Origin of the sequence: Nocardioides daejeonensis, from assembly GCF_003194585.1 — a bacterium.
GTDB lineage: Bacteria > Actinomycetota > Actinomycetes > Propionibacteriales > Nocardioidaceae > Nocardioides > Nocardioides daejeonensis.
This window is the reverse complement of record NZ_QHKZ01000001.1, coordinates 901734-957328: the sequence shown is the minus strand read 5'-3', so window position 1 is coordinate 957328 and position 55595 is coordinate 901734. Positions and strand designations below refer to the sequence as shown.

The 55595-nt window shown below is 68.3% G+C and carries 54 protein-coding genes, 5 tRNA genes and 2 pseudogenes (2 of these 61 cut by a window edge); 34 read left to right on the top strand and 27 right to left on the bottom strand.

Annotation, left to right across the window (positions count from 1 at the left end; translation table 11 throughout):
* From DNK54_RS04640 to der, 10 genes are all read left to right on the top strand, one after another.
* Positions 1 to 2134 carry the 3' portion of a DEAD/DEAH box helicase gene (locus DNK54_RS04640; RefSeq protein WP_110205710.1) on the top strand. The gene continues 434 nt to the left of window position 1, outside the view, so 2134 of the gene's 2568 nt are visible here — the last part of the coding sequence; its start codon lies off the left edge, out of view; it ends in the stop codon at positions 2132 to 2134.
* A 206-nt stretch (positions 2135 to 2340) separates the two neighbouring features.
* Positions 2341 to 3348, top strand: coding sequence for a ParA family protein (locus DNK54_RS04635; protein ID WP_110205709.1), 1008 nt, complete (start codon positions 2341 to 2343; stop codon positions 3346 to 3348).
* Complete coding sequence (locus DNK54_RS04630) at positions 3317 to 3664, top strand: hypothetical protein (RefSeq protein ID WP_110205708.1); 348 nt, start codon at positions 3317 to 3319, stop codon at positions 3662 to 3664. The genes DNK54_RS04635 and DNK54_RS04630 overlap by 32 nt, the downstream gene beginning before the upstream one ends.
* On the top strand, positions 3661 to 4482 hold the full coding sequence (locus tag DNK54_RS04625; RefSeq protein WP_110205707.1) for a segregation and condensation protein A: 822 nt from the start codon (positions 3661 to 3663) through the stop codon (positions 4480 to 4482). The genes DNK54_RS04630 and DNK54_RS04625 overlap by 4 nt, the downstream gene beginning before the upstream one ends.
* The gene (gene scpB / locus DNK54_RS04620) at positions 4479 to 5105 is read left to right on the top strand and encodes an SMC-Scp complex subunit ScpB (RefSeq protein WP_110205706.1); all 627 of its coding nucleotides are present in this window, start codon (positions 4479 to 4481) and stop codon (positions 5103 to 5105) included. Before DNK54_RS04625 ends, scpB begins: the two co-directional genes overlap by 4 nt.
* Entirely contained in the window at positions 5105 to 5860 is a 756-nt protein-coding gene (locus DNK54_RS04615) for a pseudouridine synthase (RefSeq protein ID WP_420846357.1), read from the top strand. The genes scpB and DNK54_RS04615 overlap by 1 nt, the downstream gene beginning before the upstream one ends.
* Positions 5861 to 5935: 75 nt before the next feature.
* On the top strand, positions 5936 to 7009 hold the full coding sequence (locus DNK54_RS04610; RefSeq protein WP_110205704.1) for a prephenate dehydrogenase: 1074 nt from the start codon (positions 5936 to 5938) through the stop codon (positions 7007 to 7009).
* Positions 7010 to 7091: 82 nt separating this feature from the next.
* Entirely contained in the window at positions 7092 to 7769 is a 678-nt protein-coding gene (cmk, locus tag DNK54_RS04605; RefSeq protein WP_204164407.1) for a (d)CMP kinase, read from the top strand.
* Positions 7766 to 8521 (top strand): lysophospholipid acyltransferase family protein, encoded by a 756-nt coding sequence (locus DNK54_RS04600; protein WP_239459905.1) that lies wholly within the window; start codon positions 7766 to 7768, stop codon positions 8519 to 8521. The genes cmk and DNK54_RS04600 overlap by 4 nt, the downstream gene beginning before the upstream one ends.
* Positions 8521 to 9879 (top strand): ribosome biogenesis GTPase Der, encoded by a 1359-nt coding sequence (der, locus tag DNK54_RS04595; protein ID WP_239459904.1) that lies wholly within the window; start codon positions 8521 to 8523, stop codon positions 9877 to 9879. The genes DNK54_RS04600 and der overlap by 1 nt, the downstream gene beginning before the upstream one ends.
* Positions 9880 to 10047: 168 nt before the next feature.
* On the opposite strand, the gene DNK54_RS04590 is transcribed toward der, so the two are convergent.
* Positions 10048 to 10124: transfer RNA gene (locus DNK54_RS04590), tRNA-Pro, on the bottom strand.
* A gap of 116 nt (positions 10125 to 10240) precedes the next feature.
* Positions 10241 to 10657 (bottom strand): VOC family protein, encoded by a 417-nt coding sequence (locus DNK54_RS04585; RefSeq protein WP_110205702.1) that lies wholly within the window; start codon positions 10655 to 10657, stop codon positions 10241 to 10243.
* Positions 10658 to 10683: 26 nt separating this feature from the next.
* Here DNK54_RS04585 and DNK54_RS04580 point away from each other — a divergent pair, with 26 nt between their 5' ends.
* Together DNK54_RS04580 and DNK54_RS04575 are read left to right on the top strand one after the other, a co-directional pair.
* Entirely contained in the window at positions 10684 to 11172 is a 489-nt protein-coding gene (locus DNK54_RS04580) for a DUF4232 domain-containing protein (protein WP_110205701.1), read from the top strand.
* A gap of 76 nt (positions 11173 to 11248) precedes the next feature.
* Positions 11249 to 11812 carry a GNAT family N-acetyltransferase gene (locus tag DNK54_RS04575; protein WP_110205700.1) on the top strand — a complete coding sequence of 188 codons (564 nt, stop codon included), beginning with the start codon at positions 11249 to 11251 and terminating at the stop codon, positions 11810 to 11812.
* 57 nt (positions 11813 to 11869) lie between these two features.
* Here DNK54_RS04575 and DNK54_RS04570 read toward each other — a convergent pair whose 3' ends face one another.
* Positions 11870 to 13153: a PucR family transcriptional regulator gene (locus DNK54_RS04570; protein ID WP_162602296.1), complete on the bottom strand. Its 1284-nt coding sequence runs from the start codon at positions 13151 to 13153 to the stop codon at positions 11870 to 11872.
* A 177-nt stretch (positions 13154 to 13330) separates the two neighbouring features.
* Here DNK54_RS04570 and DNK54_RS04565 point away from each other — a divergent pair, with 177 nt between their 5' ends.
* From DNK54_RS04565 to DNK54_RS04555, 3 genes are read left to right on the top strand one after another with little or no spacing between them, the layout of a single operon-like run.
* Positions 13331 to 14800 (top strand): class I adenylate-forming enzyme family protein, encoded by a 1470-nt coding sequence (locus DNK54_RS04565; protein WP_110205698.1) that lies wholly within the window; start codon positions 13331 to 13333, stop codon positions 14798 to 14800.
* A 1-nt stretch (position 14801) separates the two neighbouring features.
* A complete protein-coding gene (locus DNK54_RS04560) occupies positions 14802 to 16670 on the top strand; it encodes a DUF3556 domain-containing protein (RefSeq protein WP_110205697.1) in 1869 nt (622 codons plus the stop codon).
* Positions 16667 to 18115: a phytoene desaturase family protein gene (locus DNK54_RS04555; protein WP_110205696.1), complete on the top strand. Its 1449-nt coding sequence runs from the start codon at positions 16667 to 16669 to the stop codon at positions 18113 to 18115. The genes DNK54_RS04560 and DNK54_RS04555 overlap by 4 nt, the downstream gene beginning before the upstream one ends.
* A 31-nt stretch (positions 18116 to 18146) precedes the next feature.
* Here DNK54_RS04555 and DNK54_RS04550 read toward each other — a convergent pair whose 3' ends face one another.
* Positions 18147 to 19628: an amidohydrolase gene (locus DNK54_RS04550; RefSeq protein WP_204164406.1), complete on the bottom strand. Its 1482-nt coding sequence runs from the start codon at positions 19626 to 19628 to the stop codon at positions 18147 to 18149.
* Between the two features lie 112 nt (positions 19629 to 19740).
* Here DNK54_RS04550 and DNK54_RS04545 point away from each other — a divergent pair, with 112 nt between their 5' ends.
* The 9 genes from DNK54_RS04545 (at position 19741) to DNK54_RS04505 (ending at position 26878) form a co-directional block, all read left to right on the top strand.
* A complete protein-coding gene (locus DNK54_RS04545; RefSeq protein ID WP_110205694.1) occupies positions 19741 to 21360 on the top strand; it encodes an AMP-binding protein in 1620 nt (539 codons plus the stop codon).
* A gap of 55 nt (positions 21361 to 21415) precedes the next feature.
* Positions 21416 to 21928 (top strand): DinB family protein, encoded by a 513-nt coding sequence (locus DNK54_RS04540; protein ID WP_110205693.1) that lies wholly within the window; start codon positions 21416 to 21418, stop codon positions 21926 to 21928.
* A complete protein-coding gene (locus DNK54_RS04535; RefSeq protein ID WP_110205692.1) occupies positions 21925 to 22119 on the top strand; it encodes a DUF3046 domain-containing protein in 195 nt (64 codons plus the stop codon). The genes DNK54_RS04540 and DNK54_RS04535 overlap by 4 nt, the downstream gene beginning before the upstream one ends.
* A gap of 217 nt (positions 22120 to 22336) precedes the next feature.
* Positions 22337 to 23371: a recombinase RecA gene (gene recA / locus DNK54_RS04530; protein ID WP_110205691.1), complete on the top strand. Its 1035-nt coding sequence runs from the start codon at positions 22337 to 22339 to the stop codon at positions 23369 to 23371.
* A gap of 4 nt (positions 23372 to 23375) precedes the next feature.
* Positions 23376 to 24131, top strand: coding sequence for a regulatory protein RecX (locus DNK54_RS04525; protein ID WP_239459903.1), 756 nt, complete (start codon positions 23376 to 23378; stop codon positions 24129 to 24131).
* Positions 24128 to 24826: a GNAT family N-acetyltransferase gene (locus DNK54_RS04520; RefSeq protein WP_239459902.1), complete on the top strand. Its 699-nt coding sequence runs from the start codon at positions 24128 to 24130 to the stop codon at positions 24824 to 24826. Before DNK54_RS04525 ends, DNK54_RS04520 begins: the two co-directional genes overlap by 4 nt.
* A gap of 44 nt (positions 24827 to 24870) precedes the next feature.
* On the top strand, positions 24871 to 25737 hold the full coding sequence (locus DNK54_RS04515) for a PPK2 family polyphosphate kinase (RefSeq protein WP_239459901.1): 867 nt from the start codon (positions 24871 to 24873) through the stop codon (positions 25735 to 25737).
* Positions 25734 to 26498 carry a HipA family kinase gene (locus DNK54_RS04510; protein ID WP_110205690.1) on the top strand — a complete coding sequence of 255 codons (765 nt, stop codon included), beginning with the start codon at positions 25734 to 25736 and terminating at the stop codon, positions 26496 to 26498. Before DNK54_RS04515 ends, DNK54_RS04510 begins: the two co-directional genes overlap by 4 nt.
* Positions 26495 to 26878, top strand: coding sequence for a DUF3037 domain-containing protein (locus DNK54_RS04505; protein ID WP_110205689.1), 384 nt, complete (start codon positions 26495 to 26497; stop codon positions 26876 to 26878). The genes DNK54_RS04510 and DNK54_RS04505 overlap by 4 nt, the downstream gene beginning before the upstream one ends.
* Before the next feature lie 40 nt (positions 26879 to 26918).
* Here the strand turns inward: DNK54_RS04505 and DNK54_RS04500 are convergent, their stop codons facing one another.
* From DNK54_RS04500 to DNK54_RS04485, 4 genes are read right to left on the bottom strand one after another with little or no spacing between them, the layout of a single operon-like run.
* On the bottom strand, positions 26919 to 27662 hold the full coding sequence (locus DNK54_RS04500; RefSeq protein ID WP_110205688.1) for a sirohydrochlorin chelatase: 744 nt from the start codon (positions 27660 to 27662) through the stop codon (positions 26919 to 26921).
* Between the two features lie 55 nt (positions 27663 to 27717).
* Positions 27718 to 28464, bottom strand: a complete 747-nt coding sequence (locus DNK54_RS04495) for a phosphoadenylyl-sulfate reductase (protein ID WP_110205687.1) — start codon at positions 28462 to 28464, stop codon at positions 27718 to 27720.
* Positions 28461 to 28652 carry a hypothetical protein gene (locus DNK54_RS04490; RefSeq protein ID WP_110205686.1) on the bottom strand — a complete coding sequence of 64 codons (192 nt, stop codon included), beginning with the start codon at positions 28650 to 28652 and terminating at the stop codon, positions 28461 to 28463. Before DNK54_RS04490 ends, DNK54_RS04495 begins: the two co-directional genes overlap by 4 nt.
* A gap of 3 nt (positions 28653 to 28655) precedes the next feature.
* A complete protein-coding gene (locus DNK54_RS04485; RefSeq protein ID WP_110205685.1) occupies positions 28656 to 30368 on the bottom strand; it encodes a nitrite/sulfite reductase in 1713 nt (570 codons plus the stop codon).
* Positions 30369 to 30810: 442 nt separating this feature from the next.
* Between DNK54_RS04485 and DNK54_RS04480 the strand changes: the two genes are divergently transcribed.
* From DNK54_RS04480 to DNK54_RS04465, 5 genes are all read left to right on the top strand, one after another.
* Complete coding sequence (locus DNK54_RS04480; RefSeq protein ID WP_110205684.1) at positions 30811 to 32253, top strand: glycine hydroxymethyltransferase; 1443 nt, start codon at positions 30811 to 30813, stop codon at positions 32251 to 32253.
* A gap of 101 nt (positions 32254 to 32354) precedes the next feature.
* On the top strand, positions 32355 to 33326 hold the full coding sequence (locus DNK54_RS21250; RefSeq protein ID WP_204164405.1) for a YihY/virulence factor BrkB family protein: 972 nt from the start codon (positions 32355 to 32357) through the stop codon (positions 33324 to 33326).
* 23 nt (positions 33327 to 33349) lie between these two features.
* Entirely contained in the window at positions 33350 to 34453 is a 1104-nt protein-coding gene (locus tag DNK54_RS04475; RefSeq protein ID WP_204164404.1) for a potassium channel family protein, read from the top strand.
* A 119-nt stretch (positions 34454 to 34572) separates the two neighbouring features.
* Complete coding sequence (locus DNK54_RS04470) at positions 34573 to 34905, top strand: hypothetical protein (RefSeq protein WP_110205682.1); 333 nt, start codon at positions 34573 to 34575, stop codon at positions 34903 to 34905.
* A gap of 90 nt (positions 34906 to 34995) precedes the next feature.
* Positions 34996 to 35331, top strand: coding sequence for a hypothetical protein (locus tag DNK54_RS04465; RefSeq protein WP_110205681.1), 336 nt, complete (start codon positions 34996 to 34998; stop codon positions 35329 to 35331).
* Here DNK54_RS04465 and DNK54_RS21415 read toward each other — a convergent pair.
* The 3 genes and pseudogenes from DNK54_RS21415 to DNK54_RS04450 all read right to left on the bottom strand — a co-directional run bounded on the left by DNK54_RS21415 (position 35319) and on the right by DNK54_RS04450 (position 37040).
* The gene (locus tag DNK54_RS21415; RefSeq protein ID WP_110205680.1) at positions 35319 to 36128 is read right to left on the bottom strand and encodes an isocitrate lyase/PEP mutase family protein; all 810 of its coding nucleotides are present in this window, start codon (positions 36126 to 36128) and stop codon (positions 35319 to 35321) included. The two genes, DNK54_RS04465 and DNK54_RS21415, sit on opposite strands and share 13 nt — an antisense overlap.
* A 489-nt stretch (positions 36129 to 36617) precedes the next feature.
* A pseudogene (locus tag DNK54_RS21790) lies at positions 36618 to 36860 on the bottom strand (ArsR/SmtB family transcription factor); the annotation flags it as partial.
* A gap of 108 nt (positions 36861 to 36968) precedes the next feature.
* Positions 36969 to 37040: transfer RNA gene (locus DNK54_RS04450), tRNA-Val, on the bottom strand.
* 166 nt (positions 37041 to 37206) lie between these two features.
* Here DNK54_RS04450 and DNK54_RS04445 point away from each other — a divergent pair.
* A complete protein-coding gene (locus DNK54_RS04445) occupies positions 37207 to 37629 on the top strand; it encodes an SsgA family sporulation/cell division regulator (protein ID WP_110205679.1) in 423 nt (140 codons plus the stop codon).
* 13 nt (positions 37630 to 37642) lie between these two features.
* Here DNK54_RS04445 and DNK54_RS04440 read toward each other — a convergent pair whose 3' ends face one another.
* Positions 37643 to 38464, bottom strand: coding sequence for an aminotransferase class IV (locus DNK54_RS04440; protein ID WP_110205678.1), 822 nt, complete (start codon positions 38462 to 38464; stop codon positions 37643 to 37645).
* 145 nt (positions 38465 to 38609) lie between these two features.
* Here DNK54_RS04440 and DNK54_RS04435 point away from each other — a divergent pair.
* The 3 genes from DNK54_RS04435 to DNK54_RS04425 all read left to right on the top strand — a co-directional run bounded on the left by DNK54_RS04435 (position 38610) and on the right by DNK54_RS04425 (position 38900).
* A tRNA-Gly gene (locus DNK54_RS04435) sits at positions 38610 to 38682 on the top strand.
* 26 nt (positions 38683 to 38708) lie between these two features.
* Positions 38709 to 38779 (top strand) — tRNA-Cys (locus DNK54_RS04430).
* A 49-nt stretch (positions 38780 to 38828) separates the two neighbouring features.
* Positions 38829 to 38900, top strand: a tRNA-Val gene (locus DNK54_RS04425).
* A 102-nt stretch (positions 38901 to 39002) separates the two neighbouring features.
* Here DNK54_RS04425 and DNK54_RS04420 read toward each other — a convergent pair.
* From DNK54_RS04420 to DNK54_RS04360, 13 genes and pseudogenes are all read right to left on the bottom strand, one after another.
* Positions 39003 to 39200: a helix-turn-helix domain-containing protein gene (locus DNK54_RS04420; protein ID WP_110205677.1), complete on the bottom strand. Its 198-nt coding sequence runs from the start codon at positions 39198 to 39200 to the stop codon at positions 39003 to 39005.
* The gene (locus tag DNK54_RS04415) at positions 39193 to 39432 is read right to left on the bottom strand and encodes a hypothetical protein (protein ID WP_110205676.1); all 240 of its coding nucleotides are present in this window, start codon (positions 39430 to 39432) and stop codon (positions 39193 to 39195) included. Before DNK54_RS04415 ends, DNK54_RS04420 begins: the two co-directional genes overlap by 8 nt.
* 171 nt (positions 39433 to 39603) lie before the next feature.
* A complete protein-coding gene (gene mobF / locus DNK54_RS04410) occupies positions 39604 to 42336 on the bottom strand; it encodes a MobF family relaxase (RefSeq protein ID WP_239459900.1) in 2733 nt (910 codons plus the stop codon).
* An 862-nt stretch (positions 42337 to 43198) separates the two neighbouring features.
* The gene (locus DNK54_RS04405; protein ID WP_235536118.1) at positions 43199 to 43864 is read right to left on the bottom strand and encodes a lysophospholipid acyltransferase family protein; all 666 of its coding nucleotides are present in this window, start codon (positions 43862 to 43864) and stop codon (positions 43199 to 43201) included.
* A 103-nt stretch (positions 43865 to 43967) separates the two neighbouring features.
* Positions 43968 to 44543: a PaaI family thioesterase gene (locus tag DNK54_RS21650; RefSeq protein WP_082606256.1), complete on the bottom strand. Its 576-nt coding sequence runs from the start codon at positions 44541 to 44543 to the stop codon at positions 43968 to 43970.
* A 74-nt stretch (positions 44544 to 44617) separates the two neighbouring features.
* Positions 44618 to 45643: a BtrH N-terminal domain-containing protein gene (locus DNK54_RS04395; RefSeq protein ID WP_200958932.1), complete on the bottom strand. Its 1026-nt coding sequence runs from the start codon at positions 45641 to 45643 to the stop codon at positions 44618 to 44620.
* A gap of 84 nt (positions 45644 to 45727) precedes the next feature.
* Positions 45728 to 46561, bottom strand: a complete 834-nt coding sequence (locus DNK54_RS04390; protein WP_110205675.1) for an SDR family oxidoreductase — start codon at positions 46559 to 46561, stop codon at positions 45728 to 45730.
* Positions 46558 to 48087: an aldehyde dehydrogenase family protein gene (locus DNK54_RS04385; protein WP_056756804.1), complete on the bottom strand. Its 1530-nt coding sequence runs from the start codon at positions 48085 to 48087 to the stop codon at positions 46558 to 46560. Before DNK54_RS04385 ends, DNK54_RS04390 begins: the two co-directional genes overlap by 4 nt.
* Positions 48084 to 48866 (bottom strand): transglutaminase-like domain-containing protein, encoded by a 783-nt coding sequence (locus DNK54_RS04380; RefSeq protein ID WP_239459898.1) that lies wholly within the window; start codon positions 48864 to 48866, stop codon positions 48084 to 48086. The genes DNK54_RS04385 and DNK54_RS04380 overlap by 4 nt, the downstream gene beginning before the upstream one ends.
* Positions 48803 to 50170 carry a cytochrome P450 gene (locus DNK54_RS04375; protein ID WP_200958934.1) on the bottom strand — a complete coding sequence of 456 codons (1368 nt, stop codon included), beginning with the start codon at positions 50168 to 50170 and terminating at the stop codon, positions 48803 to 48805. Before DNK54_RS04375 ends, DNK54_RS04380 begins: the two co-directional genes overlap by 64 nt.
* A 155-nt stretch (positions 50171 to 50325) precedes the next feature.
* Complete coding sequence (locus DNK54_RS04370; protein ID WP_056756823.1) at positions 50326 to 51543, bottom strand: NAD(P)/FAD-dependent oxidoreductase; 1218 nt, start codon at positions 51541 to 51543, stop codon at positions 50326 to 50328.
* A gap of 11 nt (positions 51544 to 51554) precedes the next feature.
* A pseudogene (locus DNK54_RS04365) lies at positions 51555 to 52928 on the bottom strand (cytochrome P450); the annotation flags it as partial.
* 22 nt (positions 52929 to 52950) lie between these two features.
* On the bottom strand, positions 52951 to 53271 hold the full coding sequence (locus tag DNK54_RS04360; RefSeq protein WP_056756828.1) for a 2Fe-2S iron-sulfur cluster-binding protein: 321 nt from the start codon (positions 53269 to 53271) through the stop codon (positions 52951 to 52953).
* Positions 53272 to 53396: 125 nt separating this feature from the next.
* Between DNK54_RS04360 and DNK54_RS04355 the strand changes: the two genes are divergently transcribed.
* Complete coding sequence (locus DNK54_RS04355; protein ID WP_056756829.1) at positions 53397 to 54410, top strand: helix-turn-helix transcriptional regulator; 1014 nt, start codon at positions 53397 to 53399, stop codon at positions 54408 to 54410.
* Positions 54411 to 54504: 94 nt separating this feature from the next.
* Here DNK54_RS04355 and DNK54_RS04350 read toward each other — a convergent pair whose 3' ends face one another.
* Both DNK54_RS04350 and DNK54_RS04345 read right to left on the bottom strand, forming a co-directional pair.
* Entirely contained in the window at positions 54505 to 55008 is a 504-nt protein-coding gene (locus DNK54_RS04350) for a PaaI family thioesterase (RefSeq protein WP_082606257.1), read from the bottom strand.
* Positions 55008 to 55595 carry the 3' portion of a TetR/AcrR family transcriptional regulator gene (locus DNK54_RS04345; RefSeq protein WP_056757058.1) on the bottom strand. 15 nt of this gene lie beyond the right edge of the window, so only the last 588 of its 603 coding nucleotides appear in the window; its start codon lies beyond the right edge, outside the window — the gene reads right to left on this strand; its stop codon occupies positions 55008 to 55010. The genes DNK54_RS04350 and DNK54_RS04345 overlap by 1 nt, the downstream gene beginning before the upstream one ends.

Genomic DNA, 55595 nt, shown 5'->3' with positions numbered 1-55595 from the left:
GATGGACGAGTTCCACTACTACTCCGAACCCGACCGCGGCTGGGCTTGGCAGGTCCCGCTGCTGACCCTCCCACAGGCACAGTTCGTGCTCATGTCGGCGACGCTGGGCGACGTCGGCTTCTTCCTCGACGACCTCACCCGCCGTACCGGTCGCGACTCCGTGCTCGTCGACGACGCCGAGCGTCCGGTACCGCTGGACTTCACCTGGTCGCTCACGCCGCTGGGGGAGACGCTCACGGAGCTGGTCGAGACCAAGCAGGTGCCGGCCTACGTCGTGCACTTCACCCAGAAGGACGCGGTCGAGCACGCCAACTCGCTGGTGGCGGCCAAGTTCGCCGGGCGTGATCAGCGCGACGCCATCAACGAGGAGATCGGTGCCTTCCGGTTCGGCGCGGGCTTCGGCCGGGTGCTCGCGAAGATGCTGCGCAGCGGCGTCGGCGTGCACCACGCCGGAATGCTCCCGAAGTACCGCCGGCTCGTCGAGCAGCTCGCCCAGAAGGGCCTGCTCACCGTCATCTGCGGCACCGACACGCTGGGCGTCGGCATCAACGTGCCGATCCGCACGGTGCTCTTCACCGGACTCGCCAAGTTCGACGGCAGCCGCCAGAGGATCCTGCGCACCCGTGAGTTCCAGCAGATCGCCGGGCGTGCCGGGCGCGCCGGATTCGACACTGCCGGCTACGTCGTGGTGCAGGCCCCCGAGCACGTGATCGAGAACGAGGCGGCCAAGGCGAAGTCCGCCGCCAAGAACGCCAAGGACCCGAAGAAGAAGAGCAAGCCACACCTGCGCAAGCCACCCGAGGGAACGGTCGTGTGGACGGAGCAGACCTTCACCAAGCTGGTCGAAGGCGACCCGGAGCAGCTGGTCTCGCGGATGAAGGTCGACAACGCGATGATCCTCAACGTCGTCGCCCGCGAGACCGACGCCTTCCCGGTGCTGCGCGACCTGTTGCGCGACAACCACGAGGATCCGCGCAACCGCATCCGGCTGGTACGCCGCGCGCTGCGACTGGCGCGCTCGCTGGTGGCCTCCGAGGTGCTGGTCAGGCGAGACGTGCCCGACGAGTTCGGTCGGCGCTACGTGCTCACCGAGTCGCTGCCCGAGGACTTCGCGCTCAATCAGCCGCTCGCCCACTTCGCGCTGGAGGCGTTCTCGGTGCTCGACCCGGAGGCGGCGGAGCATGCGCTCGACCTGGTCTCCGTCGTCGAGGCGGTGCTGGACGCGCCCCGTCAGGTGCTCTTCGCGCAGCAGAACACGGCGCGCGGTGAGGCGGTCGCGGAGATGAAGGCCGATGGGATCGAATACGAGGAGCGGATGGCGCTGCTCGACGAGATCACCTGGCCCAAGCCGCTCGCCGAGCTGCTCGAGGCGACCTTCGAGATCTACCGCACGGCCCACCCGTGGCTGCCCGAGGACGCCCTCGACCCCAAGGGGATCGTGCGGGAGATGTACGAGCAGGGCTACAGCTTCACCGAGTTCGTGAGCCGCCACCAGCTTGCCCGCTCGGAGGGGCTGGTGCTGCGCTACCTGACCGACGCCTACCGCACACTGCGGCACACGGTGCCCGAGGCCTTCCGGACCCCGGAGTTCGAGGAGCTTGTGGAGTGGCTGGGGGAGACGGTCCGGCAGACCGACTCCAGCCTGCTCGACGAGTGGGAGGCGCTCACGGACCCGGACCTGGCGGCCGCAGCGATCCGCGACGAGGCACCGCCACCGCCCCGCCCGCTCTCGCAGCGGGAGCGGGCGTTCTCGGTGATGATCCGCAACGCGATGTGGAGACGTGTCGAGGCGGCAGCGCGCGACGACCTCGACGCGCTGATCCGCGGCGAGCGGGCCACGGCCGACCTCTTCGAGCCGCCGCGGGAGGTGGGGATGACCCGCTCCGCCTGGGACGACGCCCTCGAGGCCTACTACGACGAGCACGACGAGATCCGCACCGACGCGGATGCCCGTGGGCCGGCGTACCTCCAGGTCGAGCGGAGCGACCTGACCTGGCTCGTCCGGCAGACGCTGGCCGACCCCGAGGACCATCGGGACTGGGTGATCGAGGCGGAGGTCGACATCGCCGCGTCGGACGCTCTCGGTGAGGCCGTGGTCACCACCGTCGCCATGCGTCGGTGGGACGCCGTCTGAGGCGCGTTTCTCCACAGGTTTCTGCACATGAGGGGGCACACCTGTGCACCTGGCGGGGGCGCTCTGCACAGGCAGGCAACGCGAATCGCCAAGCGGGGCAAGGAATCCGGGGCCTGCCTTGTTCCCGGGAACACCCGGCGCCTAAAGTCATCCGAAGGCCCGGCTACAAGTCGCCGTGTCGACAATCCACGCGAGGGAGCACATCGATGAGCAGTGGCGGATCGCCGTACGGCCCCTCCGGTCACGACTCGGGTGCCGCGCCCGCCATCCCCCCGCTGGGACCGATCCCCGCACCTCATCGAGACGAGCCCCTGTTGAACGACCCGATCCCGTTCCCGGACCGCCCCGCGGTCGAACCGCAGCTCGGCCCGACAGGCCGCCCGATGCCGGAGATCCCCGAGCCACGGCCGCTGAGCAGCCACGGCAACGCGCGCATCGTCTCCATGTGCAACCAGAAGGGCGGGGTCGGCAAGACCACCACCACGATCAACCTCGGTGCCTCGCTGGCCGAGCTGGGGCGCAAGGTGCTGCTGGTCGACTTCGACCCCCAGGGCTCCCTGTCGGTGGGCCTCGGGCTCAACCCTCATGAGATGGACCTGACGATCTACAACCTCCTGATGGAGCGGGACGTCACCTTCGACGAGGTCGTGGTCCCCTCGGGGGTCCCCGGCATGGACCTGCTGCCCTCCAACATCGACCTCTCCGCGGCCGAGGTGCAGCTGGTGCACGAGGTGGCGCGGGAGCAGACCCTGCAGCGGGTGCTTGCGCCGGCGATCGCTCAGTACGACGTCATCCTGATCGACTGCCAGCCGTCGCTGGGACTGCTCACGGTGAATGCGCTGACCGCCTCCGACGGCGTCATCGTGCCGTTGGAGTGCGAGTACTTCGCGCTGCGCGGGGTCGCCCTGCTCAAGACCACCATCGACAAGGTCAAGGAGCGACTCAACCCGCGGCTCGAGATCGACGGTGTGCTGGGCACGATGTTCGACGGGCGCACGCTGCACAGCCGAGAGGTGATGGAGCGCCTGGTGCAGGCATGGGGCGACAAGGTCTTCCACACCGTGATCCGGCGGACCGTGAAGTTCTCCGACTCCACTGTCGCCGGTGAGCCGATCACCTCCTACGCCTCCAGCTCCGCCGGCGCGTCGTCGTACCGCCAGTTGGCGAAGGAGGTGCTGGCGCGTGTCGAGACGGGTGAGCCTGCCCACGGCTGACGACCTCTTCCGCCCGACCTCCGGCACCGCGGAGCCAGCACCCGCACCCGAGCAGGGCGAGGCATCGCGAGGTGCGACGACTCGGCGCGGTAACGCGCGCACCAGTGGCCGCGTCCGGCATGACGAGAAGATGACCGTCTACATCACCTCGGAGGAGCTCCTCGAGATCGAGCACGCGCGGCTCTCGCTGCGGCGTACCCATGGGCTCGCTGTGGATCGGGGACGTCTGGTCCGCCAGGCGGTCGCGCTGGCCCTCGCCGACCTGGAGGCGCACGGCGAGGAGAGCCAGCTGGTGCAGCGGTTGAGGGATTCGTGACCGAGGCCGAGCCCGGCTTCGAGGTCAAGCTCGACAACTTCGAGGGGCCGTTCGACCTGCTGCTGCAGCTGATCTCCAAGCACAAGCTCGATATCACCGAGGTCTCGCTCTCCAAGGTCACCGACGAGTTCATCGCTCACGTCAAGGCTCGATCGCCGGAGGGCGGCGGCTGGGACCTGGAGCAGACCACCTCGTTCCTGCTTGTCGCCGCGACCCTCCTGGATCTCAAGGCTGCGCGGCTGCTGCCGCAGGCCGAAGTGGAGGACGAGGAGGACCTCGCGCTGCTCGAGGCCCGGGACCTCCTCTTCGCGCGGCTCCTCCAGTACAAGGCCTTCAAGCAGGTGGCGGCGGTCCTGGGTCAGCGGTTGGCAGGCGAGGCTCTCCGGCACCCACGGGCGGTCGGTCTCGACGAGCGCTACGCGCGACTCCTGCCCGAGGTGCTCATCGGCATCGGGCTGCAGCAGTTCGCGGCGCTCGCCGCCCGGGCACTCGAGCCGAAGCCGGAGCTGGAGGTCAGCCTCCAGCACATCCACGCCTCGAAGGTGTCGGTCAAGGAACAGGCGGCCCTTGTCGTCGACCGGCTCCGGCACGGAGGTGTCCTGACCTTCCGCGCGCTCTGCGGCGACTCGCCCGACACCCTCACCACGGTGGCGCGCTTCCTCTCGCTGCTGGAGCTCTTCCGGGAGGGTGCGGTGGCGTTCGACCAGGTCACCCCGCTCGGAGAGCTCAGCATCCGCTGGACCGGCGGCGAGGACGACATCATCATCACCGACGAGTTCGACGGCGCCCCCGTCGCCGATCAAGAGGAGCAGGCATGACCGCGGAGACCCCGCCCGAGAGCGCAACGGACGAGACGCTCGACGTGCCCGTCGCCGCGTTGCGTCCCTCCCTTGAGGCGGTGCTGATGATCGCGGACCAGCCGCTCGACGAGACGACCCTCGCCAGCGCTGTCGGCCACCCGGTGGATGCGGTCTCGGCGGCGCTCCAGGGGTTGGCCGACGAGTACGCCGACCAGGGGCGCGGCTTCGAGCTGCGCAACGTCGCCGGCGGCTGGCGGTTCTACACCCGCGAGGAGTACGCCGCGGTGGTGGAGGCGTTCGTGCTGGAGGGGCAGCAGGCGCGGCTCACCCAGGCGGCCCTGGAGACGCTCGCTGTGGTCGCCTACAAGCAGCCGGTGTCGCGGGCCCGGGTCTCCGCCATCCGCGGGGTCAACGTGGACGGCGTGATGCGGACCCTGCTCGCCCGAGGCCTGGTCGAGGAGGCCGGCAGCGAAGCCGAGACGGGCGCCCACCTCTATCGGACCAGTTCCTACTTCCTGGAGCGGATCGGGATCACCTCGCTCGACGATCTTCCCGAGCTGGCTCCCTTCCTGCCGGAGATGGAGGATCTGGAGGACGACTTGGCTGCGTTCACCGGGGCAGGGCAGGAGGGCCAGGCGTGATCCCCGAGGTCGATGAGGACGGCCAGATCCGTCTGCAGAAGCTGCTGGCCCAGTCCGGTGTGGCGTCGCGCCGAAAGTGCGAGGAGCTCATGCTGGCGGGCTCGGTCGAGGTGGACGGGGAGATCGTCACCAGGCTCGGCACCAAGGTGGACCCGCGAACCGCGGTGATCCGCGTCGACGGCAAGCGACTGCCCCCGATCAGTCCGCACGTCTACCTGGTGCTCAACAAGCCGCGAGGTGTCGTGTCCACGATGTCGGATCCGCAGGGGCGACCGACGCTCTCCGACTTCGTCGCCGACCGACCGGAGCGGCTCTTCCACGTCGGCCGCCTCGACACCGACACCACGGGGCTGCTGCTGCTCACCAACGACGGTGAGTTCGCCCACCGGATGGCGCATCCCTCCTACGAGGTGGACAAGACCTATGTGGCAGAGGTCGACGGGGAGGTCTTCCCCCAGGTGCTGAAGCGGCTCCGCGCCGGAGTGACGCTCGAGGACGGCCCCGTGCAGGTGTCGAAGGTGCGGGTCGTCGAGACCGGCCGTGGCGCCGCGCAGGGACGCAGCATCGTCGAACTGGTGATCCACGAGGGACGCAACCGGATCGTGCGCCGGCTGCTCGCCGAGGTCGGCCACCCGGTACGCCGCCTCACCCGCACCCGGTTCGGGCCGGTCCGGCTCGACCGGTTGCCGACGGGTGAGCTGCGCGAGCTTACCTCCGAGGAGTTGGGCACCCTGCTCGACGCCGCGAGAATGTGAACGCGGGCGGCGTTGTAGCCTTGCCCGGCCCATTCATGCCCACCACCGTCTGAGTCGAGAACCAGGAGGAGCCGCGTGCCCGCTCGTGCCCTGACCGGTCCCGTCCGGGTGATCGGAGCCGGGCTGCTCGGCACCTCGGTCGCGCTGGCCTGCCGGCGCGCGGGGCTCGAGGTGCTGTTGGTCGACGTCGCTTCGGAGCACGTGCGCACGGCAACCGGGCTCGGTGCCGGGCGCGCGGACGACGGCACCGCTGCGCAGCTGGTGGTCGTCGCGGTGCCGCCGGATCACCTCGGGGCAGCCATCGCCGGCGCCCTCGTCGACGGTGACGCGATCGTCACCGATGTCGGCAGCATCAAGTCGCAGCCACTCGTCGAGGTGCGGGACGTCGTACCTCCCGATGCGCTGGCGCGGTACGTCGGCGGCCACCCGATGGCTGGCAGCGAGCGCTCGGGCCCACTCGCCGCCTCGGCAACCCTCTTCGAGGGCCGGCCCTGGGCGATCACACCCCATGACACGGCGGACCCCGCTGCGGTGGCGCTCGTCCGCGACCTGGTCGATGTCTGCGGCGCCGTCGCCCTGGAGTACGCACCTGACGAGCACGACCTCGCCGTGGCGCGGGTCTCGCACCTGCCCCACCTGATGTCGTCGCTGGTCGCCGGGCGCCTGGCGCAGGCGCCGGTCGAGCACCTGGCTCTCTCCGGTCAGGGAGTGCGCGACGTGACTCGGATCGCGGGCAGCGACCCGAGCCTGTGGAAACAGATCATCGCGGGCAACGCGACGGCGCTCCTGGGCCTGCTGGACGAGGTCGCCGCCCGGCTCGCCGACCTGCGCGGCCTGGTGGAGGCCGCAGACTCCGACGCGCTCGCGGAGCTGCTCGCCGAGGGCGTTGCCGGCACCCGGGCAATCCCGGGAAAGCACGGTGGGCCGGTCCGGCCGATGACCGGTGTCTATGTGGCCGTCCCCGACCGTCCGGGCGAGCTGGCCCGCCTGTTCGCCGACGCGGGCGAGGGCGGATTCAACATCGAGGACATGCACATGGACCACGATCCGGGACGCGAAGTCGGCCTGTTGGAGATCGTCGTCGCCACGGAGCAGGCCGACGCGCTGGCGGAGTCGCTCGCCGAGCGTGGCTGGGTCGTCCACCCCTGATCACCAGGATCCGCTCGGCAGCCGGATGTATCGGTAGGCTGACGCCCGTTCCACCCCGCACCACCTGAGGAAGTAGGCACCCGTGACCAGCCAGGCACGCAGCATCGTGATCGCCGTCGACGGGCCGTCGGGCTCGGGCAAGTCGAGCACATCGCGGGGCACCGCTGCCAAGCTCGGCCTGCGCTATCTCGACACGGGCGCGATGTTCCGCGCCATGACGTGGTGGATGCTCGAGCACGGCGTCGATGTGCACGACGCCGACGCCGTCACGGCCGCCGCCGGCCGGCCCGAGATCGTCTCCGGCACCGACCCCCTGGCACCGACCATCGTCGTCGACGGAACCGACGTGGCGGTGGCAATCCGTGGCGACGCCGTGACCGGCGCGGTGAGCCCGGTGAGCGCCGTGCCAGCGGTGCGCAGCCGTCTCCTGGAGCTGCAGCGCGCGGTGATCGGCGAGGGCGGCATCGTGGTCGAAGGACGCGACATCGGCTCGGTGGTGTGGCCGCAGGCGGAGGTGAAGGTCTACCTGACCGCCGATCCGGCAGCGCGGGCGGCGCGGCGTGCCCTGGAGGAGGGCGGCAGCGACGTCGCCGCGACGCAGGAGTCGCTGCTGGCCCGCGACAAGATCGACTCGGGACGCGCGACAGCGCCGCTGACCATGCCCGAGGGTGCCCACCACATCGACACCACCGACTTCACCCTGGACGAGGTGATCGGCCAGCTGGTCGCCTTGTCCGAGGCGGTGGGAGCGGCACGGTGAGCCGACCTGGCAGCCTGCTCGGCCCGAGCGGGGTGCCACTGCCTCGGCGCCGTGCGCTGCGGACGCTGCGCCCGCCGGCGCGCTGGCTCTTCCGGCGTCTCGGACCGGTGCGGGTGCACGACGCCCACCAGGTGCCTGCCGAGGGGCCGGTGATCGTCGCCGCCAACCACATCGGTGTCATCGACGGGCCCTATCTGGCGGCGTTCACCCCGCGACCGGTGCATGCCCTGACCAAGATCGAGATGTTCCAGGGCAAGGCCGGCGCCTTCTTCCGGTGGACCGGGCAGGTCCCGCTCGACCGGTTCCACACGGACCCTGCGGCAGTCAAGATCTCCCTTGCCCTGCTGCAGGCCGGCGCCTGCGTCGGGATCTTCCCGGAGGGCACCCGGGGGGCAGGTGATCTCGCTCGTTTCCACCGCGGCGCTGCCTACCTCGCGATGGTGAGTGGCGCACCGGTCGTGCCCGTCACCTTCGTCGGCACCCGGGCGCCCGGGGCGGGCAGCAGCGCCCTGCCGAAGCGGGGCGGAGTGGTCGACATCGTCTTCGGTGCGCCGTGGCGGGTCGACGCGCAGCCGTGGCCGCGCACCCGGGAACAAGTCGGGGCCAAGACGGCGTTGTTGCAGGAGCACATGGTGGCCGGACTGGCGGCTGCCCTTTCCCAGATCGGCCGGGAGCTGCCCGGCCCGTTGCCCGGCTCCCCGGGCACTTCGGAACATGACGGCGCTGAGCACGCGCACGGACGAGGAGCATGATGAGCGAGTACGACGCGCCTGCGGTCGACGACACCGCGACGGGCCCCGTGCCGGTCCTTGCCGTGGTGGGCCGGCCGAACGTCGGTAAGTCCACCCTGGTGAACCGGATCATCGGCCGGCGCGAGGCGGTCGTCGAGGACGTGCCGGGCGTGACCCGTGACCGGGTCTCCTACGACGCCAGCTGGAACGGTCGCGCGTTCACCGTCGTCGACACCGGCGGCTGGGACCCGGACGCGCGCGGGTTGGCTGAGCGGATCGCCGCGCAGGCCGAGATCGCGGTGGGCCTCTGCGATGCGGTGCTCTTCGTGGTCGACGCGACGGTTGGCATCACCGATGCCGACGAGGCCGTGGTGAAGATCCTGCGTAAATCGAAGAAGCCGGTGGTGCTGGCGGCCAACAAGGTCGACGCCCAGCATCTCGAGGCGGAGGCGTACGGCCTGTGGAACCTCGGCCTCGGTGAGCCCTTCCCGGTGTCGGCATCGCACGGACGCGGCACCGGTGACCTGCTGGACGCCGTACTGGAGGCCCTGCCGGAGACGCCGGAGGAGACGTTCGGCGAAGTAGGGGGGCCCCGGCGCATCGCGCTGGTCGGCAAGCCGAACGTGGGCAAGTCCTCGCTGCTCAACAAGCTCGCGGGGGAGGAGCGCGTCGTCGTCGACAACGTCGCGGGCACCACGGTCGACCCCGTCGACGAGTTGATCCAGCTGGGCGGACAGCCTTGGCGGTTCATCGACACGGCCGGCATCCGCAAGCGCGTCAAGGAGGCATCGGGACACGAGTACTACGCCTCTCTGCGGACGGCGACGGCGATCGAGCGTGCGGAGGTCGCAGTGCTGCTGATCGACGGATCCCAGTCGATCTCGGAGCAGGACCAGCGGATCATCCAGACTGTGCGCGATGCTGGGCGGGCGCTGGTGATCGCCTTCAACAAGTGGGACCTGGTAGACGAGGAGCGTCGCTACTACCTGGATCGCGAGATCGAGCGCGAGCTGGTGCAGGTGCAGTGGGCGCCGCGGATCAACATCACTGCACGCACCGGCTGGCACGTGGACCGCCTCGTGCCGGCACTGGAGCGGGCCTTGGAGGGGTGGGAGACACGTATCTCGACCGGCACCCTCAACGCGTTCCTCGGCCGTCTGGTGCAGGAGCACCCGCACCCGGTGCGTGGCGGCAAGCAGCCGAAGATCCTCTTCGGCACCCAGGCGCAGACCGCGCCGCCCACCTTCATTCTCTTCACCAGCGGCAAGCTGGACGCCGGCTACGAGCGCTTCATCGAGCGGCGGCTGCGTGAGGAGTTCGGCTTCGTCGGTACGCCGATCGAGTTGCAGGTGCGGGCGCGGGAGAAGCGCAAGCGCTGAGCGACGGTCGGCCGTCGTGGCCGACGGACGGGTCGTGATCGCCTCCTGCTGGAAGGCGGCGATCGCGACCCGTTCTGCTTGCCCACGCTTCGGGTGCAGGCGGGGCTTGGCCGGGAACGGGAAGAGGGCCTCTCGCTCCGCGAAAGACCCTCTGACCTGCTACAAAGCTGGTCGGGCTGACAGGATTTGAACCTGCGACCCCTTGACCCCCAGTCAAGTGCGCTACCAAACTGCGCCACAGCCCGATGCCCGTGCGCGACCGCTGTGAAGCCGCCGTTCAGGAGCGTGTGAACCCTACCGCAGGCCCGGTCCTACTGTGCAATCAGGGGTTCCGTCGCCGACGGTGGCGATCGTGGTGGCCTCAGATCCGGAACTCGCCGGTCGCGAGGCTACGGAGCACACAGAACTCGTTACCCTCCGGATCGGCCATCACCTCCCAGGATTCGGCCCCGGTCTGGCCGACGTCCACGCGCCTTGCGCCCAGGGCCTCGAGCCGGGCGACCTCTTCGGTCTGGGGGCGATCGATGGGGGAGAGGTCGAGGTGTAGACGGTTCTTGAGCGTCTTGCCCTCCGGCACTCGGGCGAAGAAGAGCGACGGTGCGACAGGCTGGCGGCGTACGACGGCGAGCAGTTCGGCGTCCGCTCTCCGTTCCGGGCCGATCTCGACCAGGTCGTCGGTGGCGTCGAGGACGGAGTAGCCCAGCGCCGCGCACCAGAACTTCGCCAGGCTCGCCGGCTCCGCGCAGTCGATGTTGATCTCTGTGAGTCGGGAGGTCATGTACCAGCCATACCAGGTGGTTTCGACTGATAGGGCGGTCCCTCAGGGTCGAGGCGAGTGTCGGGGCGCAGCGAGACGCCTGCGGTGAACGGGACGTGAGGGCGACGGTCCGGTTCGTCGACGCAGCGCTCGGACACCGATTCGCGCGTCTGCGGATCACCAACGAGTCGCAGAGGACATGCTCGGTCGGCGGATACCCTGGCGTCGGCGCGCTGGGGGACCAGGGGAGCATCTTCCACCATGCCGTCGAGCAGCGAGAGCCCCTCGCCGACGGGGACGTGACCACCCAGCCGATCAGACTCATGCCGGGTGCCGCAGCAGTCCTCAACCTGGAGTGGACCGGTGAGCTCGCGGGAGCTCAGTCGGAGTGGATCCGAACGCTGGTGATCCAACTCGCACTGGGCCAAGGGCCGCTCGGCATCTCGTTGAATGCGCCTGGGGATGAGCAGCCGTGGGATATCGGCATCATCACGACGGTGAATGTCGGGCCATGGCAGTCAGCGGCGAACAGCTGACCAGAGACGCGGACCTTGCTGAGGTCCGGACGGTGGCCAGCCGACGTGCCGTTCCAGATTCGGGCAGGATGGCGGTGTGTCGCCTGCCCTGCCCACGCCGCGTCTGGAGACCGAGCGCCTGCGTCTCCGTCCGGTGGCGGACGCCGATGCGGATGCGCTCTTCGAGCTGCACAGCAGCCCCCACGTGCTGCGCTACTGGGACTCCCCACCGTGGACCGAGCGCTCCAGAGTCGATCGGTTTCTCCGGACCTGTCGCGCCTTGGAGCAGGAGGGGACCGGCGTGCGACTCGTGGTGGAGCGGGCATCAGACGGAGCCTTTCTCGGTTGGTGCACCGTGCAGGAGTGGAACCGTGAGTTCCGGAGTGCGTCGTTGGGGTACTGCCTCGCAGAGGCCGCCTGGGGGAAGGGCTATGCGACCGAGGCAGCGGCGGCACTCCTGACGTGGGCATTCCAAGAGCTGGATCTCCATCGTGTCCAGGCCGAGGTGGACACACGCAACGGCGCTTCGGCCAGGGTGCTCGAGAAGCTCGGCTTCACCCGGGAGGGAACCTTGCGCGAGGACTGCATCGTCAACGGCGTCGTCTCTGACTCGTGGGTCTACGGCCTGCTCCGCCGCGAGTGGGCTGCCGGCTTCTCCTAGGCGTTCGGTCGGCCGCTGCCGCACCGGCGACCAGCACGACGACCAGGGAGGCGCCTGTCAGCCCTCCTTCAGCAGCACCTCGCGGCCCAGCCAGGAGCAGGCGTGCAGGGCCAGTTCCAGGTCGAGTCGGTCCTCCTCGAGGGTGCGCCCGCGCACCTGTGTGGCCCGCTCGACGCGGTAGCGGACGGTGTTCTTGTGCAGGTGCATCCTGGTTGCGGTCGCGACGTAGCTGTCGCGCTCCTGCAGGAAGATCAGCAGCGTCTCGCGCAACCGTGCCATCGACTCGTTGTCGGCCGCGAGTCCGCGGAGCGTGCGATGCACCATCCGCCGCGTGGCGACGAGATCGACGGCCAGCAGCGCGGCGGCGCGGACGCCCGGATCGCCGTACCAGGTCAGACAGTGCTGGGGGTCGCGGGCCAGGAGCGCCACCCGGTGCGCCTCGAGCGCCTCGTGGTGCGAGGAGCGGAAGCCCTCGAGGCTGCCTGCGGCGGTGCCGACGGCGAGGCAGATGCCTTGCGGGGGAGTGAGGCCGCGTAGGCGCTCCGCGACGTCGCCGGGGGAGGTGCGGCCGAGCGGGATCCATCCCCAGGCCAGTGCCCGGTCGCGGGGAATGAAGAGGGGCGTGGCGTCGGAGCCGAGCGCACGACCGACCTCGGTCAGCGTGCGCTCCAGCGCTCCCAGGCCCGCCGTGCTGTTGCTGCCATCGGGATACCAGAGGACGACGCCCAGATGGTGCTGCCGGAGTCGATGGCCGACAGCTTGCTCTGCCGAGTCGACGTCGGCTCGTTCGTCCCGCAGCAGCGCCTCGACGGTCTCGCGCTTCACCGTGCTGCGATTGGCCAGCCACTGCTCACGCTCGTGCTGGTAGGCGGTGACGACGCCTTCCGACACCGCGTCGATGTAGACGAACGTGGCGTCGGTGAAGGAGTGCGTCGCGGCAAGCGCCACGTGCAGGTCCGTGACGAGCTCAGCGGTCACCTGCCGAGCCCAGCCGAGCACGGCGATCTGTCCCAGCCGATAGGCGCGCAGCAGCGCGCTGGGTGGGCTGTCCCGCTGTGCCAGCCGCCGCGCGTACTCGGCAGCCGCAGGAGGCACGGGAATCTCGTCCTCGGCCAGGTGGCCGCGCAGATAGTGGACGACGTTCTCCAGGTTGCTCGCCACACTGGCGCGGAGCAGATCCAGCAGCAGCGGATCGTGCGGCAGGTCGGCGATCCGCGCGCTCATCTCCTCGAAGAGCACACCGGTGAGCTCGTCGTGGCCTGCCGCGAGTCGATCGGCCAATGCAGTGAGGTGCTCCTGCACCTGCGTGGCGAGCTCTGCCCCGCTGTCGGCGCTGCTCATCTGCTCTCCCCTCCAGGCACGATGTGATGCACGTCTTGATCTTGCCCGCCAAAACATAGCGGTCGAATCGGCTCCGGAGGGCCAAACGAGCCAGGTAGCCTTGTGTCACGGATCCAAAGACGTCGCGCGTGCTGCGGGCCTACGGTCCTGTCGTAGCCCGAGTCACGAGGAGCCGCGATGAACCTGGACCACCTGCCCTGGAGCCTGCCGTCGGAGTACGACGACCGGCCCTGTGTCGCCGACGAGTCGGTCGCACTGACCTATCGCGAGTTCCGCGATCGGGTCGACGCCGTCGCCGAGCAGCTCTCCCAGCATGGAGTCGGGCGGGGCGACGTGCTCGCCGTCATGCTTCCGAACCGGGTCGAGCTGCTTGTCGCGATGGCAGCCGCTTGGCGGATCGGTGCGGCCGCGACGCCGATCAACCCCACTTTCACCGCCGCCGAGGCAGGGCACCAGGTAGGCGACTCGGGAGCCGCCCTGGTGATCAACGGCGACGGGGCGCCGGTGGCCGATCGTCCTACGCTCGCGGTCGACCAGCTGCGGACCCGGGCGGAGGGCACTCTGCCCGCGCCGGCAACGGACCAGGCCGATCTCGCTCTGCTGATTTACACCAGCGGGTCCACCGGCCGACCGAAGGGCGTCATGCTCAGCCATGGCAACGTGGCCGCGATGATCGCCAGCATGGGGGCGCACACCGGCACGACCGCCGATGACCACTGTCTCCTGGTGTTGCCGCTCTTCCACGTCAACGCCATCTGCGTGAGCTTCCTGACGCCGTACGTGCAGGGAGCCCGCACCTCGATCCTGCAGCGGTTCCACCCCGTCGAGTTCCTCACCGCCGTCCAGGAGCTGCGGCCCACCTACTTCTCCGCGGTCCCCACCATCTACGCCCACCTGGTCGCCTTGCCCGCCGAGATGACCTTCGACGTCGGCTCGGTCCGTTACGCGATCTGTGGAGCAGCGCCCGCGGCTCCCGACCTGCTTGCCGCGGTGGAGGAGCGGTTCGGGTTCCCGCTGATCGAGGGCTACGGCCTCTCCGAAGGCACCTGCGCTTCCACCTGCAACCCGGTCACGGGGCTCCGCAAGGCCGGCACCGTCGGCGTCGCGCTGCCGGGCCAGACCGTCGCCGTGATGGCGGCCGACGGCACCTTGGCGCCAGCGGGGGAGCGCGGCGAGGTGGTGATTCGCGGAGCCAACGTGATGCAGGGCTATCTGAACCGGCCCGAGGCCACTGCCGAGACGCTCGGCGACGGCTGGCTGCACACCGGTGACGTCGGCGTGCTCGACGAGGACGGCTACCTCCGGATCGTCGACCGGATCAAGGACATGATCATCCGGGGTGGCGAGAACATCTATCCCAAGGAGATCGAGAACGTCCTCCATGCCGAGCCTGCCGTGATCGAGGCGGCGGTCGTGGGCGCGCCGCACGACGTGTACGGCGAGGTCCCCGTGGCGTTCGTCGCGCCCGCCCCGGGCCAGATGATCGACGTCGACGGGCTGCTCGCGCGCTGCCGGGCAGAGCTCACGAAGGTGAAGGTTCCGGTCGCGGTGCACGTGCTCGACGCGCTGCCGAAGAATCCCGTGGGCAAGATCGACAAGCCGACGCTGCGCGCCCAGGTGCCCGCTGCCGTGGGAACGGGGGCCTGACATGGGCTTCCTCAAGCCTGCCCCGGAGCCGATGCCCGCGGCCGAGGTGCTGCAGCTCCCGCTGCGCGACCGGATCCGGGTGCTCACGACCGGCTGGGTGACGGAGGGCTTCAACACGCCTCGGATGCTTCACGTGGTCTACATCCTCAAGATGCTGGGCCTCTACTTCGCCGTGGGCCTGGCCATCACGTCGGCGACGACGGAGTACGTCCACTTCACCGATCCTGCGACCTGGTTCGACAACGTGGTCGTCTACCAGAAGCTGGCGATCTGGCTGATGCTGCTCGAGGTGATCGGGCTGGGCGGAGCGTTCGGCCCGCTCTGCGGTCACTTCGCGCCGATGCTGGGCAACATCCGGTTCTGGGTGCGGCCCGGGACCCTCCGGATGGCCCCGTGGGGGCGCCGGGTGCCGTTGACCGGCGGTGACGAGCGGACGGTCGTCGACGTCGTCCTCTACCTGGCGGTGCTCGCGAGCCTCGCCTACCCACTGCTGGCCTCCGCCGATTCGGTGACCCATCTTCCTGCCGGTACCGGGCCGCAGGAGCTGGTGCCGCCACTCGCGTTCGTGCCGATCCTGATCGCGATGCCGCTGATGGGCCTGCGCGACAAGGTCATCTTCCTGGCGGCACGCTCGGAGCAGTACCTGCCGATCATGCTCTTCTCAGCGACGCTCGGCTGGCTCGCGACTCGGGATGGCGCGTCCGCGACGGAGTTCGTGAATCTCGTTGTGGCGTTCAAGATCATCATCTGCGTGGTCTGGATCGGAGCCGGAGTCTCCAAGATCGGCGAGCACTTCATCAACGTCGTGCCGGTCATGGTCTCCAACAGCCCCGGCCAGCTGAACGCGGTCAAGCGCGCTCACTATCGGCGCGCCCCCGATGACCTGCGTCCGAGCAGGCTCGCCTGGTTCATGGCCCACGTCGGGGGAACCACCGTCGAGATCATCATCCCGATCGTGCTGCTGCTGACCACCAACAACACGATCGCCATGCTCGGCGCCGTAGCGATGCTGATCTTCCACATCTACATCACCTCGACCTTCCCGCTCGCCGTGCCGTTGGAGTGGAACGTCTACTTCGGCTACATCGCGATCGTGCTCTGGGGCGGCTTCGGCGATGGCTTCGACGCCTCGGTCTACAACATCTGGGAGTTCTCCGAGCCGCTGCTGTTGGTCCCGATCTTCGCGTTGCTGTGCTTCGGCCCGATCCTCGGAAACCTGCGGCCCGATCTGGTCTCGTTCCTCCCGTCGATGCGGCAGTACGCCGGCAACTGGGCCTCGGCGGTCTGGGCGATGAAGCCGGGGGTCGAGCAGCGCCTCAACGAGCTGCCGCTCGTCGAGACCCAGAACGACCAGCTGCAGCGGATGCCGATGATGCCGTACACGGCGGACGAGGCGGAGCTGACCGTGCAGAAGGCGGTCGCCTGGCGCTCGATGCACAGCCAGGGACGCGGCATCCTCTCGGCGCTCTACGAGCACCTCGACGACATCGAGACCCGTGACATCCGCGAGGGCGAGTTCATGTGCAACATCCTCCTGGGCTGGAACTTCGGCGATGGCCACCTCCACGACGAACGCCTGATCGCGGCGCTCCAGAAGCGCCTCGGGTTCGAGCCCGGCGACCTGGTCGTCGTCTACTGCGAGTCGCAGGCCACGCCATGGCGGACCGGCCGCCCGCAGGAGTACCGGGTGATCGACGCCGCCCTCGGCGTGGTGGAGCGCGGCAGCTGGGACGTACGGGACTGCGTGAAGGAGCAGCCCTGGCTGCCCAACGGCCCGGTGCCACTGGCGGTCAGCTGGACGGCCCCTGGGTACGGTCGACAGCAGACCCTCACCCGAGGGGACGTCAACGGCAAGGACCCCGTCTCGTGACCACAGCAGTCGTCGTCGGCAGCGGCCCCAACGGCCTCGCCGCCGCCATCCGTCTCGCCACCTCGGGCGTTCGGGTGGTGGTGCTGGAGGCCCAGGAGCGCCCAGGGGGTGGCACCCGGACCAGCGAGCTGACCCTGCCGGGGCTGCTCCACGACGACTGCGCTGCCTTCCACCCGACCGGCGTGGCGTCACCGTACTTCCGATCGCTCGAACTGGAGCGACACGGACTGCGGTGGCTCTGGCCGGAGGTGGATCTCGCCCACCCGCTGGACGACGGTCGGGCGGGGCTCGCGGCTCGGGACCTCGGCCTGACGGACACTTCTCTCGGCGCCGATGCCCGCAGGTGGCGCCGTCTCTTCGCGCCCGCGCTGCGCAACTTCGACGACTTGATCGGCGAGGTCTTCCAGCCGGTGGCCCACCTGCCGCGGCATCCGATCACCCTCGGCCGCTTCGGACTCAACGCGATGCAGCCGGCGACGCTGCTGGCCCGGCGCTTCTCCGACGAGCCGGCCAAGGCCCTGCTCACCGGAGTGGCGGCGCACGCCTTCAGCCGGCTCGACACGCCCTTCAGCGGGTCGGTCGGGATGATGCTGACCACGACCGCCCATGCCGTCGGATGGCCGGTCGCCGAGGGCGGGTCGGAGTCGATCACCCGGGCGCTGCTGGCGGTCCTCGCCGCGCACGGCGGGGTGGTGCACACCGGGGTGCGCGTCGACTCCTTGGCGGACGTCGCCGCCTATGCCGACGGCGTGCCCGACATCCTCATGCTCGACACCTCGCCCACGGCGGCGCTGCGGATCCTGCCGACCCTGCCTGGCGGCATACGGCGGGCCCTGGGGCGCTATCGGTACGGACCTGCCGCCTACAAGCTGGACATCGCGATCGAGGGCGACATCCCGTGGCGCAACCCCGACTGCGCCCGGGCCGGGACGCTTCACCTGGGCGGCACGGCCGAGGAGATGGTGGCCACCGAGGGCCGGGTCGTCCGCGGCGAGATGCCGGAGCGTCCCTTCGTGCTGCTCGGTCAGCAGTACCTGGTCGACCCGTCTCGCTCTGCCGGTGGCGTGAACCCGATCTACGCCTACGCACACGTGCCGCACGGCTATGCGGGCGATGCCACGGAGGCGATCCTGAGTCAGATCGAGCGGTTCGCTCCCGGCTTCCGCGAGCGCCTCGTCGCTGTGGCGCCGCGTGACCCGGCGGGGCTGGAACAGCACAACGAGAACTATGTCGGCGGCGACATCGCCACGGGCGCCAACCATGCCCGTCAGATCCTCTTCCGACCTCGTATCGCGCTCGACCCCTACACGCTGGGCAGCGCCGGGAGCGGCGCCGACCGGGTCCGCGCCTACCTCTGCTCCTCGGCCACCCCACCCGGCGCCGGCGTGCACGGGATGGGCGGCTTCCACGCCGCGAACTCAGCCCTGCGCCATCTCCGTCGCTGATCGGGAGCGCCACGCGTACGTCGCCGTCGAGTCAGACCCGCACCCCGGCGATCCAGGTCGCCTCGACCTCGGTCGCCCGGAGCAGCGCCGCCGCGGTGGCGGAGTCGGAGGTCGGTGCGAGCGGATCACGGTCGAGGAGCATCAGGTCGGCGCGCGCTCCGGCACGCGGTGTTCCCTGACCGTCAGTGGAGGCGGCGAGCGCCTCGCGCGGCGTGAGGGCCTGCTCACCGTGCCAGGGTGGGCGTTCGTCGCCGCTTCGGTGCACGGCGGCCGCCATGGCCAGCCACGGGTCGAGCGGTGCGACCGGCGCGTCGGAGCCGAGTCGTAGCGTCACTCCGGCATCGAGGAGCGAGCGGAAGGGAAAGCAGTCCTGGCCCCGGCCCGGCCAGAGCGCCTCGGTGAGGTCCCGGTCGTCCAGGAGATGCGCCGGCTGCACGCTGGCGACGACGCCGAGCCGGGAGAGCTCGGCGATCAGCGCGGGGGGAAGGAGCTGCGCGTGCTCGATCGAGCCGCGGGCTCCGTGCGCAGCGAGGCCAGCCAGGGTGGCGGCGGCAGCGGCATCGCCGATGGCATGCACCGCCACCTCGAGCCCGCCCGCCGTGGCGCGTCCGATCAGGTCGGCCAGGGCGGCAGGCTCGAGATTGGGCGCGCCGTGATGACCGGGCATGCCGGCGTAGTGCGCGCCGCACCAGGCGGTCCGGGTGTTGAGTGAACCGTCCCCGATGACCTTGAGCGGGCCCATCGTCACCAGGCCGCCGGTCTCGGGGATGACGTCCCCGGTCCGGAGCCCGGCGTCCAGCACGCGCTCCAGCCCTTCGGCGTAGGTCGCCGCGCGGATCCGTAGCAGGCAACCCCCAGCCGCATGGCGTGCGGGCCACTCGTGCGGCCCGCCGGTGAACTCGAAGTCGACCAGACCGACCACCCCGCGCCGTGCCGCGGCCTCCTGCGCGGCGTGGTAGTCGGCGGCGTCCGCCCGCCCGGTGACTCTCGTCTCGAACAGGTCGAAGGCGGAGAACCACTCGTCCTCGCGCACCACGTCGTCGCGCCAGGGGAGTTCGAGAAGCGCCAGGCCGGCCGAGTTCAGCCAGGCTTGGTGGCCGTCACCGGAGATCAGGACGGTCGGCGTGCTGCCGGTGACGGCGTCGAGCTCGCGGACGCCCACCTTGCGCCAGGCGCCCGCACGGTGGCCCCAGCTCACCACCGGACGCCCGGGCTGGTCGGCGACCTGGCGCCCGACCAGGGCCAGCAGTGCCTCGGGCGAGTCGACCTCTCCCACGTCGAGGCGCCGCCGCGCCGCGGCCCACTGGCCGAGATGGACGTGCTGGTCCCACAGCCCAGGGGCGAGCCAGCGTCCCTCGGCGTCGTACTCGGTGGCGCCATCGGCGGGCAGCTCCGGGGCGACGGCCTCGATCCGGTCGCCGACCACGCGCACGTCGACCGGCTCGGCGCCGGTCGCGGCCGGCCCGGAGAGGTCGACGAGGCGGGTCCGACGGATGATCAGGGCGCGCTGCACGGCGTCAGTCTCACTGTTCGTGGGCTCGTGGGCCAACCGACGCACGCAGGGCCGGGCCGGTCGGGCGGGTCCGCCCCTGCCGCGCCGGGTGTGACATGGGTAACGTGCCCTCATGGAGTCCTACGCACAGGGTGAGACATCTCCGGCGCTGCTGGAGGAGACGATCGGGGCGAACCTGGAGCGCACCGTGGCCGCGCATGCGGACCGCGAGGCTCTCGTCGAGGTGGCATCGGGACGACGCTGGACCTGGCGCGAGTTCGACCGTGACGTCAACGCGCTCGCGCGCGGCCTCATCGGTGCCGGCGTGGCGGTCGGCGATCGGATCGGCATCTGGGCCCCGAACTGCGCGGCGTGGACGCTGACGCAGTACGCCGCGGCGAAGGTCGGCGCGATCCTGGTGAACGTCAACCCGGCCTACCGCACGCATGAGTTCGCCTACGCCGCCAACCAGTCCGGGCTCAGCATGGTGGTCGCCGCGACCCGCTTCAAGGAGTCCGACTATGCGGGGATGATCGCGGCGACGGCGCAGGAGTGCCCGACGATCGAGCGGGTCGTCTACCTCGACGACGAGGCGTCCTGGCAGGGTCTGCTCGACGACGGCGAGGGGGTCACCGAGGACCAGTTGCGCGCCCGGATGGACGGGCTCGCGCCTGGCGACCCGATCAACATCCAATACACCTCGGGCACGACGGGCTACCCGAAAGGCGCAACGCTCAGTCACCGCAACATCCTCAACAACGGCTACTTCACCACCGAGCTGATCGGCTTCACCGAGGCCGACCGGCTCTGCATCCCGGTGCCCTTCTATCACTGCTTCGGCATGGTGATGGCCAACCTGGGCTGCACCTCGCACGGAGCCACCATGGTGATCCCCGCCCCGGGGTTCGACCCTGAGCTGACGCTGCGGGCGATCGCCGACGAGCGGTGCTCGGCGGTCTACGGCGTGCCGACGATGTTCATCGCCATGCAGAACCATCCGACCTTCGCCGACCACGATCTGAGCACGCTGCGCACCGGCATCATGGCCGGCTCGATCTGCCCTGTCGAGGTCATGAAGCGCTGCATCAACGACATGCACATGGCCGAGGTCGGCATCGCCTACGGCATGACCGAGACATCTCCCGTCTCGTGCCAGACCCGCCGCGACGACGATCTGGAGCGCCGCACCGCCAGCATCGGCCGCGTGCACCCGCACGTGGAGATCAAGGTCGTCGACCCGGTCACCGGCGAGACCGTGCCGCGAGGTGAGACCGGCGAGTTCTGCACCCGCGGCTACTCGGTGATGCTCGGCTACTGGGAGGACTCCGAGAAGACCGCCGAGGCGATCGACGCCGACGGCTGGATGCACACCGGTGACCTGGCAGTGATGCGCGAGGACGGCTACGCCAACATCGTCGGCCGGATCAAGGACATGGTGATCCGTGGCGGTGAGAACATCTACCCGCGCGAGATCGAGGAGTTCCTCTACACCCACCCCGACATCGAGGACGTGCAGGTGATCGGGGTGCCCGACGAGAAGTACGGCGAGGAGCTGTGCGCCTGGGTGAAGCTACGCGCAGGCGCCGATCCCTTGGATGCGGCGGCGGTGCGTGCCTTCGCGACCGGCAAGCTCGCGCACTTCAAGATCCCGCGCTACGTCATGGTGGTGGAGGAGTTCCCGATGACCGTGACCGGCAAGATCCGCAAGGTGCAGATGCGTGAGGAGTCGGCCCAAGCGCTGGGTCTGGCCTGAGGGCTTCGCCGAGGCCTGTGCCGGGGGCGCTGGCGCAGCGCGGTTCAATGGGGGCATGACCCCCGATACCAAGGACTGGACCTGGGTGGTCGAGCGCGCCTGCCCCGACTGCGGCTTCGACGCTGCTGCGCTTGCGGTCGCGGACCTGCCGGAGCTGCTCCGGGCCACGACGCTGCGCTGGTCGACCGTTCTCCGGGGTGACGACGTACGACGCCGGCCGGCCGCGGACGTGTGGTCGCCGCTGGAGTACGCCGCGCACGTGCGCGACGTGCACCGCATCTTCGCCGAGCGGGTGAGCTCGATGCTCAGGGACGAGGCGCCGACCTTCGCGAACTGGGACCAGGATGTCGCGGCGATCGAAGGTGACTACGCGCGCCAGGATCCCGTGGACGTCGAGGTCGCGCTGATCGAGGCCGCAGGGGAGTGCGCCGGTATCTACGCGGGCGTGCGGATCGGGCAGCTGCAGCGCACCGGTCTCCGCTCGAACGGCAGTGCCTTCACGGTCGAGACGATCGGCCGCTACCACCTGCACGACGTGGTGCACCACCTCGGGGACGTCGGCGCATGAGGCACACGGAGTTCTGGGCGTTGATGGAGCAGGCGCTCGGCGCTGGATACGCGCGCAGCTGGGCGGACCGGCAGAGCATTACAGAGCTGGGCTCGCGCACCGTCGAGGAGGCGTTCGCGGCGGGGGAGAGCCCCAAGCAGGTGTGGGCCGCCGTACGCCGTCACCTGGAGCTGCCCGACAGCTGGCGGTGACCACAGGCCCAGGTTCGGCTCGGGGCTCGGCATCTTCCGCGGCGACACGCCGTGTCGAAGCCTCGGATCGAACACGTGTTCGGTAGTGTGCTGCTCACAGGTACGACGCCGACCGGAAGTTATCCACAGGCTGCGACTCTCCTGATCAGGGAGTGTCGGTGGTTCGGTCTAGCGTCGCCGATGTACCTGGCCCACGACACGAGACGAAGGACGCATCATGGCAGCTGGAGACCGCGACAAGGCGCTTGACGCCGCGCTGGCGAATATCGAGAAGCAGTTCGGCAAGGGTTCGGTGATGCGTCTGGGCGACGAGAGCCGCGCACCCCTGGAGGTGATCCCCACCGGATCGATCGCCCTCGACGTGGCGCTGGGCCTCGGCGGCCTGCCCCGTGGCCGTGTGGTGGAGATCTACGGACCGGAGTCCTCTGGTAAGACGACGGTCGCGCTGCACGCCGTGGCGAGTGCCCAGCGGGCCGGCGGGATCGTGGCGTTCATCGACGCCGAACACGCACTCGACCCCGAGTACGCGCGAGCGCTGGGGGTCGACACCGACGCTCTGCTCGTCTCGCAGCCGGACTCGGGTGAGCAGGCGCTGGAGATCGCCGACATGCTGATCCGCTCCGGTGCGCTCGATCTGATCGTCATCGACTCGGTGGCTGCGCTCGTGCCGCGCGCTGAGATCGAGGGCGAGATGGGTGACTCGCACGTGGGTCTGCAGGCGCGGTTGATGAGCCAGGCGCTCCGCAAGATGACGGGTGCTCTCAACAACGCCGGCACCACCGCCATCTTCATCAACCAGCTGCGCGAGAAGATCGGCGTGATGTTCGGCTCGCCCGAGACCACGACCGGTGGTCGAGCGCTCAAGTTCTACTCGTCCGTGCGCCTCGACGTGCGGCGCATCGAGACACTCAAGGACGGCACCGACATGGTCGGCAACCGGACTCGGGTCAAGGTCGTGAAGAACAAGGTCGCGCCGCCGTTCAAGCAGGCCGAGTTCGACATCATGTACGGCAAGGGGATCAGTCGCGAGGGCGGTCTGATCGACGTCGGTGTGGAGGCGGGCCTGGTGCGCAAGGCCGGCGCTTGGTACACCTACGAAGGTGACCAGCTCGGCCAGGGCAAGGAGAACGCCCGCAACTTCCTGCGCGACAACCCCGACCTGGCCAACGAGCTGGAGAAGCGGATCCTGGAGAAGCTCGGCGTCACGCCGACCGTCGACGAGCCGGCCGAGCCGGTCAACATCGACTTCTGATCCGATGAGCGCGACCGGCTCCGGCAGCCGGTCCGACGGTGTCGGACCGGCGCCCGACTGGGCGGGAGTGACGGGAGAGACGACGGTCCCGGACTGGGCTGGCGACGTCTCGCTGGGCGTCGCTGCCTGGGCGGGCGACCGAGCAGTTCCGGACGATGCCTCCGGCCGGGGTCGTCCGGGTGGACGCCGGCGCTCCGAGCGCCGGCAGCGGGCGAGGGGCGGGCGCACGACACCGCCGCCGCGCGACGCCGCGATGGACCCCGATGCCGACCCTGAGTCGGTCGCCCGGAAGATCCTGCTCGATCAGCTCACCGGGCAGGCACGCAGCCGCAAGGAGCTCTCCGACAAGCTGTCGGCCAGGGGAGTCCCTGACGAGGTGGCGATCCGGCTGCTCGACCGGTTCGAGGAGGTCGGACTGGTCGACGACTCCGCCTTCGCGCGGATGTGGATCGCCTCTCGCCAGCCGGGAAAGGGGTTGGCGCGCCGAGCACTGTCGCAGGAGCTGCGACGCAAGGGCATCGACGACGAGGTCGCCCGCGAGGCCCTCGACGAGATCGACCCCGCGGACGAAGAGGCCGCGGCGCGTGCCTTGGTGCGCAAGAAGCTGCGTTCGTTGCGCAACGTCGGCCCGGAGGTTGCGACGCGTCGACTGGCCGGGATGCTGGCTCGCAAGGGCTACCCGTCGGGTCTGGTGTTCCGCATCGTTCGCGAGGAGCTGGCCTCGGCGGGCGAGTCCGAGCTCGAGGCCCGGGACTGGTGAGCAGCCAGGTCCGGCTGGCGCAACCGGGTGTGGCGCCGTCCCTGATCGACGTCGTGCCGGGCGAGTCCTGGCGGTCGGCAGCCCAGCGTGCCGGGCCGGGTCCGGTCTTCCCGCTCGACCTTGCGGCCGAGCCACCGCTCTTCACGACGGCGGTCGACTGGCAGGTCACCCTGCGCGCCGCGACGCCGGGAGACCTGCCCGACCTGGTGCGCTGGCGCCAGCACGCGCACGTCCGGCGGTGGTGGGCGGCCGATGGCGAGCCGACGGCCGATCGCGTGCGTGCGCAGTACGCGCCCGAGATCGCTGGGGAGTCGCCCACCCGGCTCTGGATCGTTGAGGCGCACGGACGCTCTGTCGGGTTTCTCCAGGACTACCTCCTCCGTGACCACCCCGACTTCGCCGTGCTGACACCCGACCCGGACGCGGTCGGTGTCGACTACGCGATCGGTGAGCCGAGCTGGGTAGGCCGGGGCCTGGGGCCGCAGTTGCTGTGGAGCTGGCTGCTCGCGGCCCATGCCCGCCATCCGGATGTCGAAACAGCGTTCGCGGCACCCGACCACCGCAACAGCGCGTCGCTGCGAGCGCTGGCCAAGGTGGGCTTCCGCGAGGGCACCTGGTTCGACGAGCCGCAGAGCGACGGCACAGTGGCGACCGTGGTCGGCTGCACGCTGAGGTTCGCTCAGGTCCTCGCGTGACCAGCGCATGGCGCTTCCCGGATCATCGGCGGCGATGAGCGATCATGGGGCCCATGCCTTTCGCCGACGACCTGTGTGATCGCCTCCGCCCGGCCAACGGACCGATCGACCTGACGGCCTTCGACCCACGTGACGTGCTCGACTTCGAGGGCGACAAGGACGATGCCGGCAAGGAGCTGGCGGAGATCGGGGAGGAGCTCGCCGATCTGCAGGAACGGCTGTTCGCGCACCGCGGCGACCCGGGGGCTCGCAGCATTCTGCTGGTCCTGCAGGGGATGGACACCTCGGGCAAGGGCGGGGTCATCCGGCACGCTGTCGGCCTCGTCGACCCGCAGGGAGTGCGCATCACCTCCTTCAAGGCGCCGACCCCCGAGGAGCTCGCCCACGACTTCCTCTGGCGGATCCGCAAGGGCGTGCCGGGTCCGGGCTACCTGGGCGTCTTCGACCGCTCCCACTACGAGGACGTGCTGATCGGTCGCGTGCGCGAGCTGGCCCCGCCAGAGGAGATCGAGCGCCGCTACACGGCGATCACGAGCTTCGAGAGGGAGCTGGCCGACCACGGTGTCGTGGTGGTGAAGTGCCTCCTGCACATCTCACCCGAGGAGCAGCGGGAACGGCTGATGGCGCGGCTCGACGACGAGTCCAAGCACTGGAAGTTCAACCCCGGCGACATCGACGAGCGGGCCCGCTGGTCCGACTACCGCGCGGCCTACGAGGTGGCGGTCGAGCGTACGCACACCGCGCACGCTCCGTGGCACATCGTGCCGAGCGACCGCAAGTGGCTGCGTGACCTGGCGGTCGCGCAGCTGCTGCTGGAGACGTTCCGCAGCCTGGAGCTGACCTGGCCGATCGCTGACTTCGACGTGGCCGAGCAGCGTGCCCGGTTGGAGCAGGAGGCTCCGCTCGCATGATCCCCACTCAGCGGATCACCCGCTACGCGACCCCGCTCCGTGAAGGCGGCTCCCTGCCGGGAATCGTCGAGGCCGACGACCTCGGCACCTATGTCTGCAAGTTCCGAGGAGCCGGCCAGGGCCTCCGGGTGCTCGTCGCGGAGGTGATCGTGAGCGAGCTGGCGCGGCGGATCGGCCTGCGTACGCCCCGTCTGGTAGCGCTCGAGCTCAGCCACGAGATCGCTCGCTACGAGGCAGACGAGGAGGTCCAGGACCTGCTCACCGCCAGTGTCGGTCTCAACCTCGGGGTGGACTTCCTGCCCGGTTCCTTCGGCTTCGACGGTGCCGTGCCGGAGGGCGAGACAGACGCGGCGAAGGTGCTCTGGCTGGACGCGTTCTGCGCGAACGTCGATCGCTCCTGGCGCAACCCCAACATGTTGGTCTGGCACCGTCAGCTCTGGGTGATCGATCATGGCGCCTCGCTCTACTTCCACCACGGCTGGAGCCGGGGGATCACCGATCCGGAGCGCTTCGCCGCCCAGCCCTGGGACGCCGGCGACCACGTGCTCCTCGATCATGCGGGCGCTCTCCCCGAGGCGGACCGCGAGATCAGTGGACTGCTCGACGAGTCGGTTCTGCTCGATGTGCTGGCGCAGGTGCCGGACGAGTGGCTCGAGCCCGTACCCGGCGCGGAGTCGCCTGCTCTGCTGCGCGCGGCGTACGTCCGGTTCCTCGGTGCCCGCCTCGCGACCAGGCAGTGGCTCCCGGAGGTCGCCCGATGAGCACGCCTGCACCCTACGAGTACGTCGTGATCCGTTGTGTCCCGCGGGTGCACCGCGAGGAGTTCGTCAATCTCGGTGTGGTGGTGCACTGCCAGTCGGCCGGGTTCCTCGACGTCGCCTGGCGCTGCGAAGACGCGCGACTCCTGGCCTTGGATCCCGCCCTGGACCTTGAGCAGGTGTGCGACGGCATGGCCTACATCGAGGCGGTCTGTCGGGGCACGGCCAGGGCCGGAGCCGCCGCCGGGGCACCGCTGGGCACGCGCTTCGGCTTCATCAAGGCCCCGCGCAGCACCGTCCTCCAGCCCGGCCCGGTGCACGGGGGCGTCACCTCGGACCCGGCCGACACGTTGCTGCGCCTCCGCGAGCTCCTCGTGGACTGAACCGCCGAAGCGTCCCGCAGTGGCGTGGCACTTCGGCGGATCAGACGGGGACGAGCTCCACGGCGCCGACGGCGTAGCGGGCGAGGATGACCCGCGCCAGCTCCTGGTGGGCGCCCAGGGGAGCGGAGACCGCGACGGCGCCCGCCTCGAGCGCGAGCTCGCCGGCGCGGTCGGGCAGGAAGCCCGGCGCCAGGAACAGCGAGCCGACCGCAATGTGACGGCGACCCTCGGCACGGAAGGCGCGCACGGCCTCACCGGTCGCCGGGGGAGCGGTCGAGGCGAAGGCAGCCTTCACCGGCAGGTGGTGGTGGGCGCCCCAGACCCGGGCCAGGCGGGCCACCGTGCGGTTGGCAAGCGGATCGCTGGATCCTGCCGCAGCGAGCACCAGCGCGTCGAGCTCACGAACCCGCGCCTCCTTGAGCGCGGCCCGCAGCCGCAGGTCGAGCACCTCGAGGAAGGCATGCTCCAGGCCGAGGATCGACGAGGCCCTGATCCGCAAGCCCTCGTGCTTCGCGGTCTGCTCGGCGATCGCGGCCGGCACATCGACCTTTGCGTGGTAGGCCTCGGTCAGCAGCAGCGGAACGACCACGATCTCCTCGTAGCCGGCGCGCACGAGCTTCGAGACCACCGTGCCGAAGGACGGCTTGGAGAGCTCGAGGAACGCGGTCTCGATGCGCAGGTCGGGGCGCAACGCCCGCACCTCCGCGACGAGCCCCGCGATGGTCTCGGCGGAACGAGGGTCTCGGCTCCCGTGTGCCAGGCACACCAATGCTGGAGCGGTCATGGCCGACTGCCTCCCTTCGGGGACGTGATGCTGTCGAGTGACGGGTGCGGGGCGGTCATGTGTGGATCCCGCACTCGGTCTTGTTGAGCCCCGCCCAGCGCCCGCTGCGCGGGTCCTCGCCGGGGGCAACTCGTGAGGTGCACGGCCAGCACCCGATAGACGGGTAGCCGTCGTGGACGAGCGGGTTCACGAGCACGCCGTTGTCGGCGATGTACTGCTCGACCTGCTCGTCACTCCACCGTGCGATGGGGGAGACCTTGACCTTCCCCTTCTTCGCGTCCCACCCGATCACCGGGGCGATGACGCGGTTGTGCGTCTCGGCGCGGCGCAGGCCGGTCGCCCAGGCGTCGTACCCGGCGAGGCTCTCCGCGAGCGGCTGCACCTTGCGGAGCTTGCAGCACAGGTCGGGATCACGGCGGAAGAGCTCGGGGCCGTGCTCGGCGTCCTGCTCCTCGACGGTCTGCCGGGGGGTGATCGTGATCAGGTTCACGTTCATCGTGTGCTGGACGGCGTCGGCGGTGCCGAGCGTCTCGGTGAAGTGGTAGCCGGTGTCGAGGAAGACGACGTCGATCCCCGGAGCGACCTTGCCGGCAAGGTGGGCCAGCACGGCATCGCCCATGGAGGAGGTCACGCAGAACCGCTCGCCGAAGGTGGCGACCGCCCACTCGATGATGTCCTCGGCCGGTGCGAGCTCCAGCTCGGCTCCCGCATGGGAGACGATCTCCCGCAGTTCCTCGGGGCTGCGCCCCTCGGTGTGGCTACCCCGGTAGGCGGCGGCGCGCGTGGTGGTGAACGCGGTCATCTCTCCCCTCCCAGGTCGGGCCGGGCGATCAGGCCCAGCATCTTGACGGTGAAGGCCCGCAAGCAGGCCCGGCACTCCCACGCGCCGTGCGGCGAGGTGATCTCGCCGTCCGCTCCCGGCACCTCGTGCGGGCGCAGATCGTCGTCACCGCAGTAGGGGCACAGGTAGGGGATGGCGCGGGAGCTCATGACTCAGACACCCACCAGACTGCGGGGATCGGTCTCACCGCGCAGGAAGGACTCGTCGGCGCGAGCGACCCAGGCCGCGAAGCTCTCGCCGTCCTGTCGCTGGTCGAGATAGGCCAGGACGACGTTGGTGACGTAGTCGTCGAGCCCGGCGCTGGTCACCTTGTGGGCACGTAGCTTGCGTCCCAGCTCCTGGGTCAGGCCAATGCCGCCACCCAGGTGCACCTGGAACCCCTCGACCTGGTTGCCGTCGTCATCGAGGACGAGCTGGCCCTTGAGACCGATGTCGGCCACCTGCGTGCGGGCGCACGAGTTCGGGCAGCCGTTGACGTTGATGGTGATCGGGGTGTCGAGCTCGGGGAACCGCCGCTCGAGCTCGTCGATCAACGCCGTGGCGCGGTCCTTCGTGTTGACGATCGCCAGCTTGCAGAACTCGATGCCGGTGCAGGCCATGGTGGAGCGTCGCCACTCCGAGGGGCGGGCGGAGAGGCCGATGACCTCGAGTGCCTCGATGACCTCGTCCACGTGGTCGGCCTCGACGCCGATGAGCACCAGCTTCTGGTACGCCGTGAAGCGGACGCCGTCGACGCCGTACTTCTCGACCAGGTCGCCCAGAGCGGTCAGCAGCTTGCCGCTGACCCGGCCGACCGTCGGGGTGGCACCGATGTAGAACTTGCCGTCCTTCTGCTCGTGCACACCGATGTGGTCGCCGTTGCGGGTCGCGACCGTGGGCGAGGGGTTGGAGATCAGCGCGCGCTTCAGGTACTGCGTCTCGAGCACCTCGCGGAACTTCTCGATACCCCAGTCCTTGACGAGGAACTTCAGCCGAGCACGCGAGCGCAGGCGGCGGTAGCCGTAGTCGCGGAAGATGGAGATGACGCCCTCCCAGACGTCGGCGACCTCGTCGATCGGGATCCAGACCCCCATCTTGGCGGCCAGGAAGGGGTTCGTGGAGAGGGCGCCGCCGACCCACAGGTCGAAGCCCGGGCCATGCTCGGGGTGCACCACGCCGACGAACGAGACGTCGTTGATCTCGGGGGCGCCGTCCAGGCTCGGGTGCCCGGAGACCGAGGTCTTGAACTTGCGGGGAAGGTTCGCGTACTCGGGGTTGCCGGTACGCCGCCGGTTGATCTCGGTGAGGGCCGGCGTGCCGTCGATGATCTCGTCCTTCGCGACGCCGGCCACGGGCGAGCCGAGCATGCCGCGGGGGGAGTCACCGCACGCCTCTTCGGTGCTGAGGCCCACGGACTCCAGCCGCTCCCAGATCTCCGGGACGTCCTCGATCGCGATCCAGTGGTACTGGATGTTGGAGCGGTCGGTGATGTCGGCCGTCTCCCGGGCGAAGTCGGTCGAGATACCGCCGAGGGTCCGCAGCTGGGTTGCGTCGAGCAGGCGACCGTCGGAGCGCACCCGCATCATGAAGTAGCGGTCGTCGAGCTCCTCCGGTGCGAGCGCTCCGGTCTTGCCGCCGTCGAGCCCGGGGCGACGCTGGGTGTAGATGCCGTACCACCGGAAGCGGCCGCGCAGGTCGGACGGGTCGATCGCGTCGAAGCCGCGCTTGGAGTAGACGTTGATGATGCGGTCCCGCACGTTGAGCGGGTTGTCATCCTTCTTCTGCTGCTCGTTGGCGTTGAGCGGTTCCCGATAGCCGAGTGCCCACTGCCCTTCGCCCTTCTTGGGGCGGGGGCGCGGGGTGCGAGCCGGTGCCTGGTCATTCATCGATGCGAGTTCCTTCGCAGCAAGAGACGCGCGACGCGGGAGTCCGGGTGCCACATCCTTGGGACACCGGGCGGCCTGCGACCGTGCGCCCGGACGGAGAGTTCTTGGTCTGGGCGCCCGCAACTCGAACGGTATTCGGGCGGCGGGTGGTCAGCAGGGCCAACACATCATGCTGCGGGTACGCCCGAAGTCCACGTGGCGTCGAACCACGAGGTAGGCGTGTGTTGCAGCACTGATCATGGACAGGAGTCTCACGTGGCGGACAGCCTTGCCACAACCCGGAATCTCATGCAGTGAGACTCCTGTCCAGCATGTGGTCATTGCGACGGGCTCGATCGCCATTCTGAGCCTGAAGGCCCGGTTCGGCATGGCGCGCATCACACCGCAGGGAAGGGGGTGATCGGTGCGTAAGGCGTCCGGCGTGACCACTATTGTGTGCCGCATGAGTGACCTGTCCTCCCTGACCAGCTCCGCCTACCAGCAGGCTCTCGAGGTCATCGCCTCGGTCGAGCCGCGGATTGCGGAGGCCACCCGGCAGGAGCTCGCCGACCAGCGCTCCTCGCTGAAGCTCATCGCCAGCGAGAACTACGCCTCGCCCGCGGTGCTGCTGACCATGGGCACCTGGTTCAGCGACAAGTACGCCGAGGGCACCGTCGGTCACCGGTTCTACGCGGCCTGCCAGAACGTCGACACCGTCGAGGCGCTCGCTGCCGAGCACGCCCGCGAGCTCTTCGGGGCGCCGTACGCCTATGTGCAGCCGCACTCCGGCATCGACGCCAACCTGGTCGCGTTCTGGTCGATCCTCGCCCACCGGGTGGAGACGCCGGCCCTGGAGAAGCTGGGCGCGAAGAACGTCAACGAGCTCAGCGAGGCCGACTGGGAGTCGCTGCGGGCCGAGCTCGGCAACCAGCGACTGCTGGGCATGTCCTTGGACACCGGCGGTCACCTCACGCACGGCTTCCGCCCCAACATCAGCGGCAAGATGTTCCACCAGCAGCAGTACGGCACCGACCCCGAGACCGGACTGCTCGACTACGACGCGCTGGCTGCAAAGGCACGCGAGTTCCGCCCGTTGGTGCTGGTCGCCGGCTACTCGGCGTACCCGCGGCGCGTGAACTTCGCCAAGATGCGTGAGATCGCCGACGAGGTCGGCGCCACCTTGATGGTCGACATGGCGCACTTCGCCGGACTGGTCGCCGGCAAGGTGTTCACCGGTGACGAAGACCCGATTCCGCACGCGCACGTGGTGACCACGACGACCCACAAGTCGTTGCGCGGCCCGCGCGGCGGCATGGTGCTCTCCCAGGAGGAGTTCGCCGCCGACATCGACCGCGGTTGCCCGATGGTGCTGGGCGGCCCGCTCTCGCACGTGATGGCCGCGAAGGCCGTGGCGCTGGCTGAGGCCCGCAAGCCGGAGTTCCGCACCTACGCGCAGGCGATCGCCGACAACGCGCAGACGTTGGCGGAGGGTTTCCTCAAGCGAGGCGCACGGCTGGTCACCGGTGGCACCGACAACCACCTCGTGCTCGTCGACGTCTCCACCTTCGGCCTGACCGGTCGCCAGGCGGAGTCCGCGCTGCTCGAGGCCGGCGTGGTCACCAACCGCAACTCCATCCCCGCCGACCCCAACGGCGCTTGGTACACCTCCGGCATCCGCCTGGGTACGCCGGCGCTCACCACCCGCGGCTTCGGCGCGACGGAGTTCGACAAGGTCGCCGAGCTGATCGTCGACGTCCTGTCCAACACCCAGGCCGGCACGACCAAGGCCGGTGGCCCGTCGAAGGCTTCCTTCGTGCTCGGCGACGGTGTCGCGGAGCGCACTCGCGCGGCGAGCGCAGAGATGCTCGACAAGCACCCGCTCTACCCGGGGCTCGAGCTCAGCTGAGTCCCCGCCCCTCGGGGAGGGGCGATCGGCAACGTCCAGATCACGGGCGCCTCCGCGTGGCGGGGGCGCCCGTGATGCATCCACGGTCCTAGGTTGAAGCCATGTCCGCTCGGAGCCCCCTGCGCCTGCTCAGGTTGCTCTGGCGGGTGGTCGCCGAGACCGTCGGATCCTGTGTCCGCTACCGCGTCACCGGCCTGGCGGCGGAGGCAGCCTTCTTCGCGGTGCTCTCGATCCCGCCGCTGGTCTTCGCGCTCGCAGGCTCGGTCGGCTTCATCAGCGACCGGTTCACCGACGACGAGGTCACCGACATCCGCAACGGTGTCCTGCACATCGCCGGTCAGGTGATGCCGGACTCGGCGGTCGCCAAGGTCATCCGACCCACGATCAACACCGTCTTGGAGGGCGGCCGCTTCGACGTGATGTCGATCGGCTTCCTCCTTGCCCTCTGGTCGGGGTCGCGGGCCCTCAACGTCTTCGTCGACACCATCGCGATCATGCACGGTCTCGGCGGTCACCGTGGGATCGTCCGGACGCGGGCGCTCTCCTTCTGCCTCTACCTGCTGGGCCTGGTCGTCGGGGCTGCGACGATCCCGCTGGTGCTGGCCGGCCCCCGGCTCGTGCGCGGGTTGCTGCCGGAGCGGATGCTCTTCCTGCACCACCTCTACTGGCCGACGGTCGTGGTGCTCTCCATCTGCTTCCTGGCCACGCTCTACCACGTGTCGATCCCGGTCCGGACTTCATGGCGCTACCAGGTGCCGGGCGCGACCTTCGCCCTCCTCGTGTGGATCTTCGGTTCCTTCCTGCTGCGTTGGTTCCTCACCGTCACCGCGGCCGACTCCCGTTCGATCTTCGGGCCGCTGGCAGCACCGATCGCCGTACTTCTCTGGTTGTATCTGGTCTCGATAGCGGTCCTGATCGGTGCCTCGATCAATGCGGCGTTCGACTCGCTCTTCCCGCAGGCATCGACGTCGAGGGCGCGAGAGGTGCTCCGTCGGTGGGCGGAGGCCCTGCCGCGCCGGGCAGGTCAACGCGCCGACGCCGAGCCGGAAGCAGTCGATGCCGACGATCCGTGAGGGCCGCGTGCCATGCTTCTGCCGTGGATGAGACGACGGAGCCGCGGCAGCCGGCCGACGGGCCGCTCGGGGAGATCTCGCTCCCGGATCGCAAGCGGTCGCCCTGGTGGGAGCTGGGCCGTCGGCTGCTCTTCGCGCTCGGCATCCTCGTCGGCACCGTGCTCCTGGTCTGGCTCGACCGGGCCGGCTACCGCGACAACACCGACCCGACCGGCGAGGTCGACCTCATCGACTCGATCTACTACACGACGGTCACACTGAGCACGACCGGGTACGGCGACATCACCCCGTTCGCGGAGCGTGCTCGTCTGGTCAACGCATTCATCATCACGCCCGCCAGGATCGCGTTCCTGGTGCTCTTGATCGGTACCACCCTGGAGGTGCTCGCCACCCAGGGTCGGGAGATGTTCCGGGTCGCCCGGTGGAGGAAGAACATGAACGACCACGTGGTGGTCATCGGCTACGGCACCAAGGGCCGCAGCGCCGTCGACACGCTGGCACGCAACGGCATCGAGCGCTCCTCGTTCGTCGTCGTCGACCCGAAGCCGATCGCCCGGGAGGAGGCCAACGCGGACGGCCTCGCGGTCATCGCTGGTGACGGCACCCGGCGCGAGGTGCTGCGCCGGGCCGGCATCAGCCGAGCCAGCCAGGTCATCATCACCACCGACCACGACGCGAACACGATGATGGCGACCCTCACGGTGCGTCAGCAGAACGCCGACGCCTACATCGTCGCTGCCGTTCGTGAGCACGACAACGTGCCCCTCCTGCGTCAGAGCGGCGCCGACTCGGTCGTCACCTCGAGCGAGGCCGTCGGCCGGCTACTGGGCCTGTCGTCGCTGTCGCCGACCCTGGGGTCGGTGATGGAGGACCTGATGACGTACGGCGCGGGGCTGGAGGTCGCCGAGCGCGACCTGCTCCTCAACGAGGTCGGCAAAGCACCGCAGACCCTGCCCGACCAGGTGATCGCCGTCGTACGGGACGAGAAGGTCTATCGCTACTTCGACCCGGTGGTGACGCTGCTTGCTCGCGGCGACCGCCTGATCGTCGTCCGGCCGTCGAAGGAGAAGCCGTGGGCGCCGCGTCCAGGCACCCACGAGGAGGACCGGGCCGTCGAGGACGAGTGACCTCCCGTTGACCGATCGGTCATACCTGATGGTCCAGAGGTCCCGACCTCGTCATGCCGCGCCGACTCTGCGCTCCCCGCGACCTAGGGTCTGGGGCACCAGGGAAGGGGAACGGCGTCATGGTGGATGCGCAGGCTGATTCGATCGCGCAGTGCGTTGTGGGAGCAGAGCCGCACGAGGTGGTGGCTGCCGTGCGCGGCACCCGTCCGCGTCGTCTGGAGATCCTCCGAGCAAGTGGTACGACGATCCTCGCGCGGGTGACGACCTCCTACGGCACCGGCGTGGAGCTGGGGCTCACCGTCGAGTTGGAGCGGGTGGAGGGCGGCACCTGCGTGACCGTCACGCCCAGCCAAGCCGGCAACGCGCATCTCGCGATGGTGGCGACCGCAGCACTCGCCGAGGTGGTGGGCGAGAGGACGGCCGGCCCGCGGGCGGTCGCCGCCACCGTCTAGTCGCCACCTCCGGCAGCCACCGTCTGGCCGTCAGGGGATGTGCCCGGCGTCCGGAGACGCTACCTTGACGGCAGGGAGAGGGAGGCCGACATGGTGCAGGGCGATGCGGTGACCGAGGTCCGGCGCGACTACTCCGCGGATCTGCGCACTCTCATGGCCGCCCTGCTCAAGGCCAAGCCACGTCATGTCCGGCTGATCAGTGCGAACGCGCAGGCGGTGCGCTGCGCCTTCAGCACCGAGGCCGACGGGTTCCGTCTCGGCCAGCAGGTGACGGCAGACCTGACACCGCTCGAGGCCGGCACCCGGCTGCGGATCAGCAGCGGGGGAGAGGAACTGCCCGTTCGGGTGCGGGAGTCCTTGGAGTGGTTCCTCGACGAGGTCGCGCGGGTCCTCGCACACCTGCCCGACCAGCGTCACGGCAGTTGACCGCTGCCCGGGCGGGCTCCGTTCCTCCCCAGGGCCTGGACGGCGTCATAGCCGAGGACCTCGCCGTCGAGGACGGCCTCGCCGACGAGTTCGCGGGCGCGGTCGACCGCCCGGGTGAGCGCGGTGCGGTAGAGCAGCGATCCGGTGCTGACCCGAGCGACGCCGAGGGCAGCCAGCTGCGTCAGGTCGAGGTGGGGAGAGGCGAGGAGATTGACCGGGACGCCGGCGTGGCGCACCACCTGCTCGACGACTGCCGGCGCCAGGTCGCCCGGTACGAAGATGCCGTCCGCGCCGGCCGCGACGTAGCGGGAGACCCGATCGCAGGTCTCGGCGAGGTCGGGTCGCCCCGTCCAGTACGTGTCGACCCGCGCGTTGACGAAGAGGTCGGGACGGCTCGCCTTCACCGCGGCGATCTTGCGGGCGTGGAGGTCGGGGTCGAGGAGGAGACCGCCGGTCGAGTCCTCCAGGTTGACGCCGTCGACCGGAAGCGGAAGCAGCGTCTCCGCCACCTCTGCGGGCTGGTCGCTGAAACCGTCCTCGGCGTCGCAGGTCAGCAGTACCTCCGGAGAGGTTGTTCGGATCACCTCCACCAATGCGGCGGTCGCTCCCAGGATCGCCCTGCTCTCGTCGCGCAGCCCGAGCGCAGCAGCCAGTCCAAGACTGGTGGTGCCGACCGCAGGGAAGCCCGAGCGGGAGAGGAGGGCGGCGGAGGCGGCATCCCATGCGCAGGGCAGCAGGAACGGGTCTCCTGGCCGGTGCAGCGCGGAGAACCGCGCGGCTCGTGTCTGGTGCTCCATGACTCTCCTTCGACTCCTTGGGCGATGGTGGCTCAGAGATGGTGCAGCTCGGTGTGCAGCGCCCAGCCGAGCTCCGTCCTGCCCGCGGGCGTGAGCATCACCGCGCGACCGGTGGGGCGTCGTACGACCCAGGAGCGTGCGAGGAAGGTCGCGCACAGCTCGTCGCCGAGCCGGCCACCAAGGTGCGAGCGGCGTTCCGTCCAGTCCAGGCACCAGGTCGCGAGGGGGCGTCCGTTCGCGGGATCCTCCGGTACGTCGACGCCCCAGGCCGTCAGCAGGCCGTCGCGACCCGCTGCGGTGAGTTGCCCGAACGGGTCTAGCCAGCCCTTGTCGAGGAGTCCTGCGGCGAGACCGACACCCAGCCGCCCGGCCAGGTGGCGATAGCAGGTGCGGCCCTCTGCGAGGTGTCGGTCGCGGGTTCGCGTGCGCAGAGTCGGCGCGGGGGTGAGCCTGCGAGCGCTGATGCTCCAGCCAGGTCGCGACCGCCGGCGAGGCGACCTGGACGTAGCGGTGACGCCCCTGGCGTCGGTCGGTCAGCAGGCCGGCCTCGACCAGAGTGCTCACGTGTTCGGAGACGGAGGACTTGGCGGCGCGGAGCTCGGCGGCGAGCTCGGTGACGGTCCACGCCCGGCCATCGAGCAGGCAGATGCAGATCAGCGACCGCGTGGAGTCCGCCAAGGCGGCTGCCAACGCAGCCAGGTCCGGAGTCGTCTCGGGAGGTTGCGCCGCCATGGAGCCACTGTGCCACTGGCACGGTTCGGCGCAGACCGAACTGATGTCGGCGGCCGCCGAACGTGAAGAGGCCCCCAGGATCCTGGGGGCCTCTTCATGAACTGTCGGTGGGCGATACTGGGTTCGAACCAGTGACCTCTTCGGTGTGAACGAAGCGCGCTACCACTGCGCCAATCGCCCGCGCGGTGCGACCGGAACTCTAGCGCACATGCTCCCCGGCATCACAAACCGGGCTCGTTCCCGTTGTGATGCGGGCCGCAGAAAAACTGTCTCGGGAACGGCGTCATAGCCGACCGGATCGCCCGTCCCACCTGCGAAGCACGACCGCGATTCAAGGAGACAGCCCATGAGCAGGCCGGCACCCAGTGACATTCGTCAGCGCATCACGATGCGGTGTGTGCGTGACGCCGGTGCTGGAGCCATGCTTCCGGTGGTCCTCGGCTACGAGGCCAGGGACCCGTACGCCGTCTCGCTCTCCTTCGGCACCATGACGGGCGACATCGTGTGGACCTTCGGACGCGACCTGCTCCGTGAGGGCTTGGGTGGACCGGTCGGGATCGGCGACGTCAGGATCTGGCCGGGCGTCGATCTGCTCGGTCGGCCGTGCCTGATGGTCGAGTTCCGCTCGCCCGACGGGGAGCTTCTGGTCGAGACCCCGAGCGAGCCGGTCCGCGACTTCCTCGAGCGGACCTTCGAGGTGGTCCCGACAGGCGCGGAGTCGCAGAGCCTCGACGTGGACGCGATCATCGACCAGCTGCTGACGGTCTGAGCGTCCCGCTGGTTCAGGGATCGACGGTCTTCGCCGACTGCTCGGCGAAGACCGTCGCCGCCTCGCGCGTGACGGCCCCGGGGGCGGAGAGCTCGCGCTCGTCGCACCGATGCACCCCCTGGACGTCGCGCGTGGTCGAGGCCAGGAAGATCTCGCTCGCACTCGCGAGCACCTCGAGCGGCTCATCCACCTCGCGGACCCCGAGCCACTCCACCAGCAGCGCTCGGGTGACGCCGGCCAGGCAGCCGCTGGCGAGGGTCGGCGTACGCAGCTCACCCTCGTGCACGTAGAAGACGTTGGATCCGGTGCCCTCGCAGAGGTTCCCGATCGTGTTGGCAAAGATCGCCTCACTGGCCCCTCGAGCGGCGGCGCTGGCAAGCGCCACGACGTTCTCGGCGTACGAGGTGGTCTTGAGGCCGGCCAGTGCGCCGCGCTCGTTGCGGGGCCAGGGCACAGTGGCGACGGCGGCGGTCTCCGGGTACGGCGCCATCGGCACGCCGACGACGGCGAGAGTCGGCGCTGCGTGGCCGCGCCCGGAGCCGAGCGGAGCTCGCCCCGCCGTGTAGGTGATCCGAAGACGGCCCAACGGCAGCTCCTGGCCGGCCAGGACGGCGGCCACTCCGCCGCGCACCTCGGCAGCGTCGACAGGCGGGAGTCCCAGCGCAGCTGCGCAGCGGGCCAGCCGCTCCAGGTGGCGGGTGAGCGCGAAGGGCTGCGAGTCGACGACCTTCACCGCCTCGAAGACGCCGTCGCCCACCGTGAAGCCGTGGTCGGTCAGCGAGATCGCGGGTGCTTCGGGGTCGTCGAGAAGGTGTCCGTCGAGCCAGGCGCGCATGGCTCCACGCTAGGTGATCGTGAGGGATAGGACCCCGACGGTCGAGGGTGGAACACGCCGGAGCACCCCGGATTTTGCATGGATCCAGGGTTCGGCTAATGTTCTCGTCGTTGCCCAGGCCGGCCAAGCCGGAAGGGAGCAGCAAGCGGACGTAGCTCAGTTGGTAGAGCGCAACCTTGCCAAGGTTGAGGTCGCGAGTTCGAGCCTCGTCGTCCGCTCTGAGAGGTAACACCAAAGCCTCCACGGTGGGTTGGCCGAGAGGCGAGGCAACGGACTGCAAATCCGTGTACACGGGTTCAAATCCCGTACCCACCTCGGCCGCACCGGTTTATGATCGGGCCCAACCATTACAAATCAAGATCTGGGGCGATTGGCGCAGCGGTAGCGCGCTTCCCTGACACGGAAGAGGTCACTGGTTCAAACCCAGTATCGCCCACAAGTAAAGTCGCAGGTCAGAGGCCCTTTTGGGGCCTCTGTTCTGCTTTTTGTGCAACATACGTGCAACAAGGATTCGGCGGGCACACGTCCTCAGCAGCACTCAGAGCTGCGCTGTGGGCATCTTTCGCGGGGTAGCTTCGAGGTCGTCGAGCTTGATTCGGATGGCCCGTTTTCCGCAGCGGTACGCCGGAAGCGTGCCGGCTGCGATCCAGCGCCGAATCGTTCTGACCGAGACCGACATGGACTCGGCAGCCTCTTCGAGGCTCACGTAGACCGCGATGGCTCGTCGCTCAGCCATCGGAGCGCACCTCGATCTGGGTGACCGTGGCGGAGGCGAGGAAGCAACGGGCCTCCGCCACGGTGATGTAGAGCCGGCCCACGCCCTGAAAGCGCGTCCATCGTGGGCCGATGCCACGGCGACGCCAGTCACGGACGGTGCGCTGGGGTGTGCGGATGAGTTCGCAGAACTCCTCGAACAGGATCAGGCCGTTGTCGTCCCAGTCCTCGGGGATGCCGATGGGTGTCACCATCACGTCGCCTTTCGTGCTGGCCGCCGACGGATTCGGCGACTCTTCGGGAAGAAGCAACGCCCCGCTCTGCGGATCGGACCTCCGCTGGCCATTCGTGTCGAGATCGGCTTCTTCCTGGTCACCTAAGTCGTCTCGGGGCCTCCGAGCGATCACCTGGAGCGACGGGCTTGGTTAACGGCCGATTCCCGGCCCAGCGGGTCGAGGACTCGTGTATTGCCGGTCTTCGGGTCGCGGCCGAGGTCCGGCCGGTCCATCGGCCAATGCGTTCTTCAGTGCGGCGGCCTGGAACGCTATCGACTGACGCGATGCCCGGGTGCCGTAGCGCTCGATGTCCTCGTCCACACGGGTCGCGGCGTGTCCTGGGCCGAGGTCGGCGCGGTCGCGGCTGAACACGCCCACCCATTGCTCGCGGGCGTCATCGACAGAGTCGGCGACCAAGTGGGCGACGTTGCTGTGGCGTCCGCGAGTCATGGCGACGTACGCCGCTGCTGCACCTGTGCTGTCGCCGACGAGGAGGTGCGCGGAGGCGACGGTCTGGCCCTGGGCGCCGTAGACGGTCGAGGCGAAGGCGAGCTCAACGTGTTCCCCGACGTAGTCGGCGGGCAGTTCTCGTTGGCCGGCGCGACCGGTGACGAGAAGACTGCCGTCGTCTCCGATGCCGGCGACGGTCCAGACGTCGCGGTTGGCGACGCCGAGGTCGCGGTCGTTGCGTCGGGTAGCGACACGGTCACCGAGTCCGATCCGCTCACCACGGCGAGTGACGGGCTCACCATTCCGCTCACCAACCCGCTCACCAGTCGTCTCGCCGCTGCGGTGGCGGTGGTCGCGGATGGCGGCATTGAGGGCGCCGACCTGTTCGCGGGTGTCGGCGATGATCAGGTCCTCGCTTGCGGCGCCGATGTCCGCGAGGGCGGCGGTGCGTTCGACATCGGTGGCGTGAACGCTGATGAGTCCGCGCTCGAGGAGGGCGTCGAAGACGTCGGCTGGGTGGTCGCCTTCGCGCATCTTCAGGCTGAGGTCGGCGTACTCCGGATCGACGAATCGATGCACGGACTCGAGCTCGAGATGTGCGGTTGGTGGTGTCCAGCGTGCGGCGATGTCGAGTAGCCCGCCGCGACCGACGGCGGGCAGTTGGTGGCGGTCCCCGAGAAGCGCAACAGTCGCGCAGGCGCGGTCGGCGATCGCAAACAGTGCGCGGGCAGTGTCCTGGTCGAGCATCCCGGCTTCGTCGATGAGCAGGACGTCGCCGGGTGACAGCCGTGCGGCGACGTTGATCTGTTCGCGGGCGAGGTTGATGCGTGACCAGTGGCCGTCCTGGTCCCATCGGAAACCATTTTGGTGGATGAGCCAAGCCGCGGAGAACGCATCGGTGCCGACCTGCTGTCGCGCAGCCTGTGCTGCTTTGAGGGTCGGTGTGACGACAAGAAGTCGGCGGTACTGCGCATCGAGGGCAGCGCGGGCGGCGGCGAGGGTGGTGGTCTTTCCGGTGCCGGCCGCACCCTCAATGACGAGGAGGCCGGCGTCGCCGGCAAGTGCCGCGACGACCGCCCGTTGCGCGGCATCGAGGTGGTCGCTGTTCGTGATCCGGCCCGGACGTTGGACCGGTTGCAGTACGCGCGTTGCGATGGCGTCGATGAGTTTCGCTTCGACGTCGAGTACCCGGTCGGAGGTGAGGTTCCTGATGTGGTCCGGCACGTCACCGCGTTCGCGCAACGGCCGGCAGCAGGCGACCGCGCGTGCGGTGAGGTCTTCGGCCAGCTCCGTGCGTGCGGCTCGGTCGGCGATGATGCCGACCGCGGGGATCAGTTTCTCGACTTCGCCGCGAATGTCGGCGGCGTTCCAGGCCGAGCGTTTCGCTCCGAGCCGGGTGAGGACGAGATCAACGGCAGCGTCGCGACGCAACCGACCGATAGTCGTCGCTCGAACCTCGACGGGTTCTATCGGTAGACGGAAGCCGAGGTCGTGCAGCTCGACGTTCCACCGAGTGACAAGGTCGACGCCGTCGGCCGGTACAACCTTGTCGGGACGTGCATCAGCCCACGCGCGACGATCCCACGACTGTCGCAGCTTCGGCCCCGGCTCCTCGCCGGGGTGCTCGGTGCGCCATGCGGCTTCGTAGCGGTCGACGTTGCGGTTGATCTGCGAGGTTCGTTGGCTGAACCGACCGGCGTACGGCGCGAGCTGCTGAATCTCGCCGGAGTCGTCGAGCGTGTAGCCATGTTCGGCGAGCGCGGTGCGGAACTCGGGGTCGCACATCACGGCGGCGTGACCGATGCCATTGAGCGCCTCGATGGAGTCAACAACTCCGACGGAGTGCAAGCCACGCCATGCACCTGCCGCGTGCACGCGCGCGTTTATCTGAACGTGCAGGTGACGGTGCGGGTCACCGGCACGCGATGTGTAGTGCCGCACGACCGCGGCCTCGATCTTCTCGACGGGTACCTGGACCTGGCGTCCGCGCGGACCGACGCGTGTGGTTGCGTGCTGGGCAACCCACCCGATGACCTCCTCGGCCGCGCGGGTCTGTGCCGCTTCGTAAGCAGCAGCGAGATCCGGATGGAGTGCGGCCGCGAGCGACCAGGTCTTGGGTCCATTGACGACCACCTCGACGAACCTCAACGCGCGATCGTCATCGCGCAACCGGCCCTTCGGCTGACCGGTGGACACGTCGTACCCGGCCACCCACTTTTCGTACGTCGGGCCGTCGAGATCGGGACGCCGATCGATGACAGTTCCGTCGCCGCTCACGTTGACGGCGTAGTGCTCGGCAACGCCGCTTCCCTCGGCGAGGTAGTAGTCATCGCCACGTGAGTGGTCGGCCTCGACATAGGAGCGTGCGGCGGCTGCCGAGCCGCGGTAGAACTTCACCCCACCGTGCATGATGTCCTCGTCACCGCCCGTCACGTCTCGTCAAAGACCCCTGAAATGACACCGGTCCGTCCCCCCGGGGGACGGACCATCTACGAACCTTCGTAGCATGCGTGCCGCCCGGTTTCGAGCCTTCCAATCACCTGGTGGGGATCGGGTTTTGGGACTCGCCAGCGTCCGTCAACAATCGTCATTGGGGCTCACAGCTGAATGCAGCAATGAGATGTACTCAGTGATGTCCTCGGGGTCGCACAAGGTGCGACTGCAGGGGCAGACGACCACCAAGCGGGACGTTCCCGGAGGCACAGGGCCGACGGTTCGCGGGCTGCGCGGGCGCCGCGGCAGAAGCTATGTAGAGCTGCCGCGCATGCCGATCGACGACAGCACCGGAGGTCGTCTTGGCGTCGATTTACGTTGACCCAGTCGATCCTCGACGATGAGAATCGATCTAGCGGATGCCGAAGATGTTGGGACCCCGCACCGTCTTCTATCAGCAGTCCCCTGGGCTGCGAACAGCGTGGGTTGTGTAGGCGTTGCGTTTCGCTTGGCCGCCTTCGCCGAGCGCGACCCGCACGATCATGCCAGCGCTCTCAACTGGTCTTTGCGCACTTCCTTGAGTTCAGAGGACGTTCGTTGTCCTGGCTGCTCGGGGACGAGCCGGGAGTCGGCGTCCACCAGATCGGCCCGAATGGGCTCCCCGCGGCTTGCGCATCATCGTGAGTGGCGGTGCTGGCCGGCAGTTTCCACATCTACGACGACATCAGGTCCAGAACTGATCGAGTGACTCACATTCAGTCGCCGATGGCCCCAGGACTTCTCGGGGCCATCGCCATTTCGGACGCGGAGATCTCGCCACCAATCCCGTCTATTCTTCACCGGGCTGTCACGAGGACGTTGCTCATGACCGGCAGCGTGAGGATTGGTCGCTCGCGCCGTGTCGCTCTGCCAGTTGATCCAGCATCTGAGCCAGAGCGTCGGCAAGTCGGCGCGTACCGGCGATCGCCGCTTCGGGACCGGGCCCGAGCTGCCTGAGATCGGTCAGGTCAAGCGGCGGACCAATGTCGATGGTGACGGTGGGCCGTTTGAACAGTTTCGGGCGGCGGCTGTAGGCCGGCAGGATCTCTTCGGCGCCTCGTTGGGCAACGGGAATGAGCGGCGCTCCTGATTCGATTGCCAGCCGCACAGCGCCTGTCTTGAGTTCCATCAAGCCGCCGTCAGGGTCCTTGGTGATCGTTCCTTCGGGATAGACCACGAGCAGTGCACCGCTGCGAAGTGCCGTCAGGGCGGCGCCGAATCCGTCGGCACCATGAGATCGATCCACCTCCACATGTCCGGCCGCACGGAACCACCTCCCTACGATCTTTTCTTCGAACAGGCTGCTCTTCGCAAGAAACGCCGGGATCCTTCCGTTGGCGAGGACCATCTCGGCGACGAGTAACGGGTCCAGTTTGGAGATGTGGTTCGCGGCGAGTACGGCTGGGCCGCGTGCGGGTATCCGCTCGACTCCACGCCAGTCGCGCCGGCGCACCAGAATCAGAACCGGCTTGCAGATCACGACGGCCACCCACCAGGCAACGCCCCAGTCCGTGTGCCCTCCAGGAGACGTCACAGGATGATTGCCCGGGCCCTGCGAACCACGCGCCGCGCACGTCGCGCATCTGCGGAGGTCATTGTCCTTGGCTCTGCTCTTGTTCGGCGCCGGCGGCGAAGTGACCGGGATCGACCACCACGAAGGTGGCGTCGGCTGATCCGGTCTTCTTGCCGGTTGCATCAGACGCCTCAGCGTGCAGCAGGAGCCGGCGTCCTGTGCGATTCGTGACCTGTACCCGGAATGTGTAGGGATGGTGCAGTAGGAACGGCGCGTGATATTCGACGGTGAGACTGCGCGTGACAGCCAGTGCTCCGACGGTGTAGAGCGAGAAGCCGAAAAGGTCGTCGAAGGCGAGGGCCACAGCTCCACCGTGAGCGATGCCGGGAGCGCCGACCTGGGCCTCGTCGAACGAGTGCACCGCTTCAACGCCTGAGGCGGTGCGAACCGCGCGAAGGTGCAGACCGGCGGAATTGTCTGGCCCGCACCCCGCGCAGTGCGGGGAATGTGGCGGCAGCACCTGGCCGACCTCCACAGTGACCTGACCGGCGAGATGCGCCGCCCATCCAGCGATCAGACCCCCATCGCGGTAGTCGAGCTCTTCGTGCCGGACAACAGATGCGTAGTCGTAGTCGTGGTCCCCCAGTGTCGCCATGTGCGTCGCTCTTTCTTCTCCACGGACTTGATATCGCTCTTGATGCGATCGGTCATCGTGACGGCAGGAGTCGATCAGTGATCACCAGCCAACGACCTGGCAGCAGCCTCCAAGGACTCGACCAGATGCAACTCCAGCTCTGGTAGACGACCAGCGATCAGGACCAGTTGCTCGATCCGAGAGCGTGGTTCGGCGTCGCGTTTGGCCGCGGCGCGCGCGGCGTCGGTCCAGGTCTGCGCACAGCGGGCGGCTTTGGTCGCAAGGTCTGTGGTCGCGGCGTCGCCGGTCAGCCGTGCGACCTCTGCGCAGCCGTCGGCGACCAGACGGCGGAACAGACCGCCGCCGGTTCCTGCCTTTTCAATGAACGCGCCAACGCTGAACAGAAGTATTCCGAGTTCGTCGTCCGGGAGTTCTGCCCAGGTCGCGACGTCTGCGGCGAACAGATCAACGGCCTCCAGGCCTTCAGTACCGAGGGCCGCCGTCGTCGGATCGGCGATGCTGTGGGGCGATGGTTCACGCATGTTGGCGGCGGATTGCCTGAACGCCCCTGCGGCGACTTCCTCGAGGGCGGGAAGCGAGCGGGGCCAGGTGATGCGGTAAGTGCAATGGCGGGTGGGTTGCGGGAACGCCGTGGAGGACCGTGCCCGGGCCAACGCTTCGAGCGGAACTTCCTGGACGTCTGCGCGGTCGTTGTCCACGACGAAGGCGAGCTCCCTCTCCTCGTCGTAGCCGATCACCACGATGTCGTGGCGGCTCATCTGCAGTTGGACCCGCAGGTACGGCAGTTCCGCGATGTCGCCCCACACAAGGCTGGGTCGTCCGGCGTCGAGCTCGTCTCGGACCCACGACCACCCCTCCTCGGGATCATCGGTGGTGAGGACCTGCACCTGCCCACCCAGACGTAGCGGTAGATCTACTTCGAACTCGGCGCCGCGCCCGACCAGATACAGCGGGGGAAAGAGGTCGGTCGATCGGAGGTAGGACAGCCCCAGGGCGCCGCCGAGCGCGAACACCAGACCCTCATCGGGCGGTCCGTCCCATCCCAAGCCGTTCCAGTGCAGCAGGTCGCGCATCGCACCCGAACCGCAGTGCCCTCCCATTCGGTGGGGGTAGTTCTGGATCAGGGTTCTTCGGGGCACGGGACGTCCTTCTCGTATTTGCCGGTTGGTTCAGAGATGCGGGGGTTAGCTGTTCCGGATTCGCTCCAGGTAGGCCTGGCGGGCCCCCATGTCGACGTCGTCGAGGAATACCGAGTCCGTGCCAAGGGCGGAGCCGAGCGCGGTGGCAAGTCGTCCGGGCACGAACTTCATTGCTGCGACCATGCCGCCGGCAACGCGGGTGACGCGTACGAACGGACGGGGTTGCTCGATCAGATCGGCCGTCGCCCGCGCGATCTCCTGCGGCTCGGCGTTACGCAGACCCTTCGCCCCGGACGTTCCAGCGACCAGTTCGGTGTTGGTGAAGGTGGGCCGAACGGTTGACAGGCAGACTCCGGACTTGCGGTACTCCTGGCGGGCCGCCTCAGTGAACCCGATGACGGCGAACTTCGTGCCGCAGTAGGTGGCCAAGCCGGGCACGGAGAGCTCGCCGGCCAACGACGCAGTGTTGATGATGTGCCCGGCGCGCCGCGGCAACATCCGCTGGAGGGCCAGCTTGGTTCCGAAGATCACGCCAAGGACGTTGATCTCCACCTGCCGCCGGGTCACGGTGTCCTCCTCCTCGTGCACGTGCCCGGTGGGCATGATGCCCGCGTTGTTGATCAGCACGTCGATGGGACCGAGTTGCGTCTCGACCATGTCGAGGAAGGCCCGAAAGGAGTCGGGATCGGTTACGTCGAGTCGGGCGACGGAGGAGATGCCGAGCTCATCAGCGGCCTCCTTGGCACGGGCCTCGTCGATGTCGCCGATGGCGACGCGGTGGCCGCGTCCGATCAGTTCCTTGGCCGTCTGGTAACCGATACCGCGGGCTCCGCCGGTGATCGCGATCGTCTTGGCGGGAAAGAGTGTGGGGCGAGTCATCTGATGTGCTCCTGGTGCAGGCCCAGGCGTTGACGCAAGCCGCGACCGGCTACCGTGCGCAACACTCTTCGGGCGATGGCCGTACGCCGGGCGGAGTACGGGTACCACGTGAGTTCTCGTGTCAAGACGGGGAATCGCGGCTCGGTCACCGCTTGCACCCGGCAGTACTTGTGGAGCCCGTCGGCTCCCCCGAGCCGCGCGCCCGTCCCCGACGACTTCCACCCGCTGTGCGGCAGCGTCATCGCGAACAGGTTGCTGAAGACGTCGTTGATGTTGACCGCTCCAGCATCCAGGCGTCGTGCGATGCGCTGGGCCCGAGCGTGGTCACGAGTCCAGACCGTGGCCGACAATCCGTACGGCGAATCGTTGGCCAGTCGGATGGCTTCGTCTTCGTCGGCGACGCGCATCACGGGGATCGTGGGGCCGAAGGTCTCTTCGGTCATGCACGCCATCGTGTGATCGACATCGATCAGGACTGTGGGCAAGTAGTAGTTCCCGGCCTCGCCTCGTCGTCCGCCGGCCACTGCGTTCGCGCCGGACGCTACCGCCTCGCTGACGTGGCGATCGGTGATCTCGACCTGCCTTGCGGTGACCATGGCACCGACATCGTCGCGCGCGCCCACCCCCTGGGTCAGCGACTGCACGCGCTCGGTCAGCCGAGCCACGAACTCCTCGTACACCTGGGCAACCACATAGACGCGCTCGACGGAAATGCAGACCTGCCCTGCATTGAACAAGCCACCCCAGGCGATGCCCTCGGCCGCACGGGCGAGGTCGGCGTCTTCCAGGACGATTGCTGGATCCTTGCCGCCAAGTTCGAGACTCACCGGCTTCAACTGCTCAGCGCAACGAAGTGCGACCGCACGCCCTGTCACTGTCGAGCCTGTGAACTGGACGAAGTCAGCGGCATCCACGACGGCGGAGCCAGTGTCGCTGGCCCCCGTGACATGTGCCAGAACGGGCGGGGCGCCGATCTCGTGCCAGCCTTCGATGACCCGTGCGCAGGTCAGTGGTGTCTCTTCCGAGGACTTCACCAGGACCGCGCACCCGGCAGCCAGCGCGGGAGCTGCGTCCATGAGAAAGAGAGTGATCGGGAAGTTCCAGGGGGTGATCAGGCCGACGAGAGGATGGGGCCGGTAGGTCTTGGAAAGTCGCTTCGGCAGGCTCAGCAGTCCCGCGGACCTGACCCTTTCGTCGGCGAGAAAGTCCTCGGCGTGGTTGGCGTAGTAGGTGATGAATTCGCAGGACGCGGTCGTCTCCACGAGGGCGTCAGGACGCACCTTGCCGGTCTCGGCCTGAAGCAGGTCGGTGAGCTCGTCGGTATGAGCAAGGATCCAGTCCCGCCACTGGTGCAACCATTGTGAACGCTGCCGTGGACCATCCTCGGCCCAGGTAACTTGGGCGAGGCGAAGCTCGGTAGCGATGCGCGTCACGGCGTCACGATCATCTACGGAGATGGTCTCCACCAACCGGCCGTCGGCTGGGTTGCGCACCTCAAGCATGGTCGCTGTGGTTGTTGGGCTCATCGGTCCTCCTGTGGGTGCGCAGACCCGGGTGAAGCGTCAGTTTGGATCTGGCTCGTCGACTTGATGGTGAAAGCGTCGTCAACCGCAGGCGCGGAGGAATCCACCATCGAGCCATAGGTGTGGCGAAGCTCGCTCAGGATCTCGGCCAAGGGCAGGTCGTCGAAGAGGCCACGCTCGTGGACGTACTCCATGTGCTGGATTCCGTCTGCCGTGAAGGCGTGCATGAGTGCGTGGTGCTCACCGTCGAACTCCACCGGAGGAACACCGAAACGAGCACACAGCTCGACGTTGAACGCCGGCGTCGCCTTGAGCCACCTGCCGTCGATGTGGAGACTGCTGTATCCGTGGTAAACGAACAGGTCCGTGCCGCCCATGAGTGTTCGCAGGGTCTGGGTTTGCAGATGGTTGCGGACATCGGCGAAACCCAAACGCGCCGGAATGCCTGCCGCGCGGCACACCGCAGTGAGCAGCACGGCTTTCGGGACGCAGTAGGCGCGACCGGCCTGGAGCACGAAGCTCGCGCGGTAGTGCGCAGGGTCGGCCGACACCGTGTAGGGGTCGTACCAGACCCGGTCGCGGACGGCGGCGAACAGTCGTCTCGCTTTCTCGGTGTCGGTCCTCGCGTCACCGACCGTGGCCGCGGTGAAGTCGCGGACGTCCTCGTGCTCGAAGTCGAGAAATTCCGTCGGCTCCAGGTGGGACGCAAGGATCTGACTCATCGGCGCTCCAGGGTGATCGGCAACCCGTCGACGGGAATCGGTAGTGAGGTGTTGTCCCATCTGACTTCGTAGCCGTCGGGGACCGTCCAGCTGTAGGTGCGCAGCATCTGGTGCAGGATGGCCTTGACCTCCAGGGTCCCGAAGTGGAGACCAATGCACTTGTGCACCCCGCCACCGAACGGGATCCACCCGAAGCGGTGGTGCTGGTCTTCCCGACGCGGCTCACTGAAGCGTCCAGGGTCGAATTTGTCGGGGTCGGTCCAGCATGTCTCGTCGAAGTGATTGGCGGCCGGAGCGATGGCAACCAGCGTGTCTGCTGGAATGTGGCTCCCGGCAATCTCGACGTCCTCGACGGTCTTGCGCATGACGATCGGCACTGGCGCCACCAGGCGCAGCGTTTCCTTGATCACCAGATCGAGAGTCGCCAGCGACTCCAGGTCGACGATGTTCGGGGTCCGGTCGCCGAGTCGGTCGGACTCGGCCCTGGCCTGCTCCTGCCACCCCGGGTGCTTGGCGAGGAAGTAGGCGGCCGCCGCAGTGGTGATGGTCGAGGTGTCGTGGGCGGCCATCATCAAGAAGATCATGTGGTTGATGACGTCCTCATCGGTGAAGGCGTCCCCTTCGGCGGTCTGCGCATGGCACAGTCCCGCGAACAGGTCGCCGCCCTGACCCTCGCGGGCAGCAGGCAGATGTTGTGCGAAGTAGGCCTCCAGCACCGCTCGCCCACGCACACCAGCTCGCCAGCGTGTCCCGGGCAGCGGTATCCGCACGATCGAGCTGGCTGCCCGTACGGTCGACACGAAGGCGTCGTTGATCGCATCGGTGTCCTGGTTCCCGCCGCGCCCCGCCATGAAGACGTCCGTGGCAACGTCGAGAGTCAGGCTCTTGAGCAGGGGGTAGAGCCGGTTGGACGTGCCGGCGGTCCAGCCTTGGATGTTCGCCTCGACGGTCGGTCCGAGTTGGTCGACGTATCCGGCAAGCCGGTCACGGGTGAACGCCTCCTGCATGATGCGTCGATGCATCTTGTGTTCGTCGAAGCTCATCAGCATCAGGCCACGGTGGAAGAACGCGTCGATGAGATAGGTCCAACCGTCCTGGGAAAAGGACCTCGCTTTGGTGGTCAGTGCTTCTTGTGTGGCGTCGGGGCCGGCCACCGCCACCACCTTGGTGCCGAACGCCCCCATCCAGGACACCGGACCGAAGCGCCTGTATCGGGCACGCGTGAAGTCCGACCCGAAGCGGATGTAGTCGACGGTGTGTCCGAGGAGAGGGAGTCCGGCGGTCCCTCGGACGGGCTTGAGTCCGGAGCCTTCCGGAACTGGGGCGAGCTCGTGGACCGGCCACCGGTCGCTGGCCTCGCGCAGGGCCGCGTCCCATCTACTCGGTAGCGACGCCAGGAGCAACGACGAGAGCCGGTCGCGCCTCTTCGTGATTGCTCGTGGGAGGAGGTTCGTCACTTGATGTCCTGTCTATGAGCGTTCCCGGTGGTCAGCAACGGAGGCGTACTACGCCGCTCGGCCTACCCGCGTATGTCGGTCAGATCTGGGACAACCAGCTCCGCCCGTCCCAGCAGCGGAGCACCTTGCGCCAGGAGCCGCTTGGTCAACATGAAGTCACGGGGACGGTTCACGCAGTCCGCGGCGATCAGCACACCGTGGCGGAGGTAGAAGCAGGTGAAGTCGCGGTCTTGACGGGGATCACCGCTGAGCACGACTTCGTCGTAGCCGGTGTTGAGTCCGGCGATCTGGAGCTTGACGTCGTACTGATCTGACCAGAACCACGGAAGCGCAGTGATTTCTTTGGCCTTCCCGCAGAGGGTGGCGGCGGCCACCTTGGCTTGCTCCCCCGCGCTCGGTACGCACTCGAGACGAACTCGACGACCGTGACTGGCCATGGTGCGGCTCGTGCAATCGCCGGCCGCAACGATGCCGGGGTCGCTCGTGCGGGCTCGATCGTCAATCGCGATGCCGTTGTCGACAACCAGTCCTGATGCCGAGGCGAGTTCGGTGTTCGGCTCAACACCGATGCCCACGATGACGAAGTCAGCAGGAATTGATTCGCCGCTCGACAGGAACACTTCGCGGACCTGGGTGTCCCCGGCGATGGCCTCGACAAGTGCATTCGTCCGAATGGAGACGCCCGCATCTCGGTGGATCCGCTCGAAGAATGCTGAGACCTCGGGGGCCGTCACTCGTTCGAGGACACGCCCGGTCGCCTCGAGCACCGTGACATCGAGCCCCAACGCGCGCAACGACGCGGCTGTCTCCAGCCCGACGTAGCCCCCACCGACGATGACGGCTCGCCGTCCGGGCGAGGCGGCTCCACGGATCAGCTCGACGTCCTTGGCGGTGCGCAGGTAGTAGACACCGCCAAGTAGGGCGCCCGGCACGAGAAGTCGTCGCGGCCGAGCACCGGTGCACAGGGCAAGCTTGTCGTAGCCCAGCGACTCGCCGTTGCCCAGCACCAGGTGACCAGCGGTGCGGTCGATCGACTTGATCGTTGCATCCAGAAGCTGGATCTCCTGCTTGGCGTAGAACGCTGCGCTACGGATCGCCAGATCCTCAAGGGTGCTCTTGCCCGCCAGCAGGGCCTTCGACAGGGGCGGGCGTTGGTAGGGCAGCGCCGACTCATCGCCCACCAGGACGACCTCCCCGGTCCACCCCTCCTGGCGCAGACTCGCCGCGAGCTGCGCGCCGGCATGGCTTGCGCCGACGATCACCGCTCGCTGCCCGGTCATGCGCCGGCCTTCGGGGTGAGACGGACCATCAACTCACTGATGCCACGTACGAAGTTTGACTGCACGTACTCCGGCTCGCCCACCACCTCGATCTCCTCGAAGCGCGGAAGCAATTCCTCCCACAGGACCCGCAACTGCAGCTCGGCCAGCCGGTTCCCCATGCAGCGGTGGACGCCGAACCCGAAGGAGATGTGGTTGCGCGCGTTGGCACGGTCGATGATCAGCTCATCAGGCCGATCGAAGACGGCGGCGTCGCGGTTGCCCGAGGCGTACCACATCACGACCTTGTCGCCCTCACGGATGAACTGGCCGTTCAGGATGGTGTCGACCTTGGCGATCCGGCGCATGTAGGCGAGCGGAGTCTGCCAACGGATGACCTCCGAGACCATGTTGGGGATAAGGTCAGGGTTGGCCTTCAGCTTCTCGAACTGATCCGGGAACTGGTTGAGCGCAAGGACACCACCACTCATCGAGTTGCGGGTCGTGTCGTTGCCTCCGACGATCAGCAACACCAGGTTTCCGAGGAACTCCATCGGGCGGTCGATGAGGTCCTTGGTGTTCTCGTTGCTCTGCAACATGGTGATCAGGTCGAAGCCGGGTTCCTCCCCGGCAGCAGTCCGGGCGGCCTTGTCGTGCCAGAGGGCGCTCAGACCTCCCGCCATGTCACGCATGCCACGGAAGACCTCATCGTTGTCCGAGGGACCACCGTTGGCTTGCTCCATCGAGGACGCAAGATCTGACCAGTAGACGAGCTTGTCACGCTGCTCGTAGGGGAAGTCCAGCAACGTGGCCAGCATGCGCGCAGTCAACTCGACCGAGACGCGCTGCACCCAGTTGAACGGCTCACCCACCGGGAGTTCGTCCAGCACCTCGCGAACGCGCTCTCTGATGAGCCCCTCCATCTCGCGCAGATTCTTCGGTGCGACGACGCCTTGGACCGCCTGCCGCTGCAGGTCGTGCCGCGGCGGATCCATCGCGATGAACATCTCGATGTCGAGGAACCGTGGTGGCACGCCGATGACGATCAGGGGTTCGGCAGAGAACGAGTCATGGTCCTTGTCGACCGCGATGATGTCGGCGTGCCGGGTGACAGACCAGAACGGGCCGAAGGGACTGTTGGGCTGGTAGTGCACGGGGGCTTCGGTGCGCAGACGCTCGAAGTAGGACTTCCAGCGACCCTGCCGGTACATGAACGGATTGCTCATGTCGATGTCGGCGAGGTCGATCTCCTCGACCGGCGGGATGGGGCGCTCGACAAACATCTTCTTGCCATTGGTCCCCGTGACCCACCTCCTGGTCTTGTCGTAGAGATGTGCGCCCTGAATCTGCCGCTCCATCGGGATGGTTGCCTGGACCTTGGCGGTGACCGCCTCAGGAATTTTCATCACTTCTGCCCGTTCTCGCTGGTCACATCTGGAATTCGGGGAGTCGGACGGTCAGCCCGTCCCATGCGTCACAGACCGCCATTTGGCACGACAGTCGGGAGGTCGGTTCACGCTCGGGGTTCATCGCGAGCATCTGCTCCTCATCGGGGCCGGAGAGCCCGACCCGCTCGGACCACTGAGGGTCGACAATGACGTGACAGGTTCCGCAGGCAGCTTCCCCACCGCAGTCGCCGTCGACGCCGGGCACCGCGTTGTTGGTCGCGACCTGCATCAACGACTGCCCCGCGTCCAAGGACGCCGTGTGCGTCTCGCCGTCGTGCGACACGAACATCACCACTGCCATGATCAACTCCTGATGCGTCGTAGGGAGGGCACAAGGCCTTGGGTCAACTCTTGCCGCGGACGCCGGTCGTGGCTATGTTCGCCCGGGCCAGTTAGTTGTGAGTTCGGCTCAGGGAAGCGGGTTCGATGAACCTCAATGAAGCGGGAGTGCCCTACACGGCATTCGCGCAGCTGCTCGAGAGCCAGGCACTTGGAGCGGGCGCTGTGGCACGGTTCCGCGCCATCATGGCCCGTGAGGGCGTCACCGAGGCGACCTTGCTGCAGCACGACGGGCAGATCCCAGTGCGGTGGTTCCGGGAGGTCTACCCCACGCTCGATGCCCACCACGCCACCGAACTCGGCCACACGTTCGCAGAACAGGCTCAACTGACCTCGTTCGGCCCTTTGAGTCTCCCCTTGATCAGCGCAGGATCCGTGGCCGAGATCATGGAACTTCTCACCTACCTGCCCTTGATCACGACAGCCGTCACCACACGGTTCCACCCGAACGACGAGGGCCTCACAGTCGGGCTCACGGGTCATATCGGCGATCCGGATCTGGATTGTCTGCTCGTTACCTACTGCGGCTCGGCACTGCGGAGATTGATCCAGATGCTCGTCGGCGACGGGTCGACCGTCAGACTGCACACCAGTTGGCCAGCGCCCGCGTCCGTGACTCAGCACGAAGCCTCACTGGACGGGCACCTGGTCTTCAAGTCTCCGATGACATTCCTCCACGTGCCCACGGAGACGCTGAATGAGGTCTGTCGGTTCTCCGACCCGGTTGCATATCGCCTCGCGATTGCCGATCTCCGGGAGTCCCTCGAGCACAGGATCGGGCCGACGTCCTACTCGAGCAGGGTACGGATCTCCCTGGACGAGGCTCTTGAACTGAAGACGTGCCAGACGGTCGCCGATGAGCTGTCGATGTCTGCCAGCACCCTCAAGCGGCGCCTCCAGGAAGAGGGCACCACATTCCGCGACCTGCTCGAGACGTCATTGCTGGAGCGCGCCACGCTACGCCTGCTCGACCGATCCATGTCGATCAGCGAGATCGCGGTCGAGCTCGGGTACAGCGACCTCACCAACTTCTCGCACGCCTTCAAGAGGTGGACTGGTCAGTCTCCGAGGCAGTTTCGAGAATCCAGTCACAGTTGGTAGCTGAGACCTTCCGGACGGGCACGCTGATGTCGAACACGGCAGCGGCGGGGAAGGTCGGTTCATTGCGGTTGGCGGTGCCGATCGCTGCCATCGGTCAGGACGGTCGTCCCGGACCCTTGAAGTGCTCGAAGTCAACGGTGACGAAGAGGGCACCCGACCTCGCGACCAAGGCACCGTCGGAGGCCTGGAGGGTGGCGGCCATGTGAATCTTGCGTCCAGCACGTTCCGCGATGCTGGCTTGAAGCGTGTATTCGAGGCCCAGCAGCACCGGGCTCAGGTACTCGACGTCGAGCTTGCGGGTAACGGCGAGGTCTCCGATGGAGTACAGCAGGAATCCGAAGAGATCGTCGAAGACAGTGGCCACTGCGCCACCGTGCGCGATGCCGGGTGCACCCACGTGGCGAGCGTCAAAGGTGTGGGTGGCAACCACCGTGTCGGGGGCGTTGCGGGTCACGACCAGGTGGTGGCCATGTGGGTTCTCCGCGCCGCACCCGAGACAGTGGCTGTGGTGCGATGGCAGGGTCGCCCCGACTCCGCGGGAGACGTCTGGGTCTTGTCGCCATCCGGCGAGCAGGTGGTCGAAGGTGTTCTCACCCATTACGCGTGGGTCTCATCGAATGTGCGTGGCGCCAGTCCGTCGAAGAGGAGTCGCGCTACGGCGTCGGCGATGCTTTCCATCGGCCGTTGACTTCCGACCACTGCCTCCATCAACCCAGCGACCGTGACCGCGCCGAAGATCATGACCGCGTCGGACATCGTGTCCTCCGACGGCAGCAGCGAACCGTCGTCGGCGCCGTCACGGAGCAGCTGTTCGACGGGTTGGTAGAAGGCTGCACTGAGGGCACCGGCGAGTTGAGGGAGGCGGGTTGCGCGACCGAGATCGCCGACCAGGGCTCGGCACGAAGCCGGGTTCTGGAGCATCACGCTCAGCTGGGCACGGATCACTCGCGTCAGGCGTTCCCGCGCGGTCCCTTGACTCTCGACCGCGACACCGACCTCAGCTGCGATGGCCGTCAGCAGGTCGTTGAGCAGGAACGCGAGAATTTCGGCCTTCCCTCTGAAGTGGTAGTAGAGCGTGGAGACGGGTATCCCGGTGACTTCTGCGATGTCCTCGATCTTGGTGTCGTCCAGTCCTCGCTCCGCGATCAGTTCCGAGGCTGCGTAGATCTTGCTGGCTAGTTGTAC

Excerpts from the sequence above, each read along its gene's own strand:
- DNK54_RS04355 (WP_056756829.1), top strand. The coding sequence starts at position 53,397 with ATGAACCTCAATGAAGCGGGAGTGCCCTACACGGCATTCGCGCAGCTG.
- DNK54_RS04370 (WP_056756823.1), bottom strand. The coding sequence starts at position 51,543 with ATGACCGGGCAGCGAGCGGTGATCGTCGGCGCAAGCCATGCCGGCGCG.
- DNK54_RS04500 (WP_110205688.1), bottom strand. The coding sequence starts at position 27,662 with ATGACCGCTCCAGCATTGGTGTGCCTGGCACACGGGAGCCGAGACCCT.
- scpB (WP_110205706.1), top strand. The coding sequence starts at position 4,479 with ATGACCGCGGAGACCCCGCCCGAGAGCGCAACGGACGAGACGCTCGAC.
- DNK54_RS04395 (WP_200958932.1), bottom strand. The coding sequence starts at position 45,643 with ATGGGAGGGCACTGCGGTTCGGGTGCGATGCGCGACCTGCTGCACTGG.
- DNK54_RS04485 (WP_110205685.1), bottom strand. The coding sequence starts at position 30,368 with ATGAATGACCAGGCACCGGCTCGCACCCCGCGCCCCCGCCCCAAGAAG.
- DNK54_RS04350 (WP_082606257.1), bottom strand. The coding sequence starts at position 55,008 with ATGGGTGAGAACACCTTCGACCACCTGCTCGCCGGATGGCGACAAGAC.
- DNK54_RS04445 (WP_110205679.1), top strand. The coding sequence starts at position 37,207 with ATGAGCAGGCCGGCACCCAGTGACATTCGTCAGCGCATCACGATGCGG.
- recA (WP_110205691.1), top strand. The coding sequence starts at position 22,337 with ATGGCAGCTGGAGACCGCGACAAGGCGCTTGACGCCGCGCTGGCGAAT.
- DNK54_RS04540 (WP_110205693.1), top strand. The coding sequence starts at position 21,416 with ATGACCCCCGATACCAAGGACTGGACCTGGGTGGTCGAGCGCGCCTGC.
- DNK54_RS04390 (WP_110205675.1), bottom strand. The coding sequence starts at position 46,561 with ATGACTCGCCCCACACTCTTTCCCGCCAAGACGATCGCGATCACCGGC.
- DNK54_RS04440 (WP_110205678.1), bottom strand. The coding sequence starts at position 38,464 with ATGCGCGCCTGGCTCGACGGACACCTTCTCGACGACCCCGAAGCACCC.
- DNK54_RS04565 (WP_110205698.1), top strand. The coding sequence starts at position 13,331 with ATGAACCTGGACCACCTGCCCTGGAGCCTGCCGTCGGAGTACGACGAC.
- DNK54_RS21250 (WP_204164405.1), top strand. The coding sequence starts at position 32,355 with ATGTCCGCTCGGAGCCCCCTGCGCCTGCTCAGGTTGCTCTGGCGGGTG.
- DNK54_RS04515 (WP_239459901.1), top strand. The coding sequence starts at position 24,871 with ATGGGGCCCATGCCTTTCGCCGACGACCTGTGTGATCGCCTCCGCCCG.
- DNK54_RS04420 (WP_110205677.1), bottom strand. The coding sequence starts at position 39,200 with ATGGCTGAGCGACGAGCCATCGCGGTCTACGTGAGCCTCGAAGAGGCT.
- DNK54_RS04510 (WP_110205690.1), top strand. The coding sequence starts at position 25,734 with ATGATCCCCACTCAGCGGATCACCCGCTACGCGACCCCGCTCCGTGAA.
- DNK54_RS04490 (WP_110205686.1), bottom strand. The coding sequence starts at position 28,652 with ATGAGCTCCCGCGCCATCCCCTACCTGTGCCCCTACTGCGGTGACGAC.
- DNK54_RS04465 (WP_110205681.1), top strand. The coding sequence starts at position 34,996 with ATGGTGCAGGGCGATGCGGTGACCGAGGTCCGGCGCGACTACTCCGCG.
- DNK54_RS21650 (WP_082606256.1), bottom strand. The coding sequence starts at position 44,543 with ATGGCGACACTGGGGGACCACGACTACGACTACGCATCTGTTGTCCGG.
- DNK54_RS21415 (WP_110205680.1), bottom strand. The coding sequence starts at position 36,128 with ATGGAGCACCAGACACGAGCCGCGCGGTTCTCCGCGCTGCACCGGCCA.
- DNK54_RS04585 (WP_110205702.1), bottom strand. The coding sequence starts at position 10,657 with ATGACCTCCCGACTCACAGAGATCAACATCGACTGCGCGGAGCCGGCG.
- DNK54_RS04635 (WP_110205709.1), top strand. The coding sequence starts at position 2,341 with ATGAGCAGTGGCGGATCGCCGTACGGCCCCTCCGGTCACGACTCGGGT.
- DNK54_RS04560 (WP_110205697.1), top strand. The coding sequence starts at position 14,802 with ATGGGCTTCCTCAAGCCTGCCCCGGAGCCGATGCCCGCGGCCGAGGTG.
- DNK54_RS04380 (WP_239459898.1), bottom strand. The coding sequence starts at position 48,866 with ATGGGACAACACCTCACTACCGATTCCCGTCGACGGGTTGCCGATCAC.
- DNK54_RS04535 (WP_110205692.1), top strand. The coding sequence starts at position 21,925 with ATGAGGCACACGGAGTTCTGGGCGTTGATGGAGCAGGCGCTCGGCGCT.
- DNK54_RS04415 (WP_110205676.1), bottom strand. The coding sequence starts at position 39,432 with ATGGTGACACCCATCGGCATCCCCGAGGACTGGGACGACAACGGCCTG.
- DNK54_RS04385 (WP_056756804.1), bottom strand. The coding sequence starts at position 48,087 with ATGAGCCCAACAACCACAGCGACCATGCTTGAGGTGCGCAACCCAGCC.
- DNK54_RS04505 (WP_110205689.1), top strand. The coding sequence starts at position 26,495 with ATGAGCACGCCTGCACCCTACGAGTACGTCGTGATCCGTTGTGTCCCG.
- DNK54_RS04570 (WP_162602296.1), bottom strand. The coding sequence starts at position 13,153 with ATGAGCAGCGCCGACAGCGGGGCAGAGCTCGCCACGCAGGTGCAGGAG.
- der (WP_239459904.1), top strand. The coding sequence starts at position 8,521 with ATGAGCGAGTACGACGCGCCTGCGGTCGACGACACCGCGACGGGCCCC.
- DNK54_RS04545 (WP_110205694.1), top strand. The coding sequence starts at position 19,741 with ATGGAGTCCTACGCACAGGGTGAGACATCTCCGGCGCTGCTGGAGGAG.
- DNK54_RS04470 (WP_110205682.1), top strand. The coding sequence starts at position 34,573 with ATGGTGGATGCGCAGGCTGATTCGATCGCGCAGTGCGTTGTGGGAGCA.
- DNK54_RS04480 (WP_110205684.1), top strand. The coding sequence starts at position 30,811 with ATGAGTGACCTGTCCTCCCTGACCAGCTCCGCCTACCAGCAGGCTCTC.
- DNK54_RS04360 (WP_056756828.1), bottom strand. The coding sequence starts at position 53,271 with ATGGCAGTGGTGATGTTCGTGTCGCACGACGGCGAGACGCACACGGCG.
- DNK54_RS04525 (WP_239459903.1), top strand. The coding sequence starts at position 23,376 with ATGAGCGCGACCGGCTCCGGCAGCCGGTCCGACGGTGTCGGACCGGCG.
- DNK54_RS04495 (WP_110205687.1), bottom strand. The coding sequence starts at position 28,464 with ATGACCGCGTTCACCACCACGCGCGCCGCCGCCTACCGGGGTAGCCAC.